The 54991-nt window shown below is 64.4% G+C and carries 51 protein-coding genes; 32 read left to right on the top strand and 19 right to left on the bottom strand.

The annotated features are described in order from the left end of the window. The first annotated feature begins 286 nt into the window (after positions 1–286). Genes ACQ4W4_RS26490 through ACQ4W4_RS26475 form a run of 4 tightly spaced genes read left to right on the top strand, consistent with a single transcriptional unit; the run spans position 287 to position 5021 of the window. On the top strand, positions 287–1711 hold the full coding sequence (locus ACQ4W4_RS26490) for a TolC family protein (RefSeq protein ID WP_436544498.1): 1425 nt from the start codon (positions 287–289) through the stop codon (positions 1709–1711). Positions 1712–1713: 2 nt separating this feature from the next. Beyond that, positions 1714–2688, top strand: coding sequence for an HlyD family secretion protein (locus ACQ4W4_RS26485; RefSeq protein ID WP_436544497.1), 975 nt, complete (start codon positions 1714–1716; stop codon positions 2686–2688). 6 nt (positions 2689–2694) lie between these two features. Further along, entirely contained in the window at positions 2695–3876 is a 1182-nt protein-coding gene (locus ACQ4W4_RS26480) for an ABC transporter permease (protein ID WP_436544496.1), read from the top strand. Beyond that, on the top strand, positions 3873–5021 hold the full coding sequence (locus ACQ4W4_RS26475) for an ABC transporter permease (protein WP_436544495.1): 1149 nt from the start codon (positions 3873–3875) through the stop codon (positions 5019–5021). The genes ACQ4W4_RS26480 and ACQ4W4_RS26475 overlap by 4 nt, the downstream gene beginning before the upstream one ends. An 84-nt stretch (positions 5022–5105) precedes the next feature. Here ACQ4W4_RS26475 and ACQ4W4_RS26470 read toward each other — a convergent pair whose 3' ends face one another. Then, positions 5106–5969: a LysR family transcriptional regulator gene (locus ACQ4W4_RS26470; protein ID WP_436544494.1), complete on the bottom strand. Its 864-nt coding sequence runs from the start codon at positions 5967–5969 to the stop codon at positions 5106–5108. A 99-nt stretch (positions 5970–6068) separates the two neighbouring features. On the opposite strand from ACQ4W4_RS26470, the gene ACQ4W4_RS26465 reads away from it, so the two are divergent. The 9 genes from ACQ4W4_RS26465 to ACQ4W4_RS26425 all read left to right on the top strand — a co-directional run bounded on the left by ACQ4W4_RS26465 (position 6069) and on the right by ACQ4W4_RS26425 (position 15563). After that, positions 6069–6926, top strand: a complete 858-nt coding sequence (locus ACQ4W4_RS26465; protein ID WP_436544493.1) for an alpha/beta fold hydrolase — start codon at positions 6069–6071, stop codon at positions 6924–6926. Then, the gene (locus ACQ4W4_RS26460; protein ID WP_436544492.1) at positions 6923–7528 is read left to right on the top strand and encodes a glutathione S-transferase; all 606 of its coding nucleotides are present in this window, start codon (positions 6923–6925) and stop codon (positions 7526–7528) included. Before ACQ4W4_RS26465 ends, ACQ4W4_RS26460 begins: the two co-directional genes overlap by 4 nt. Positions 7529–7602: 74 nt before the next feature. Next, positions 7603–9183, top strand: coding sequence for an AAA family ATPase (locus tag ACQ4W4_RS26455; RefSeq protein ID WP_436544491.1), 1581 nt, complete (start codon positions 7603–7605; stop codon positions 9181–9183). A 2-nt stretch (positions 9184–9185) separates the two neighbouring features. Beyond that, a complete protein-coding gene (locus ACQ4W4_RS26450) occupies positions 9186–9653 on the top strand; it encodes a hypothetical protein (protein WP_436544490.1) in 468 nt (155 codons plus the stop codon). A 9-nt stretch (positions 9654–9662) separates the two neighbouring features. After that, positions 9663–10634 carry a hypothetical protein gene (locus tag ACQ4W4_RS26445; RefSeq protein ID WP_436544489.1) on the top strand — a complete coding sequence of 324 codons (972 nt, stop codon included), beginning with the start codon at positions 9663–9665 and terminating at the stop codon, positions 10632–10634. Then, positions 10631–12409 (top strand): VWA domain-containing protein, encoded by a 1779-nt coding sequence (locus ACQ4W4_RS26440; RefSeq protein ID WP_436544488.1) that lies wholly within the window; start codon positions 10631–10633, stop codon positions 12407–12409. The genes ACQ4W4_RS26445 and ACQ4W4_RS26440 overlap by 4 nt, the downstream gene beginning before the upstream one ends. Positions 12410–12553: 144 nt before the next feature. Beyond that, the gene (locus tag ACQ4W4_RS26435) at positions 12554–13147 is read left to right on the top strand and encodes a hypothetical protein (RefSeq protein WP_436544487.1); all 594 of its coding nucleotides are present in this window, start codon (positions 12554–12556) and stop codon (positions 13145–13147) included. After that, the gene (locus ACQ4W4_RS26430; protein ID WP_436544486.1) at positions 13144–14523 is read left to right on the top strand and encodes a capsule biosynthesis protein CapK; all 1380 of its coding nucleotides are present in this window, start codon (positions 13144–13146) and stop codon (positions 14521–14523) included. Before ACQ4W4_RS26435 ends, ACQ4W4_RS26430 begins: the two co-directional genes overlap by 4 nt. Further along, entirely contained in the window at positions 14520–15563 is a 1044-nt protein-coding gene (locus tag ACQ4W4_RS26425; RefSeq protein WP_436544485.1) for an AAA family ATPase, read from the top strand. Before ACQ4W4_RS26430 ends, ACQ4W4_RS26425 begins: the two co-directional genes overlap by 4 nt. Here ACQ4W4_RS26425 and ACQ4W4_RS26420 read toward each other — a convergent pair. Then, positions 15520–16098 (bottom strand): TetR/AcrR family transcriptional regulator, encoded by a 579-nt coding sequence (locus ACQ4W4_RS26420; protein ID WP_436544484.1) that lies wholly within the window; start codon positions 16096–16098, stop codon positions 15520–15522. The genes ACQ4W4_RS26425 and ACQ4W4_RS26420 overlap by 44 nt on opposite strands. 165 nt (positions 16099–16263) lie before the next feature. Here ACQ4W4_RS26420 and ACQ4W4_RS26415 point away from each other — a divergent pair, with 165 nt between their 5' ends. Then, the gene (locus ACQ4W4_RS26415) at positions 16264–17067 is read left to right on the top strand and encodes an SDR family NAD(P)-dependent oxidoreductase (protein WP_436544483.1); all 804 of its coding nucleotides are present in this window, start codon (positions 16264–16266) and stop codon (positions 17065–17067) included. A gap of 30 nt (positions 17068–17097) precedes the next feature. On the opposite strand, the gene ACQ4W4_RS26410 is transcribed toward ACQ4W4_RS26415, so the two are convergent. The 12 genes from ACQ4W4_RS26410 to ACQ4W4_RS26355 form a co-directional block, all read right to left on the bottom strand. Further along, positions 17098–18090: an AraC family transcriptional regulator gene (locus tag ACQ4W4_RS26410; RefSeq protein WP_436544482.1), complete on the bottom strand. Its 993-nt coding sequence runs from the start codon at positions 18088–18090 to the stop codon at positions 17098–17100. Positions 18091–18134: 44 nt separating this feature from the next. Beyond that, the gene (locus ACQ4W4_RS26405; protein WP_326459117.1) at positions 18135–19421 is read right to left on the bottom strand and encodes an O-acetylhomoserine aminocarboxypropyltransferase/cysteine synthase family protein; all 1287 of its coding nucleotides are present in this window, start codon (positions 19419–19421) and stop codon (positions 18135–18137) included. A 94-nt stretch (positions 19422–19515) separates the two neighbouring features. Beyond that, positions 19516–20427 carry a carbohydrate kinase family protein gene (locus tag ACQ4W4_RS26400; protein WP_436544481.1) on the bottom strand — a complete coding sequence of 304 codons (912 nt, stop codon included), beginning with the start codon at positions 20425–20427 and terminating at the stop codon, positions 19516–19518. Then, a complete protein-coding gene (locus ACQ4W4_RS26395; RefSeq protein WP_436544480.1) occupies positions 20424–22052 on the bottom strand; it encodes an alpha-amylase family glycosyl hydrolase in 1629 nt (542 codons plus the stop codon). Before ACQ4W4_RS26395 ends, ACQ4W4_RS26400 begins: the two co-directional genes overlap by 4 nt. Position 22053: 1 nt before the next feature. Beyond that, on the bottom strand, positions 22054–22944 hold the full coding sequence (gene malG, locus ACQ4W4_RS26390) for a maltose ABC transporter permease MalG (RefSeq protein ID WP_070218276.1): 891 nt from the start codon (positions 22942–22944) through the stop codon (positions 22054–22056). 10 nt (positions 22945–22954) lie between these two features. After that, positions 22955–24466 (bottom strand): maltose ABC transporter permease MalF, encoded by a 1512-nt coding sequence (gene malF / locus ACQ4W4_RS26385; protein WP_436544479.1) that lies wholly within the window; start codon positions 24464–24466, stop codon positions 22955–22957. Between the two features lie 127 nt (positions 24467–24593). After that, positions 24594–25814: a maltose/maltodextrin ABC transporter substrate-binding protein MalE gene (gene malE, locus ACQ4W4_RS26380; RefSeq protein ID WP_436544478.1), complete on the bottom strand. Its 1221-nt coding sequence runs from the start codon at positions 25812–25814 to the stop codon at positions 24594–24596. A gap of 110 nt (positions 25815–25924) precedes the next feature. After that, on the bottom strand, positions 25925–27010 hold the full coding sequence (locus ACQ4W4_RS26375) for an ABC transporter ATP-binding protein (protein WP_436544477.1): 1086 nt from the start codon (positions 27008–27010) through the stop codon (positions 25925–25927). A gap of 88 nt (positions 27011–27098) precedes the next feature. Then, positions 27099–28736 (bottom strand): alpha-amylase family glycosyl hydrolase, encoded by a 1638-nt coding sequence (locus tag ACQ4W4_RS26370; RefSeq protein ID WP_436544476.1) that lies wholly within the window; start codon positions 28734–28736, stop codon positions 27099–27101. Positions 28737–29030: 294 nt separating this feature from the next. Then, on the bottom strand, positions 29031–30041 hold the full coding sequence (locus tag ACQ4W4_RS26365; protein ID WP_436544475.1) for a substrate-binding domain-containing protein: 1011 nt from the start codon (positions 30039–30041) through the stop codon (positions 29031–29033). 296 nt (positions 30042–30337) lie between these two features. Then, on the bottom strand, positions 30338–31558 hold the full coding sequence (locus ACQ4W4_RS26360) for a maltoporin (RefSeq protein WP_436544474.1): 1221 nt from the start codon (positions 31556–31558) through the stop codon (positions 30338–30340). Positions 31559–31777: 219 nt separating this feature from the next. After that, a complete protein-coding gene (locus tag ACQ4W4_RS26355) occupies positions 31778–33313 on the bottom strand; it encodes an MFS transporter (RefSeq protein WP_436544473.1) in 1536 nt (511 codons plus the stop codon). Positions 33314–33446: 133 nt separating this feature from the next. Between ACQ4W4_RS26355 and ACQ4W4_RS26350 the strand changes: the two genes are divergently transcribed. The 3 genes from ACQ4W4_RS26350 to ACQ4W4_RS26340 all read left to right on the top strand — a co-directional run bounded on the left by ACQ4W4_RS26350 (position 33447) and on the right by ACQ4W4_RS26340 (position 37542). Then, the gene (locus ACQ4W4_RS26350; protein ID WP_436544472.1) at positions 33447–34373 is read left to right on the top strand and encodes a LysR family transcriptional regulator; all 927 of its coding nucleotides are present in this window, start codon (positions 33447–33449) and stop codon (positions 34371–34373) included. A 312-nt stretch (positions 34374–34685) separates the two neighbouring features. Then, entirely contained in the window at positions 34686–35807 is a 1122-nt protein-coding gene (locus ACQ4W4_RS26345; RefSeq protein ID WP_436544471.1) for a patatin-like phospholipase family protein, read from the top strand. A gap of 88 nt (positions 35808–35895) precedes the next feature. Further along, positions 35896–37542, top strand: coding sequence for a methyl-accepting chemotaxis protein (locus ACQ4W4_RS26340; protein ID WP_436544470.1), 1647 nt, complete (start codon positions 35896–35898; stop codon positions 37540–37542). Between the two features lie 236 nt (positions 37543–37778). Here the strand turns inward: ACQ4W4_RS26340 and ACQ4W4_RS26335 are convergent, their stop codons facing one another. Continuing rightward, the gene (locus tag ACQ4W4_RS26335) at positions 37779–39002 is read right to left on the bottom strand and encodes an FAD-dependent monooxygenase (protein ID WP_436544501.1); all 1224 of its coding nucleotides are present in this window, start codon (positions 39000–39002) and stop codon (positions 37779–37781) included. 137 nt (positions 39003–39139) lie between these two features. Between ACQ4W4_RS26335 and ACQ4W4_RS26330 the strand changes: the two genes are divergently transcribed. The 7 genes from ACQ4W4_RS26330 (at position 39140) to ACQ4W4_RS26300 (ending at position 45119) form a co-directional block, all read left to right on the top strand. Continuing rightward, positions 39140–40057 (top strand): LysR family transcriptional regulator, encoded by a 918-nt coding sequence (locus ACQ4W4_RS26330; RefSeq protein WP_436544469.1) that lies wholly within the window; start codon positions 39140–39142, stop codon positions 40055–40057. A 630-nt stretch (positions 40058–40687) separates the two neighbouring features. Beyond that, positions 40688–41458, top strand: a complete 771-nt coding sequence (locus tag ACQ4W4_RS26325) for a creatininase family protein (protein WP_436544500.1) — start codon at positions 40688–40690, stop codon at positions 41456–41458. Positions 41459–41512: 54 nt separating this feature from the next. Further along, positions 41513–42790, top strand: a complete 1278-nt coding sequence (locus ACQ4W4_RS26320) for a YncE family protein (RefSeq protein ID WP_436544468.1) — start codon at positions 41513–41515, stop codon at positions 42788–42790. 10 nt (positions 42791–42800) lie between these two features. Further along, positions 42801–43406, top strand: a complete 606-nt coding sequence (locus tag ACQ4W4_RS26315) for a pyridoxamine 5'-phosphate oxidase family protein (protein ID WP_436544467.1) — start codon at positions 42801–42803, stop codon at positions 43404–43406. Positions 43407–43477: 71 nt separating this feature from the next. Beyond that, positions 43478–43849, top strand: a complete 372-nt coding sequence (locus ACQ4W4_RS26310; RefSeq protein WP_436544466.1) for a VOC family protein — start codon at positions 43478–43480, stop codon at positions 43847–43849. A gap of 27 nt (positions 43850–43876) precedes the next feature. Beyond that, entirely contained in the window at positions 43877–44212 is a 336-nt protein-coding gene (locus ACQ4W4_RS26305; RefSeq protein WP_436544465.1) for a hypothetical protein, read from the top strand. A gap of 280 nt (positions 44213–44492) precedes the next feature. Next, complete coding sequence (locus tag ACQ4W4_RS26300) at positions 44493–45119, top strand: phasin family protein (RefSeq protein ID WP_436544464.1); 627 nt, start codon at positions 44493–44495, stop codon at positions 45117–45119. A 106-nt stretch (positions 45120–45225) separates the two neighbouring features. Here ACQ4W4_RS26300 and ACQ4W4_RS26295 read toward each other — a convergent pair whose 3' ends face one another. Further along, on the bottom strand, positions 45226–46248 hold the full coding sequence (locus tag ACQ4W4_RS26295) for an alpha/beta hydrolase (RefSeq protein ID WP_436544463.1): 1023 nt from the start codon (positions 46246–46248) through the stop codon (positions 45226–45228). Between the two features lie 105 nt (positions 46249–46353). Further along, entirely contained in the window at positions 46354–47244 is an 891-nt protein-coding gene (locus tag ACQ4W4_RS26290; RefSeq protein ID WP_436544462.1) for a LysR family transcriptional regulator ArgP, read from the bottom strand. Positions 47245–47448: 204 nt separating this feature from the next. On the opposite strand from ACQ4W4_RS26290, the gene ACQ4W4_RS26285 reads away from it, so the two are divergent. Next, entirely contained in the window at positions 47449–48054 is a 606-nt protein-coding gene (locus tag ACQ4W4_RS26285) for a LysE/ArgO family amino acid transporter (protein ID WP_436544461.1), read from the top strand. Here the strand turns inward: ACQ4W4_RS26285 and ACQ4W4_RS26280 are convergent, their stop codons facing one another. After that, complete coding sequence (locus tag ACQ4W4_RS26280; protein WP_436544460.1) at positions 48055–49497, bottom strand: coniferyl aldehyde dehydrogenase; 1443 nt, start codon at positions 49495–49497, stop codon at positions 48055–48057. 147 nt (positions 49498–49644) lie between these two features. Between ACQ4W4_RS26280 and trxC the strand changes: the two genes are divergently transcribed. From trxC to ACQ4W4_RS26255, 5 genes are all read left to right on the top strand, one after another. Beyond that, positions 49645–50097, top strand: coding sequence for a thioredoxin TrxC (gene trxC / locus ACQ4W4_RS26275; protein ID WP_436544459.1), 453 nt, complete (start codon positions 49645–49647; stop codon positions 50095–50097). Between the two features lie 70 nt (positions 50098–50167). Next, positions 50168–50677 carry a MarR family winged helix-turn-helix transcriptional regulator gene (locus tag ACQ4W4_RS26270; RefSeq protein WP_436544499.1) on the top strand — a complete coding sequence of 170 codons (510 nt, stop codon included), beginning with the start codon at positions 50168–50170 and terminating at the stop codon, positions 50675–50677. Further along, positions 50674–51420: a HEAT repeat domain-containing protein gene (locus tag ACQ4W4_RS26265; RefSeq protein ID WP_436544458.1), complete on the top strand. Its 747-nt coding sequence runs from the start codon at positions 50674–50676 to the stop codon at positions 51418–51420. Before ACQ4W4_RS26270 ends, ACQ4W4_RS26265 begins: the two co-directional genes overlap by 4 nt. An 18-nt stretch (positions 51421–51438) precedes the next feature. Further along, complete coding sequence (locus ACQ4W4_RS26260) at positions 51439–51774, top strand: DUF6616 family protein (RefSeq protein ID WP_436544457.1); 336 nt, start codon at positions 51439–51441, stop codon at positions 51772–51774. A gap of 62 nt (positions 51775–51836) precedes the next feature. Beyond that, entirely contained in the window at positions 51837–52439 is a 603-nt protein-coding gene (locus ACQ4W4_RS26255; RefSeq protein ID WP_436544456.1) for a DUF1287 domain-containing protein, read from the top strand. Here the strand turns inward: ACQ4W4_RS26255 and pdxR are convergent. Continuing rightward, positions 52396–53880: a MocR-like pyridoxine biosynthesis transcription factor PdxR gene (gene pdxR / locus ACQ4W4_RS26250; protein WP_436544455.1), complete on the bottom strand. Its 1485-nt coding sequence runs from the start codon at positions 53878–53880 to the stop codon at positions 52396–52398. The genes ACQ4W4_RS26255 and pdxR overlap by 44 nt on opposite strands. 103 nt (positions 53881–53983) lie before the next feature. Between pdxR and ACQ4W4_RS26245 the strand changes: the two genes are divergently transcribed. Both ACQ4W4_RS26245 and ACQ4W4_RS26240 read left to right on the top strand, forming a co-directional pair. Next, entirely contained in the window at positions 53984–54424 is a 441-nt protein-coding gene (locus tag ACQ4W4_RS26245; protein WP_141168623.1) for a carboxymuconolactone decarboxylase family protein, read from the top strand. 80 nt (positions 54425–54504) lie between these two features. After that, a complete protein-coding gene (locus tag ACQ4W4_RS26240; protein WP_436544454.1) occupies positions 54505–54801 on the top strand; it encodes a hypothetical protein in 297 nt (98 codons plus the stop codon). Positions 54802–54991 lie beyond the last annotated feature (190 nt).

Here is a 54991-nt window from a genome sequence, read left to right as displayed (position 1 = left end):
GGGGGTTGGATGGCAGATGGGGCGCAAGTTTGCGCCACTGCTTTTCAGTAAGGTCAGTTCGGCTCATCGCCCTATGACCATCCAACCTTAATCAAGTTCAGTCAGACAGACCCTAGCCGCTTACGCTGAGTAAAACGGGCGCCCCGCATGAGGCGCCCGTTTTTGTCTGTCAGCTTGCGTAACCAATAGTGCAGGGGGGAATGGACATCCGTGGATATAATTGCTATTGTGAAAGTATAAACATGGCAACCCCGTGCTTTCCCCTCATTCATTGACTGGACGCTACATGGGCAGATTGCAAGGACATTTATCATTATTGCTGGCGAGCGCGCTGGGCGCGGCCATGCCCGCCCTGGCGCAGCAGCCGGCCGGCGCACCGCTGACATTCAACGAAGCGCTGCAGCAGGCAGCCGCCGCTTCGGGCGCCGTGCAGGGCGCCGCGCTCGACGTGCGCGCCAAAACACTGAAAGCCGAAGCCTTGTCGAATATCGACGGCCCTTCCGTGGACTTGACGGCGTTTCGCGGCCGCCTGTCGACGGACTTGAACATCGATACGAGCGGCTTGTCCGGCGTGGTGGGCGGCATCGAGTCCGTGCTGCCATCGATTCCCGGCTTGCCCAAGCCACAGATTCCCAATTCCCTGAACCGCGAAGTGGTGACGGACCTGACCTCGTTCGGCTTGCTGGGCATGTGGCCCATTTACACGGGCGGGCGTCTGGACGCCGTCAAGGGACTCGCTTCCAGCCTGACCCTGGCCGCGCAGGCGGAGCGCACGGAAGCGGAAGAGCAGCTGGCGACCCTGGTGGCGCAGCGCTATTTCCAGTTGCTGCTGGCCAAGCGCGTGGTGGCAGTGCGGTCCGAAGTGACGGCCGGCGTGACGCAGCACCAGCATGACGCGGCCAAGCTGGAAAAGGGCGGCCTGATTTCGCGCGCGGAACGCCTGCGTGCGGACGTGGCCCTGGACAGCGCCCGCAGCGATGAGGCGCAGGCGCGCAGCGACGAGGAAATCGCCCAGGTGGCGCTCGACCGTTTGCTCGCCGTCAATACGCAAGTGCGGCCCAGCACGCCCTTGTTCGTCAACAGCTTGCCGGTGGGGACATTGCAATCGTTCATCAGCACGGGTATGCGTGAAAATGCGAACTGGAAAAAGATCGACAGCAAGCGCGTGCAGGCCGAACAAGCCTTGAAGCTGCACGGCAAGGAATACGCGCCCACCGTGTTTGCCATCGGTAATTACAACTTGAATCGCGGCAGCGAAAAACTCGTGCGCTCGAACTGGGCCATCGGCCTCGTCGTGGCCGTGCCGCTCGTGCACCGCATCAACACAGGCAAGATGATCGCCGCCGCCAAGCTCGATCAGGAGCGCGTGGAAGTGGTGGCGCGCCAGGCCGAGCGCGACATTCCCACCCTGATCGAAAAGAACTGGCGCGCGCTGGAAAACGCCCGCATCCAGTACCTGTCCACGGCGTCGTCGGTGGAGCTGGCGCGCGAAAATATCCGTTTGCAAACGGTCGCCTTCCAGCAAGGACAAGTGACGTCGCTGGAAGTGGTCGACGCGCGCCTGAACCTGGCCAAGGTCGAGACCCAGCGCGCGCAGACGGCCTATAACTATGTGATGGGGCTGGCGCAATTGCTGGAAGCGACGGGCGAGACGCAGCGCCTGGGCAGCCTGGCGGCCGCGGCCGATATCCAATTACCTGTGGACAAATAATAATGAGCACCTCCAAAAAACCCTTGGCCATCGTCGCCGCCATCATCGTCCTGGGCTTCGTGGGCTGGGGCTTGTACCAGGCGTTCCAGCCGCAGCGCCTGCCTTTGCAGGGACAGATGGATGCGCAGGAAGTCAATGTCTCGTCGAAAGTGCCGGGCAGGGTGGGCGAGCTGTACGTCAAGCTGGGCCAGACGGTGCCGAAAGGGCAAGTGCTGTTCCAGCTGACGAGTCCGGAAGTGGATGCGAAGGTCGCGCAGGCGACGGCCGCCACGCAGGCAGCCGATGCCGTGGCGCAAAAGGCGCAAGCGGGTGCGCGTCCCGAAGAAATCGCCGCCGCGAAAGCGAACTGGGAGCGGGCGCAAACGGGCGCCACCATCGCCAAGACTACCTATACCCGCGTCAACAATATGTACGAGCAAGGCGTGATCGCGCAGCAGAAACGCGACGAGGCGCAAGCCCAATGGCGCGCCGCCGACCAGCTGGCGCAGGCGGCCCGCGCACAATACGACATGGCGCAAAAGGGCGCCCGTCCCGAAGACAAGACGGCCGCCGCCGCCCAGGCGCGCCAGGTGGGCGCCGTGCTGACGGAAGCGCAGATCGCGCTGGCCGAAACCAAGATCGCCGCGCCTGTGGCCGGCCAGGTCAGCAAGATCCAGATCCAGCCCGGCGAACTGGCGCCACAAGGTTTCCCCGTGATCACCCTGGTGAACCTCGACGACGCCTGGGCCGTGCTGCAGGTGCGCGAAGATGAAATGGCCGCGTTTGCCATGGGCAGCACGCATACGGCCAATGTGCCGGCCTTGAAGCAGCAATTGAGCTTCAAGGTCAGTTCCGTGGCCGTGCTGCCGGACTTCGCCACGTGGCGCGCGGCGCGCCCGGGCGGCACGGACTTGCGCACGTTTGAAATCCGCTTGCGCCCCGCCATCAAGGTCGAGGGCTTGCGTCCGGGCATGTCGGTCGTGTTTCCACCGCTCTGATACGCGATGAACGAAGCGGATAAGGGGCCGGTTTCTGCGCTGGCGCGCGAGTGGGCGCGGCTGCGCGGCGACTTCTGGGACTTCGGCATGCTCAGCTGGATTCCGGTGGTGCTGTGCGGCATGCTGTGGCTGGTGTTTTCCGCCGGCATCGCGCGCGACTTGCCCATCGTCGTCATCGATAACGACAACTCGACCTTGTCGCGCCAGCTCACGCGCTGGCTCGACGCTTCGCCCGGCATCGCGGTGGCGGCGAAAGTGGCGTCCAGCGACGAAGCCCTGCACCGGCTGCGCGAACGCACGGCGTTCGGCTACCTGCTGATCCCGAGCGATTTCGAACAGAAACTGCTGGGCGGCCGGCAAGCCACCGTGCAATGGCTGTACAACGCGCAGTTTTCCTCGCACGCGGGCGCCTTGCTGCGCGATGTGCGCACGGTCAGCACGACCTTGTCGGCCGGCATCGAGATGACGGCGCGCGTGAAAAAAGGCATGTCGGGCGTGCAGGCGGCGGCCCAGTTCGAACCGATCCGCACGACCTTGAACAGTTTGTACAATGAAAACATCAGCTATGAGGCGTTTCTGACCTTGGCCCTGATGCCGGCCATGCTGCAGATTTTCATCGTCGTCGCCGTCGTCACGTCCATCGGACGCGAGTTGCGCGACGGCACGGTGCCGCAATGGCTGGCCTCGGCCAACGGCAGCTGGCTGCGTGCCGTCGGCGCCAAGCTGCTGTTTCCCGTGATCGCCTACTGCGCGCTGGCGCTGCTGTATCTGCTGTTCTTCAGCCTGACGCGTGGCTGGGCCGTGGCGGGCAGCTTGCCGGCCTTGCTGCTGAGCATGCTGTTGCTGGTGCTCGCGTATTGCGGCCTGGCCACCTTGCTGATCGCCGCCACCCTGTCCCTGCGTCTGGCGCTATCGGGCGCGGCATTTATTACGGCACCGGCCTTCGCGTTCGCGGGCCAGGCCTTTCCCCTGATGGCCATGCCGGCGCCCGCGCGCGCCTGGGCGGAAGCCTTGCCGCTCACGCATTATCTGCAATTGCAAACGAAATACTGGTTGGCCGGCGCGCCGTGGCGCTATGGCGCGCAGGAAATGCTGATTTTGACCGGCTTTGCCATCGGCTGCGGCGCCGTGGGCGTATTCCTGCTGGCGCGCCGTGCGAATGCGCCCGCCGCTTGGGGACGCGCATGATGTGGCAATCCTTCCTCGCCACCTGGCGCGCCATGCTGACGGACAAGGGCGCGCTGACCTTGCTGTTCATCGGCGGCATCATTTACTCGTTCTTTTATCCTTTGCCGTACTCGACCGAAATCGTCCAGCGTGTACCCGTGGCCGTCGTCGACCAGGACCGCAGCGCCATGTCGCGCCAGCTGACGCGCTTTGCCATGGCCCATCCTTCATTGCGAGTCGTGGCCGTCACGCCGGACTTGCCCGTCGCGCAGGATTTATTGTGGCGCGACCAGGTCATGGGCGTGCTGATCCTTCCCGACGGTTTGCAGACGGACGTGCTGGCCGGCCGCGCCGCGCACGCGCAGGTGGCGGGCAACGGCCTGTACCTGATGCTCAACAAGGTGGCCTTGAACGGCCTGGCCGAAGTGGTGGGCACGGTGTCGGCCGGCATTGAGCTCAAGCGTTTGGGCGCAGGCACGCCATCGACCATCCAGGCGAACCAGCAGCGCTCGCCCATCGCCTTTGACGCCGTGCCCCTGTTTAACGTCAAGGAGGGCTATGGCGCCTATGTCGTGCCGGGAGTGGCCACCCTGATCGTGCAGCAGACCTTGCTGATCGGCATGACCATGCTGTTCGGCACCTGGTACCAGCGCAAGACCTTCCCCGTGGCGGGCCGGCGCACGGCGGGCGGCTATGCGGGCATGCTGCTGGCGTTTGCCTGCGTGGCCTTCCTCAACTGCTGCTATTTCTTCGGCTTCGTCTTCTGGTTCCAGGATTATCCCCGTGGCGGCAACTTCGGCGGCATGCTGTTGCTGCTGGTGCTGTTCTCGCTGGCGGAAGCGGCGTTCGGCATGCTGCTGGGCATGCTGTTCCGCACGCGCGAGCGGGGCACGCAGCTGATGATCGCCACCTCGATGCCCGTGCTGTTCCTGGCGGGCCTGACCTGGCCCGTGTCGTCCATGCCCGTCGTGCTGCAATGGCTGCGCTGGCTGTTGCCGTCCACGGCCGGCATCCAGGGCTTTGTCGCGCTCAACCAGATGGGCGCCTCGCTGTATGAAATCCGCCATGAAATGGCGGGCTTGCTGGCCTTGCTGCTGGCCTGCGTGGCGCTGGGCTGGTGGCGCTGGCGCGCGGGGGCGTCAGCACCCGTCGTCAAGCAAGAATGAGCATGAAGCCAGGGAAAGCGCTGGTGGCTGAGCGACGACGAGAAGGTTGACCTGCTCTGGCCGCATCGCTAGCGACGGGATCCATCATGCTTTGGGCAATGCCGCCAGCAGCAGCTGGCAAAAACCGTCACGCACGGGGTCGGGCTGGTTGTCATTGGCCCGCAGCAGGCTGGCGACACGGGGCAGCGGCGCCAGCCGTTCCAGTGCCGCATGCCGGTGCATGCCCTGGCCCAGATTGCGTTCATTGACCACCGCCATGCCCAGGCCGGCGGCAATCGCGGTCAGCATGCCCGCCACCGATGGGCATTCCAGTCCCACGCTCCAGGCCATGCCGGCCTGGCCCAGCTTTTCCTCGGCCAGCCGGCGGTAAAAGCAGTGCGGCCCGTAGGTGATCAGTTTGACGGTCTCGCCCGGCAAAGTCTGCTCTGCCGTGGCAGCGCACCAATGCAGCGTTTCTGTCCATAACAGCGTGTCGCCCGGCGCCGCATTGCCGGCAAAATCCTGGTGCAAAATCACATCAAGCACGCCGTCGGCAAAGCGTGCGCGCAATACCTGGCTTTGCTCCACCACCAGCTGTACGTCGACCTTGGGGTGGTGATGCGAGAACTGCGACAGCACCGCGCACACGTCCGTCAGTGAAATCTGCTCCGTCACGCCGATGCGCAGCCGGCCGTGCATCGCCGATGGCGAAAAATGGGCGACGGCGTCATCATGGGCGTCGAGTATGTTGAACGCATGTCGCAGCAGCACGGCTCCCTGGTCGGTCGTGCCAAACAGTCCGCCGCTGCGCGCCAGCAGCTGGCAGTCGAGTTGCTGCTCCAGCCGCTTGATTTTCCAACTGACGGCCGATTGGCTCAGATGGAGCAGGCCGGCGGCCTGGCGCATGCTGCCGGTTTGTACCACTGCCCTGAACACACGCAGGGCGTCGATGGATAGACGCAAATTCATGGGCCATGACAAAAGTTGGATTGAAGGTCAAAAGAATGTCACTGGTGTCATGTTCAGTCAAGCCTTAGCCTGCAGGTTCTGCAAACAAAAGGATATCTGATGACGAGTCAAGAACCGCTGTTGAATAGCCACGCCCTGATCCATGGCCACCGTATCGCCACCGGCATCCATGGCGCAGGCTTGCCGCTGGTGCTGGTGCATGGGACGCCGGCGCACAGCATTATCTGGCGCGAACTGGTGCCGCTGTTCGTCGATGCCGGTTTTCACGTGCACCTGTATGACTTGCTGGGCTTCGGACGATCCGAGCGGCCCGTCGAGGCCGACACCTCGGTAGCGGCGCAGGTGACCTTGCTGGCGGCCTTGCTCGAGCACTGGCAACTGCCGACCACCCATTTGTTCGGCCACGATATTGGCGGCGCCATTGCGCTGCGCCTGGCCTTTGACCATGCGGCGCGCCTGCGCAGCTTGAGCATCGCCGACGCGCCCAGCTACGATTCCTGGCCGTCGCCCACCTGGAAGCATCTGCGCGATGATTTCGTCCGGCGTGCCTTGACGCCGGCCAGTGAGCATCGCGGCACGATGGCGCGCCAGCTGGGCATGGCCGTTTTTCACAAGGACAGGATGCAGGGCGAGCTGCTGCGTTGCTACCTGGAGCCGCTGTGCGGCGTGCTGGGCCAGCCCTCGTTCTACCAGCACCAGGTGGCGCACTATAACGCCTGCTATACGATGGACTTTGCCGAAAGACTGCCGCAGTTGACAGTACCGGTACAGGTATTATGGGGCCAGCATGACGAGTGGCAGCCGGTGGCTTACGGCCATCGCCTGCAGCGCGATATTCCCGGCGCCACCTTGCACCTGTTTGACGAGGCCGGGCACTTCCTGATGGAAGACGCGCCCTTGCCCGTCGCGGCGCAAGTGATCGCGTTTATTCAGCAGATGGAGAGGAGAAGGCCATGATATTGATCGGCATGCTCGATTCGCCCTACGTCAGGCGCGTTTCCATCGGTATGAAAGTGCTGGGCCTGGAACACGAACACCGGCCCCTGTCGGTGTTTTCCGATTTCGACCAGATACAAGCCATCAATCCTGCCGTCAAAGTGCCGACCCTGGTCACCGACGACGGCCAGGTACTGATGGACTCGACCCTGATCCTGGCATATCTGGAGGAACTGGCCGCGCATGCTCCCCGCATCAGGCCGGAGCCAGGGCCGGCACGCCTGCGCGCGCTGTGCCAGACCAGCTATGCTTTGGCAGCCTGCGACAAAGCCGTGCAGATCGTCTATGAGCGGCGCTTGCGCCCGCAGGAAAAGCAGCATCAGCCTTGGCTGGACCGTGTCCAGCTGCAATTGCATGGGACCTGGCGGCAGCTGGAAGCGTCACTGCGCGAAGGGGCGCCAGACTGCTTGGGTATTGCCGGCATCACCATTGCGGTGGCCTGGCGTTTTGCTCAGCAGATGGTGCCCGACGTGATGGCTGCCAGCGATTATCCGTCTGTGGCCGCGCTGACGGCGCTGGCCGAGCGGCAGCCGGTGTTTCTGACGACGCCGATGGCGGGCTGATCTGCTTTCATCCGAACCGGTAATTGCAGGCGGCTTGTGCAATAATTTCATTTCCTTAACGGAAGAGTATTGCCATGCCGTCTTTTAATTTGTTCCAGCGCTTGTCCCAGGCCCCCACGAAGCCGAAGGCGGCGCCCGCCGCGCGGCAGTTCGACGTGGCTGACCTGTACCAGGGGCCCATCGCGCTGGGAGCGGAAGGCGAGGCGCAAGCGCGGCCTTTCGATGAAAAGCTGCGCCAGGCGTATTTCTGGATCGTCAACCACGCCATCATCAGCCCCCATTACGACATCGAGTACAACGACGGCCCGTCGCAGACCTATTCCGTGGGCGACAGCCGGCGCACCCTGAATTTGCCGTCGGCGCAAAGCTATTCGAGTTTTATTTTGCTGCCCCTGCTGACGTTCGCCACGCGCCGCAAATGCCTGTTCGTCGGCGGGCCGGGGCGGGGCAAGACGGCCAGCGCGCTGCTGATGGGGGTGCTGGCCGGTTCCACCGTCAAGGAGGTGAAACGCGCGATGCAGCATGGCCACCCGCAGATGACGGTGGCCGACTTGCTCGGCAATCCGCTGCCGGCGGACCTGGTCAACGCGCAAAGCATGGACGATATCCGCATCGCCTGGCGCGCCTGGCTGGGCATGCGCGTGAAGATTGTCGATGAATACAACCGCATCCCCACGCGCACGCAAAGCGCGCTGCTCACCGTGATGGGCGACAATTACGCGGAAGTGCTGAACCATATTTACGAGTGCCCGGAAGCGGCCTGGTATCTGACAGCCAACGACGACCAGGGCGGCGGCACCTACCAGGTGATCGAAGCGCTGCGCGACCGGGTCGACGTGACGGTGCAGGCGCTGGCCTTCAACCCGCGCTTTTTGAATGAGCTGCTGCTGCGCGTGGAAGAAAACGTGCGTCCCGAAGAGCTGGTGCCGCCCGATATCATCTTCACGGAAGGGGAGGTGGACCAGATCGGCGAGGCGATCCGCCAGGTGGGCATCCCCGAGGCCGTGCGCCGCCGCCTGGAATTTTTTGCCAGCCAGTTCGAGCTGTTCGAGACGGCCGGCGGCCAGTTCGAATACATGACCAAGGATACGGCCCGGTTGGCCGGCGCCGACCGGGGCGCCGCGCAGGCGGCCGACAATGGGCGCGACCGTTTGAAGGATCTCGGTTGCCAGACCTTGAACGGCATCTCCGTGCGCACCCTGATGGCGCTCATGATCTACGCCAAGGCCATGGCCTACTTCCGCGGCAATGGCGAGGTGGCGCTGGAAGACTTGCGCCAGGTGCTGCCGTTTGTGCTGCATAACAAGCTGCAGCCGGACCCGGACGCGCCGTTTTTCGCGCTGCCGGAAAACGCCGCCTACCGCAGCGACAGATTGGGCTGGCTGCGCCGCCTGTTCGACCTGTCGAACGATGAATTCAACCGCCTGGACCTGGACCGCGACGATCCCGTGGGCGTGCTGTCCGCCGAATTCGACCTGGGCCTCGACGGCGTCAGCGAGCGCGAGACCCTGGCGCGTCTGAACCGCATCGAAAAGCTGATCGGCGAACGCACGAAAGGGCGCAAGCTGTATGGCCCCCTGTACGATGACCTGCTGAAATTGAAATACCTGCACCAGCGCTATACCAACTACCGCAGCTGGCTGCGTTCGCAATGAGCGTGCCGCACTGTCAAGGCTTCCTGGAAGCGCTGGCCTTCCTCAATGGCGAGGCGAGCGACCTGTGCGCGAGCTACGAATTATCACGCCTGCCCGATGCGCCCGACCTTGCCACGGCGCTGGGCCTGCGCGTGGAGGATTTCGCCTTGCACGTCATCGCACCCGCACGCGACTTGCCGGCGGCCTTATGGCATATCAAGCTGGCGCCGTGCGCGCGTGCCCAGCTGGAGCAAGTGTGCCAGCGCTGGTTTTTCTCGTCGCGGCACATGCAGGCGGCGCCCCCTGGGCGCTTCCGCGCGCAGCTGGCGGCCGCCTTCCTCGAATCGCTCGACGAGGCGCTGGGCGGATTTTCCATGCACGCCGTGACGATGACGCCGCCCGCCGGGTTCTGGTACGCGATCCATTGGGACGAGATCGCGTTCGAACTCGGCGATGAACGCTATCTGCTGCATTTTTCGCACAGCGACTGACAGGCCGCGATGATCTCTCCTGCCTTTGCCTCGATACTCGCCAGCGGCCGCGCCCAGTTCAATGCGCGCGCGGTGGAAGCACGCCGGCGCTTTCCCTCGCTCGACATGGGCGCCTTCGGCGTCTTTTTGCACGATGGCGTCGATCCGCTGGTGGCGGCCGTGGCCGCCATCGCGCCCGAGCGGGCGGGCGGCGCGACCCTGGCCGCCTACGATATGGCCCTGGAACTCGTGGGCCATGGACTGGCCGGTCCGGCCGCGAAAAATTCCTTCCTCAATACCGTCTGGCGCGAGCTGGCGCCGTCGTTTACGCCGCTGCTGGCGACGGCGCCCGTCGACGTGCTGGGCATGCTGAGCAACGCCGCCGTCCATATCGCCTCCGTGGCGGGCGCGCGTCCCGCGCAGTGGCAGCGCGAGCTGGCCGCCGTGGCGCCGCAAGTCGGCAGCGTCGCGCAGTTGCGCGCCATGGGCCAGGTGCTGGCCTGGCGCGCCGGCGTCGCGCATTTCCGCCAGGGCGCGCTGGCCGCCGCCGACACCTTGCCGCCCGCCTTGGCGCTGGCCGCCTTTGGCGAGCCGGGCGCGCACTGGCCGCAAGTCCACGCGCAGTTGCTGGACTATCCGTGGCGCGGCAATGCCGAGGGCAGGGAGTTCGGTTCTTTTACTGGCCTGGGTGGCGATTTCGGCACGCCGCCGCAGGTGCGCGCGACAAAGGACGGATTTATCGTGCGCAGCGCCGAGCGCCATTACCTGCTGGTGGCCGACGCCTATGGCGCCGTGCTGCACAGCGCCTCGGCGCAGGAGTTCGAGCAGGCGCAAACGGGCACGCCGGCGTCCGTGCGTCTCGATGGCGCGACCCTGCAGATCGGCGCGCGCCGTATCGACCTCGACGTGCCGGCCGGCGACATCGCCATCGCCGCCAATGCGCATACGGTCGCCGTCACGTCGCCATGGACGCACGCGATCCGCCTGCTGCCGCTCGCATGAAGAGCGATGCCGACACCGCGCTGATCGAGGCCTGGCGCGCCGCCTGGCCCGAGGCCCTGGCCGTGTGGAGCAAATTTACGCGCCTGCGCGACCCCAGCCTGTGCGCCAGCCGCGTCGAGGCCAGCAAGCAGGGGCTGTCCGGCAGCTTCGCCATGATCCGCTTGCTGGACCAGAGCGTGGTGGTGGACCTGCTGCTGGTGACGGAGCTGGGGCTGGACGGCTATGCGCTGGAAATCCTCGCCCATGAAATCGGCCACCATATCCTCGCGCCGGGCAGCGCCGGCGACCAGTTCCGTTTGCTGGCGCGCATGCGCCGCGCCTTGCCCACCCTGGAACAGCACGCGCCCATGGTGGCCAATCTGTACACGGACCTGTTCATCAACGACCGTCTGCAGCGCCAGGCGAATCTGCGCATGGCCGACATCTACCGCAAGCTGCAGCAGGGGCGCACGGCGCAAGCTGACGCTAAAAGCGGCGGCGTGTGGACCCTGTACATGCGCATCTATGAAAACCTGTGGCAGCTGGAAAAGGGAGAGCTGGGCGGAGCAGGGGCTGAGAACGAGGCGGACGAACGCCTGGACACCGATGCCTGGCTGGGCGCGCGCCTGATCCGCGTCTACGCGAATGATTGGATGCTGGCGGCGGGCCGCTTCGCTACCCTGCTGCTGCCTTACCTGGTTGACGATACGGACGCCTTGAGCCCCAGCCGCTATCTGCAGGACACGCGCGACGCGGCCCGGGGCTGCCAGACGTATGGCGCGCAGCAGATCGAGGATGACGAGGAGGGCGGCGCCATCCACCCCGTGCATGACAAGCGCATCTCGGGCCTCGATGGCGACGAGCCGCAAGGCGAGGCGCCGGCCAGGCCCGGCGGCGGCCAGCTGCGCGAACCGTTCGAGCTGGGCGATATTTTAAAGGCCTCGGGCATCGACCTGAGCGACCATGAAATCGCCATCCGCTACTACCGCGAGCGGGCCTTGCCGCACCTGGTGGCATTTCCCAGCCGCCCCGCGCCCGAGTCGCAGGAGCCGCAGATGGAAGGGCTGGAAGCGTGGGAAATCGGCGATCCGCTCGAGGAAATAGACTGGCTGCAGTCCGTGATGCAGTCGCCGCGCCCCGTGCCCGGCGTGACCACCGTGCGCCGCGTATATGGCCGCGAACCGGCGCGCGCCATCGACGCCGTGCCCGTCGACCTGGACATGTACGTGGACAGTTCCGGCTCCATGCCGAACCCGCAGGCGCACACCTCGTTCCTGACCCTGGCCGGCGCCGTCATCGCCTTGTCCGCCCTGCGCGCCGGCGCGAAAGTGCAGGTGACCCTGTGGAGCGGCAAGAACGAGGTGATGCAGACGCCCGGTTTCGTGCGCGATGAAGACCTGATCCTGGGCGTGCTGACGGAGTTTTTTGGCGGCGGCACCTGTTTCCCCATCCACTGCCTGCGCAAGACCTATGCGGGCAAGCGCGAACGACCCGCGCACATCCTGATGATTTCCGACGATGGCATCACCACCATGTTCGACAAGGATGAACTGGGCAACAGCGGCTGGGACATTTCCGCCAAGGCGCTGGCCCAGGGCGGCGCGGGCGGCACCATGGCCCTGAACCTGGCGCGCGACTGGGATGGCGCGGCCAGCCACAAGTGGCTGCAGCAGACCTATGACGATTTAAAACGCGCGCGCCGGGAGCAAGGGTGGGATATCCACGCCGTCGAGCGCTACGAGGACTTGCTGGACTTTGCGCGGGCCTTCAGCCGCAGGCATTATGTGAAGAGTTAAATAAGATGAATATGCGCAGCAAAATTCCGGGGTCAGACCCGCCGGGGGAATACGATCCAATGGATCGTATTCCGATTCAAGGAACTGACCCCAGCCTTTGCTTTTGGGGCTAAATTTGCACATCACTGTATTAAGAAAAGGCCCATGAATCTCTCTGGTCCCCACCTCGAAAGTTTAACCCACCGCCTGGCCGACACGCCTGTCGAATTCCTCGCCGAGCCCCGCATCGCCGGCGTCGCCAATGCGCAGGCCGTGGCGGTGGCCGCGCTGGTCAATGACATTGTGCTGCTGCATGGCGCGCGCGCGCCGGCCGCGTCCCTACAGGGTTTTATCGGCGCGCAGGTGAAGGCGGACCGCAACCGGCTGGCGCTGGCCATGATCCTGTGCTGGCTGCTGGCCGATGACTGGTTCCTCGCACAGCGCTTGCCGCAGCATGATCTGCTGCAGGTGCTGGGCGAGGCGGCGCGCGAACTGGCCGCCAGTACCCCGGCCCACCAGTTCACGCAGGACCCGGAACGGCGCGAGGAACTGGCGCGCATCGTGCTGGCGCGCCTGGGTTTCAGGCCCCGCGACGAAAGCGTGGCGCAAGCCACGGACCGATTGTCCGCCATCAGCGGCACGGAGCGCCGCCGCCTGCTCGAAGCGAGCCGGCTGGCCGAGCAGCGCTCGCGCGAAATCCGCGAGGCGCTGGCGAAGAAGGCGGCCGAGGAGTCGGCCGACAAGTGGTCGCGCGAATGACGCTCGCTGACAAAGCGGATGTCAATCTGCCGGGCGGCGCCTGGGAATCGGACCGCGACTATTGCCCCACCCTGACGCCGGCGGGCGCGCGCATGCTGGACAAACTGCGCGGCCATCCTTGCGCGCCACGGTACCGCAACCGCAGCGGCAACAAGCTGCTGGCTGCGGAGGTCGAAGCGCTGCGCGCCTATGAACGGGATGTCATGGATGCCGCGATCGGCTGGAGCACCGATGCGCCGCCGCCCTGGCTGGCGGATTTTCTGCTAGCGGTCTACGCCACGGTGCCGTATTACCGCGCCTGCGGCTCGCCCCCCGCGCGCCTGGCGGACGTGGCGCCCATCGGCCGCGCCGAGCTGGCGCACGACATCGCCGCCTTCGTGCCCGACGATGCGGATCTGGCGCGCATGATCAATTTCCAGACGACGGGGACCACGGGCCATCCGCTGCTGATCGCCTCGCACCCGCTGGTGGCGGGGCGCTACCTGGCCTTCCACAAGCGCGCGCTGCACCGCTTCGGCGTGACCCTGCGCCATGGCGCGGGCCAGGTGGGCGTCATGCTGCTGGGGCACCAGCGCCGCTGCTTCACCTATGTCTCCGTCACGCCGACGATGAACGAATCGGGCCTGGCGAAGATCAACCTGCACCCGGACGACTGGCATCAACCCGAAGACCGCGCGCGCTACCTGGACGCCATGGCGCCTGAACTGATCGCGGGCGACCCCATCTCGTTTGCCGAGCTGCTGACCTTGCCCATGACGCACAAGCCGGCCGCGCTGCTGTCCGTCTCGATGATGCTGTTGCCCGGCATGCGCGCGCGGCTGGAAGCGGCTTTTGCTTGCCCCGTGCTCGACATCTATTCGCTCAATGAAGTGGGGCCGGTGGCCGTCTACGACGAGCAGGCGGGCGGCCACGTGCTGCTGCAGCACCGGCTGTACGTGGAAATCCTCGATCGCTGCGGCCAGCCCGTGGCCGATGGGGTGCGGGGCGAAATCACGGTGACGGGCGGTTTTAACTTTTGCCTGCCCCTCGTGCGCTACCGCACGGGCGACTACGCCGCGCTGGCGCATGGCCCCGACGGCCCCGTGCTGGTGGGTCTGGCCGGGCGCAGCCCTTTGCGCTACAGGACGGTCAACGGCGAGTGGATCAATAATATCGACATCACGCACGCCTTGAAACCGCTGGCCATCGCCCTGTTTGGCGTGCACCAGCATGCCGATGGCGGCATCGCGCTGCGCCTGGCGCCGGGCGCCATGCCGCAGGCGGACCGGGCGCGCGCCTTGCTCGCGCCTTTTTTCGGTGCCATCACGGTCGAGACTTTGCTGGCGGAAGACAAGATCATTCAATACACCTCGGATTTGCAGGAAGCGGCAGCATGAACCTTTATAAGCGCGGCCTCGTGGTCGGTAAATTCTGCCCGCTGCACCAGGGCCACGAACTGTTGATTCATCGCGCCCAGGAGGCGAGCGAAGAACTGCTGGTGGTCAGCTATACGAAACCGGAATTTCCCGGCCTGGAACCGGCGCGCAGGGAAGGGTGGCTGCGCGCGCAATTCCCGCAGGCGCACATCGTTGTGCTGGACGATGCGCGCCTGGCCGCCCTGTGCGCGGCGCGCGGCGTGCCTGCGCGCGCGTTGCCGCACAACGACGCCGATGGCGACGTCCATCGCCACTTCATGGGCTGGCTGTGCTGGACGGTGCTGGACTTGCCCGTCGATGCCGTGTTCACCAGCGAAGACTATGGCCCCGGCTTTGCGCAGGTGCTGGAACGCCATTATGCGCACGGGCCGGTGGCGCACGTGAGCGTGGACCAGGCGAGAACCCTGGTGCCCGTGTCGGGTACCAGGGTGCGGCAAGACCCGCAGGCGCACAGCGCCTTCCTGTCGCCCATTGTGCGCGCCGATTTCGTCATGCGCGTGTGCGTGCTTGGTGGCGAATCGAGCGGCAAGACGACCTTGACGCAGGCGCTGGCGCGGCATTTCGAGACGGAATGGGTGGCCGAATATGGCCGAGAATTGTGGGAAAGCCAGGATGGCGTGCTGGCCTATGATGATTTGCTGAAGATCGGCCGGGAACAGCTGCGCCGCGAAGCGCAGGCGCTCCTGGCTGCGCGGCGCTGGCTGTTTTGCGATACCTCGCCCATGACCACGTATTTTTACTGCGTCGAGATGTTCGGCAAGGCCGAGCAGGAATTGGCGCAGCTGGCCGGGCACCGCTATGACCTGGTGCTGCTGTGCGCACCCGATTTTCCCTTCATTCAGGATGGCACGCGCCGCGACGAGGATTTCCGCGCGCGCCAGCATGCGTGGTATCAGGCCGAGCTGGCGCGGCGCGGGATCGCCTTTGTCGATGTGTCAGGTTCTGTGGACGAGAGGATCAGGCAGGTGGCGCAGGTGCTGGCGGCGCGAATGCTGCGCTGACCGCCGCCAGTATCTCGTCCGACAACGCCGCATCGTCGACGGCGCGCGCCAGCGCCACGGCGCCCACCATGGCCGACAGCATGACGATGGCTTCCTGCCGATGGTCGCGTTTTTTCCGCCACGGGAAATGCGCGGCCAGCTTGCCGATGATGGATTTCAGGTGGACGGTAAAGGCGGGGCGCACGGCCGGCTGCTTGCGCGCGTCGCCGGCCAGCGCCGCCAGCAGGCAGCCATTGCCCGGCGCATCGCGGTGGGCCGCGCTCACATAATCGCGCACGTACTGGCGCATCGCTTCCGGGCTGATGGTTGCCGCATCGAGAGCAGCGCGCGAGTGCTCCGAGCCATGCAGGGTGCTTTCGGCCATCAGCGCTTCCTTCGAGGCGAAGTGGTTGTAGAAGGGACCATGCGTCAGCCCCGTCGCCTGCATGATCTGTCCCACGCTGACGCCGTCGTAGCCTTTTTCACGGAATAGCCGCGCTGCTTGCGTCAGGATGCGCTGGTGCTTTTCGGCGGTTTCTTCGGCGGGATAACGCATGGCAGGCTCCAGATCGCGGTGCAAAAATAATGGTTGACATCATACATGATGTTCGTCATGATTCAATGCATTAAATATGATGATCGTCATATTTAATGCATTGAATCATGATAGGTATCATGTTTGATGGCTCTTACCCACCCCTATATTGAAGAAGGAATGATCATGAATGCAGCTACTCCCCAAGGCACGGCCCTCGTCACCGGCGCTTCCTCCGGCCTGGGCGCCGTATATGCGGACCGCCTGGCCGCGCGCGGCTTCGATCTGATCCTGGTGGCGCGCAGGGTCGAGCGCCTGGGCGTGCTGGCCAGGTCGCTGGCGGAAAAATATGGCGTGGCCGTGCGCGCCATGGCGGCCGACCTGTCCGACGCCGATGATTTGCGGCGCGTGGCCGACGAGTTGTCGTCGAATGCCGCCATCACCATGCTGGTCAATAATGCGGGTGTCTCGACCCTGGGCGCCGTGGTGGACGCGCCCCGCGAGGGCATCGCCGCGATGGATCAGGTCAACGTGGCGGCGCTGACGCAACTGACCTACGCCGTGCTGCCGCAGTTCAAGCAGCGCAACAGCGGCACCATCATCAACATCGGCTCCGTGCTGTCCTTCCATATCCTGCCCGTCAGCACCATCTACAGCGCCACCAAAGGCTATGTGATGAATTTCACGCGGGGTTTGCAGCAGGAACTGGCCGGCACGGGCATCACGGTGCAGCTGGTGCTGCCCGCATCGACGGCAACGGAAATCTGGGAATTGAGCGGCTTGCCGCTGGCGCAGCTGGACCAGGCCACCATCATGCGGGCGGAAGACTGCGTCGATGCGGCGCTGGCAGGGCTGGACCAGCGCGAGCTGGTGACCCTGCCTTCCGTGGAAGACCAGGAACTGTGGGAGCGTTTTGACGCGGCCCGCCTGGCCCTGTTCGCGGGCGCGATGCGCGGCAAGCCGGCATCGCGCTATGGACTCAAAGGCTGACAGCCAGTCTGACGGACGGGGCGCGCCGACTTACAGCGGCCGCACGGGGATGCAGATCTCGCAAGAGAATTCGCCGGTGGCCGGGTCCATCGCCGTGGCGGCGGCAAATCGCTCGAAGCAGGGACGCTCGTCCCATTGCAGGCCGCTGGCCGGCAGCCATTCGCGCGCCATGCGCGTCCACGCGTCGGGGATGGCGCTGGACGGCCCCTTGAACTGCGCCACCGCATAGCGCCCGCCTGGCAGGGTGGTGATGCTGGCGCGGCCGCCTGACTGGAAGCCGTCGGGCACGGCGACGCAGGCGTCGTAGCGGCATTTTTCCGGCGGCGTGATGCTCGGATCGTCAAGGCCGATGCCGTAGCAAATGGCGTCGCCCAGGCCGTGTGACTGCATCCACGGCGCGACGGTGTCGCGCCAGAAGGCGCTGATGGCGGGACCGTAGGGGCCGATGTGGCGCTGGCATGCCACGGTGGCGGGCGGCAGGTCGAGGATGGTGACTTGCATGGGACTCTCTCTATCAAGTGGATTGGAGTACCCATGGTGCTGGAAGTTCGGCCCGTCTTCCTGACCGGGATTGCGCATGGCCTGATCCGGATTGCTGTCTTGCCGGCGCAGGCGCATGGCCGCCAGCATGGCGGCGTTTTTCGCGGCAATGCCGGCGCGCCAGGCTGTCGGCGTGCAGCCGAATTTCAGCTTGAAGGCGCGCGCAAACGCTTCGCCGGAACCGAAGCCCGTCGCCAGGGCGATGTCCAGTATCGTTTCGTCGGGGCGGCAGGCCAGCCGCAAGGCGGCCGATTCCAGGCGCCGGCGGCGCGCATAGTCGCCCAGCGTTTCGCCCATCCAGGCGGCGAAGACGCGGTGAAAGTGGAAACGGGAAAAATGCGCGACGTCGGCCAGCTGGGCCAGGTCCAGCGGCGTGTCGAGGTGGCGGTCGATATGATCGAGCACGGCATTCATGCGCCGCGCGTATTCGGCGCGGAACAGGCCGGACGCAGTCTGTTCCGGCGATGGAAGCGGGGATTTCATGTTGCCGATTATGCCACGAAGTCCCCGCTGGATGGAACAGGGTCTTACGCCGCGTTCAATGCCTGCTCCAGGTCTTCGCGCAAGTCATCGATATGCTCGATGCCGACGGACAGGCGCAGCATGTCTTCGGACACGCCTGCCTTGGCCAGTTCCTCGGGATTGAGCTGGCGGTGCGTGGTGGACGCCGGGTGGGTGGCCAGCGACTTGGCGTCGCCGATGTTGACCAGGCGCGTGAACAGTTGCAGGGCGTCGAGTACGCGGGCGCCGGCCGCGCGCGGATCCTCGCCGGCGGCCAGTTTCAGGCCGAAGGACAAGATGCCCGAGGCGCGGCCGTGCATGTATTTTTTCACCAGCGCATGGTCCGGGTGGTCTTCCAGTCCCGCGTAATTGACCCACGCGACTTTCGGATGCTGCTTCAGGTGTCTGGCCAGGGCCAGCGTATTGTCGCAGATGCGGTCCATGCGCAGAGCCAGGGTCTCGATACCCTGGATCAGCTGGAAGGCGGAGAGCGGCGAAATGGCCGCGCCCATGTTGCGCAGCGGGACGACGCGCGCGCGGCCGATGAAGGCGGCGGGGCCGAATGCTTCCGTGTAGACGACGCCGTGGTAGGACACGTCCGGCTCGTTCAGGCGCTTGAAGCGCTCCTTGTGTTCGGCCCACGGAAATTTGCCGCTGTCGACGATGGCGCCGCCCACGGTGGTGCCGTGGCCGCCCAGGTATTTGGTCAGCGAGTGTACGACGATGTCGGCGCCATGCTCAATGGGGCGGAACAGGTAAGGGCTCGGTACCGTGTTATCGACGATCAGCGGGATGCCGTGCGCATGCGCGATCTCGGCCAGTTTCGCCACGTCCGTCACATTGCCCAGCGGGTTGCCGATCGATTCGCAGAAGATGGCCTTGGTGCGCGCGTCGATCAGGGCGGCGAAGGTCTCGGGCTGGCGCGCGTCGGCGAAGCGCACTTCGATGCCGATCTGCGGCAGGGTGTGGGCGAACAGGTTGTAGGTGCCGCCGTACAGCTGGCTGGCGGAGATGAAATTGTCGCCCGCTTCGGCGATCGTCTGGATCGCGTAGGTGATGGCCGCCATGCCCGACGCGACGGCCAGCGCGGCCACGCCGCCTTCCAGCGCCGCGACGCGCTTTTCCAGCACGTCCTGCGTGGGATTCATGATGCGCGTGTAGATATTCCCGGCCACCTTGAGGTCGAACAGGTCGGCGCCATGCTGGGCATTGTCGAAGGCGTAGGCCACCGTCTGGTAGATGGGGACGGCGGCGGCCTTGGTGGTCGGGTCGGGGGTGTAGCCGGCGTGCACGGCCAGGGTTTCTATTCTCATGTGGTCTCCGGTTCGAATGGGCTGCGGTGGTCAAATCCGCAGCCATTGTGCCATGCGCCCGTTAGCTCGTTGCTACGCTTGATAGAATATTAAGTTATAAGCTAGTGCATGCCTGATATAAGCCGTGCAGTTCTTCCCGATTGATGAAGCGTTCATGCGTGCCGGGGCTGGCGCAGGCGAATGCACCGGCGATGGCGCCGCGGCGCATGGCTTCGTCCAGGCCCGCGCCGCCCAGCCAGGCGTGCAGGAAGGCGGCGACGAAGGAGTCGCCGGCGCCATTCGTGTCGACCACGGGCAAGTTCAAGCCTGCCGTCGGCGTGTGGCGCACGGACGCGCTGCCCCGTTCCAGCAGGTAGGCGCCGTGCGCGCCGGCCATGGCGATCACGGCCTGTGCGCGGCCTTGCGAAATAATCGCGCGCATGACGTCATCCCGACGCTCGCCCAGCGCGGCCGTGCTGAGGAAGACCAGGTCGGCGCGCAGGGCGAAGACCTTGTGATGCGGGTTGACGCCATCCCAGTCGTGCAGATCGGTCGACACCGTCGTGCCGCATGCTTGCGCATCGTCAAACAGTTCGGCCACCCAGCCCATGATGGAAAAGTGCGCGTGGCGCGCCGGCCCCAGGTAGGGCAAATAGAAGGCGGCGGGCATGCGCAGGTCTTCCGGATGGCGGCCGTCGTACAGTGACAGCCGGCGCCCCTGCGGGTCGACCAGGTTGACGCTGCGCCGCGTGCCCGACGGTTCGACGATGTGTGAAAAATCGAGTTTGGTCTCTTTATAGCGCTGCAGGATGGCCGCGCCTTGCGCATCGTCGCCGATGAAATCGATGAACTTGCAGCGCAAGCCCAGCGCGTGGCAACCGAGCGCCACGCCATTGCCCGTGTGCGCCACGTAGTCGCGGATGGGCGGCACGTGCAGCGAATCGGCCACGGGCAATTGCAGGTCGGGGACGCGCACGATGGTGTCGATGCCGGCGCCGCCGACCACCAGGATGTCATAGGTACTCATGGTGCTGCCTTTTCTAACAGGATGGTGCCGGACGCGTTCACCGCGACGGTGCCATCTTTGACGATACAGGTTTGATTGGTGTAGGCGTCGCGCAGCAGGGCGCCATCGGCAAAGACACCGTGGACTTTCAACGAGACGGCGCCCTGCGCCTCGGGCACGGCGATGACGGCATCGCCATCGGTGACGCGCGCGAACGCATACGGTTTTTCATCGATCAGGCGATGCTCGCCGCGCGCCAGGGCAGGGTGGCGCAGGCGGAACTGGCCCAGCTTGCGCGCGTGCGCCAGGGTGGCGGCATCCATCGAGCTCCAGTTCATGCTTGACCGCGTGGCCTGCTGTTCATCGCCGATGGGCGCCGCGCCAGGCTGGCGCGCGCTTTCATCGCCATAGAACAGCTGCACGCCGCCCGGCGCCAGCAGCAGGGCGCTCAAGCCGTGCTTCAATTGATCGCGCGGGAACAGGCTGGTGTCGTGCGAGGAGATATATGACAGGATGTCGTAGCGGGGACTCTTATTCAGCAAGCCCGCGTACTGGCGGTACACGCCGTCGATACTTTTCCAGTCGCCGCCCGCGCGGTGTTGAAAGTCGAAATTGATCATCGAATCGAAGCCGGCATCAAACCAGCTGCTGCGCTCAGGCCCGTGGCCCCACGCTTCGCCCGTCATCCAGAACGGTGCGTCGTCGATCTTCTGTTCGGGATGGCGCGTTTTCCAGTCTTGTAATGCATCGCTGGCCGCCGCGCGCAGGGCCAGCCAGCTGGCCGGCTCCACGTGCTTGACGGTGTCGGCCCTGAAACCGTCGACGCCGAATTCGCGCACCCAGTCGGCCAGCCAGTTGACAAGGTAAGTGCGGACAGTCGCATTGGGCAGGACCACGGCGCGCGTGTCGCTTTTACGTTGCAGGATGGGCGGCAAGCCCACGGCCTTGCCGCTTTCCGTGCGGAAGTCGGGCAGGTAGGCCAGCTGCATGGTGTAGTCGTCCTGGCCGCCATCGGCATAGCCGGGCAGCCCCGCGCGCACCCAGTCCGGGCCCCACCACTGCTTGAATTCGAAGTTGTTGTAGTCGATGAAGCTGTGATAGTCGCGCAGCACGGCCTTTTCGTGGCCCGGCCACAGCACGGGCACCTTATATTCGGCCAGGGTGCGCAAGTCCGCATAGCCGGGGTGGTTCAGCACCACGTCGAACAGCACGCGGATGCCTTGTGCGTGGGCGAGATCGATCATCGCGCGCAATTCTTCGCGCGTGCCCATGTTGGCGTCCATGGTGGTGTAGTCGAGCGCCCAGTAGCCGTGGTAGGCGTAGTGCTGGAATTGCTGCTTGCCGCCCACCACCCAGCCGTGGATCTGCTCGTACGGCGCCGTGATCCACAGGGCGTTGACGCCCAGTTCCTTGAAATAGCCGGCCTTGAGCTGCTGCGTGATGCCGGCGATGTCGCCGCCGTGAAAGCTGCCCACGTCGCCGCCTTGCGGATCGGCGGCGCGGCCATAACTGTGGTCGTTGCCGGGGTTGCCGTTGGCGAAGCGGTCCGTCACGGCAAAGTAGACGATGGGATTTTCCGCAAAGCTGGCCGCCTGCGCCGGCAGGCTGACGAGCAAAGCGGCGAGGGTGGTCAGCGCGGTCTTCATGTCAGCCCTTCACGCCGCCGGCCGTCAGGCCGGAGATCATCCATTTTTGTGCCAGCAGGAACACGGCCGTGATGGGCAAGCCGGACAAAATGGCCGCCGCGGCGAAGTCGCCCCACAGGTATTTTTGCTCGTACAGGAACAGTTTCGAGCCGACGGCCAGGGTCAGGTTGTTCTGTTCATGCAGCAGCACGGACGCGATCGGGTATTCGATGATGGCGCCGATGAAGGACAGCAGGAATACGACCATCAGGATGGGCACCGTCATCGGCAGCAGCACGTAGACGAACGCCTGCCACTGCGTGGCGCCGTCGACCTTGGCCGCTTCCTCGATCTCGACGGGGATGGTTTGATAATAGCCCTTGATGGTCCAGATATGCAGGGCGATGCCGCCCGTGTAGGCCAGCACCAGGCTGCCGTGGTGGTCGATGCCCAGCCACGGCACGTAGCTGCCCAGTACGTCGAAGATGGCGTAGATGGCCACCAGGGCCAGCACGGCGGGGAACATCTGCAGCAGCATCAGCGCGGACAGGGTCTGCGACTTGAAGCGGAACTGCATGCGCGCGAACGCATACGCGCAGGTGGTCGACAGTAGCACGGTCACGGTGGCGCTCATGCTGGCCACCTTGATGGAATTCCACAGCCACAGCAGCACGGGGAAGTCCGGCTCGACGAGGGCGCCGTTGGGCGCCTGATAAGACATGCCCAGCGCCAGTCGCCAGTGCTCGAAGCTGATCTCGGGCGGTATCAAACTGCCCGAGGCGAAGTTGCCGGGCCGTAATGAAATCGAGAGAATCATCAGGAAGGGAAACATCACCAGCGCGATCAGCGCGATCACGGCGACATGGGCCGCCAGGATGCGCCAGCGGTTGGAACGGTCGACAACGATAGCCATATGCTGTCCTTTATGCTTTGTTCATGCGCGTCAGGCGCATGTTGACCAGCGAAATCGCGGCCACGAGGAAGAAGATCAGGGTCGAGATGGCGGCGGCCAGGCCAAAGTTCTGGCCGGAATCCTCGAACGCGATGCGGTAGGTGTAGGACACGAGCAAGTCCGTCGTGCCGGCCGGTAACGTTGTATCGAGGAAATCGGGACGCCCGCCCGTCAGCAAGCTGATCAGCACGAAATTATTGAAGTTGAAACCCAGGCTGGCCACCATCAGCGGTGTCAGCGGCTTGATGATCAACGGTAACGTTATCTTGAAGAAATTCGTCAGCGGTCCCGCGCCGGCCAGGGCCGAGGCTTCGTACAGGTCCGACGGGATCGCCTTGATCAAGCCCATGCACACCACCATCATGTAGGGGTAGCCCAGCCAGGTGTTGACGATCAGGATCATGGCCTTGGCCAGGGTGGTGTCCGAGAACCAGGCGGGCTTGATGCCGAACAGGGCGTCGAGCACGAGGTTGATTTCGCCGAAGTTATTGTTGAACAAGCCCTTGAAGACCAGGATGGAAATGAAACCGGGCACGGCGTACGGCAGGAACAGCAGGGTGCGGTACAGGCCGCGGAAGCGCAGCGCATCCCAGTTCAAGAGCACGGCCAGCACCATGCCCAGGCCCGTCGTGGTGGCCACGCTGATCAGCGCGAAGATGATGGTCCAGACGAATATACGCAGGAAGGGGCCGCGGAACGCTTCATCCGAGAAAATCTTGACAAAGTTGGCGAAGCCGACGTTGACCTTGAAGCCCGGTTCCAGTTTCGTGCCGTCCGGCATTTCATAAAAGCCCGTCTTGAAGTTCGGCGTCACCAGTTCGCCCGTGGCGACTTTCTTGAGTGTTTTGTCGGGGAGTTGCTTGTAGACATGCGCGACGGGGCCGAATTCGCGCAAGCCCACCATGCGCAGCTCGATCTTGTTCGGCAAGATCAAGGTGAGCAACTTCAGATCCTTTTGCAGGGCGATGATGTCCTTGATGGGCAGGGCAGGGGCCAGCACGGGCGCCTGCACGGGGTCGGCCGGCGCCACGTCCACGTTCAGGGGCACGGCGCGCTTCAGGGCCAGCGGCGGCGTCAGCAGCACTTCGCCCGTGTCCGGGCTTTCCAGGCGCAAGCGGTATTCCTTGTTGTCGGCATGCACGGTCATCGCATAGCCGGCGCTTTCCACGCGCTGCGTCTCGTCGAGCAGGTATTGCGTGGCCCGCTCGTAGGTGAGCAGGTTGCGCGAACTGAAATTGGTAAAGCCGATCGACACCGTGTACACCATTGGCAGCAGCACGAAGACGATCACCGCCGTGATGCCGGGGAACAGATAACGGTAGGCATAGGCGCGCGGCGACGTGAAGACAAACGTCGTCAGGGTCAGCAAGCCGAGGAAAACGGCGGCCAGCATGGTCTGGCCGGAAATGTACAACATGAAGAGCAGATACAGACCCAGCGCCATGCTGATGGTCAATACCGTAGGGCCGATAAACTTGCGCACGATGGATACCTGTAATGATACGTAGGTCGGATTAGGCCCAAAGGGCCGTAATCCGACAACATTGTTTGCGGCACATGTCGGATTACGCGCTACACGCTAATCCGACCTACGCTCAATCAAAATATGGTTAATTGGCGGTCGTAATCCGCTTCGCCGCCGCATCCAGGCCATCCTTGGTCGTCTGGCGGCCTTGGGTGATGTTTTCCAGCGCCGATTGCATCGACGACCAGAAACGGCCCATTTCCGGATTGTTCGGCATCGGGCGGCCCGCTTGCGCGCTTTCCATCGTCGCCTGGATGTTCGGATTGGTTTTCAATTCCGCGAACAGCACCTTGTTCGCCGGCGTGCCCAGCGGGACGTCGGCGTTGATGGTTTTCAGGCCATTGAGCTGCAGCATCTGGTTTTCCAGGAATTCCGTCGCCAGGTCCTTGTTCGGGCTGGCTTTTGAAATCATCGCGCCCAGCACGCCCACGAATGGGGTGGCCGTCTTGCCTGCCACGGTAGGGATCGTTGCCACGCCGTAATTGATCTTCGATTTGCGCGCATTGTCCCACGACCATGGGCCGTTGATCATCATGGCGATCTTGCCCTGGTTGAAGCCCGCTTCCATTTCCGCGTAGCCCGCGCCCTTCGGCATGGCGCCGCTGTTGATCAGGGTCATCAGCGCATTCACGCCCGCCTGCGAACCGGCATTGTTGACACCCGTCTTGGCCGCATCGTAGCGGCCGTCGGCCTTGACTTCAAACGGGAAGCCGCCGCCCGCGCCCAGCAGCGGCCACGTGAAATAGGTATTCGTGTAATCCCACAGGATGGCTTTCTTGCCTTGCGCGGAGAGTTTTTTGTCCAGCGCGGCGATTTCCTCGAAGGTCTTTGGCGGGGTCGGCACAAGGTCCTTGTTGTAGACGAGGGCGACGGCTTCGATCGAGATCGGGTAGCCCCAGGTCTTGCCGCCCACGGTGAAGGCGTTCCACGCCAGCGGCAGGATGGCGGCGCGCGCTTCCTTGCTTGGCGTCACTGGCTGCAGCAAGCCGGCGTCGATCCAGCCGCCGATGCGGTCATGCGGCCAGATCCAGATGTCCGGGCCCTTGCCGGCGGCGGCCGCTTGCTGGAATTTGTTCGGCGCATCTTCCGGGTGCTCGACGACGACCTTGACGCCCGTCTTCTTGGTGAATTCCTCGCCGACCTTGGCCAGGCCCTTGTAGCCTTTGTCGCCATTGATCCAGATCAACAGGGTGCCTGCTTCGGCCGCGTTCGCCATGCTGACGGCGGCCAGGTTGCCGATGCCGGCCAGGGCGGCGGCGATCAGGGTGGTTTTGATGAAGCTGCGTTTCGGGTGCGTGAAGGACATGTCAATCTCCAGTATCTTTTTTTATGCTAAGTTTATGTTGAGTATCAAGGCTGAAACGATGCAACCAGGCCAGGCGGCGCCTGTAGCGCCTGGCCCCTAAAGCGGATAGATCAGGTGCGGGTCTGGCCGTGCTCGTCGAACACGTGGACGCGGGCGGGCGCCACCTGCAGCGCCACGGACTGGCCAATCAACCAGTCCGTATCCGCATCGGCGCGCACCACCAGCGGCTCGTCGCCGCCCGGCACCTGCACATACAGATAGCTGATGTCGCCCAGTTTTTCCACCGCTTGCACGGTGGCCGTGATGGCGGCAGCGGCGCCGGGCGCGCATGCCTGCACGTGTTCGGGGCGCGCGCCGACGGTAACGGGCATACCGCTGGCCAGCGGCTGCGTCAACGCCGCCTGCAGCATGCCGCCCGCGTTGGTGGCGATGGTGGCCACGCCGTCGATGTAGCTGTGGATCTTGCCTTTGAGGAAGTTCATGCGGGGCGAACCGAGGAAGCCGGCGACGAACAGGTTGGCGGGATGGTGGTACAGGGCCAAAGGCGCGCCCACCTGCTCGATGCGGCCCGCGTTGAGCACGACGATGCGGTCGGCCAGGGTCATCGCTTCGACCTGGTCATGCGTGACGTAGATCATGGTCGAGCGCAATTCACGGTGCAGATTCGCCAGTTCGATGCGCATCTGCACGCGCAGCGAGGCGTCGAGGTTGGACAGCGGTTCGTCGAACAGGAAGACGTCGGGTTTGCGCACGATGGCGCGGCCGATGGCCACGCGCTGACGCTGGCCGCCCGACAAGTCTTTCGGTTTGCGTTCCAGCAAGGGTTCGATGCGCAGGATTTGCGCGGCGCGCTGCACGGCGTCGGCGATCTGTATTTTGCTCATGCCGGCCAGTTTCAGGCCGAAAGCCATGTTCTGCGCCACACTCATGTGCGGATACAGGGCATAGCTCTGGAATACCATGGCGATGCCACGTTTGGCGGGCGGCACGTCATTCATGCGCGTTTTGCCGATGAACAAGTCGCCGCCGCTGATTTCTTCCAGGCCGCAGATGCTGCGCAGCAAGGTGGATTTGCCGCAACCCGACGGGCCCACGAAGACCATGAATTCGCCGTCGGCGATCTCCAGGTCGATGCCGTGCAGGGTTTGCACGTCGCCATATGCCTTCTTCAGGCCTGTTAACTTCAGTCCAGCCATGTCTGTCGTCCTCAATCTGTCAAGTCGGCCCCGCTGATGCGCGGGGCTCGTTATTGTAATTGGCGGCATGGCCGCCAAAGCCTGCGATTTACGCCAGGGTGCCGAACCAGCCGCCATGCGGGGGCAGGCTGATCTGCTGGCCATCTTTGCTGCCTGGCAAGCCGTGACCGTCCAGGCCGGTCGCCGGTGCCGCATGGGGCCAGGCGAAGGTGACCGCTTGCGTGCCCAGGTTGAAGGCGGCCAGCACGGACGGTTGGCCCGGCAGGTCGCGGCGCAGGGCCAGCACGGGTTCAGGCGCATCGAAGAACACAATATCGCCGCGCAGCAATTGCGGCAGGGTACGGCGCCAGGCGAGGATATTTTGTGCAAAGGTCAAGGGCGAGGCGCTATCGCGCTCTTCCACGTCAACCGCGCGCGCCAGATGCTCGGGCGGCACGGGCAACCAGGGTTTTGCCGAACTGAAGCCGCCATGCGGCGCGTCAGCCACCCATGGCATCGGCGTGCGGCAGCCGTCGCGGCCCTTGAACTGGGGCCAGAACGGGATGCCGTACGGGTCTTGCAGCGCTTCGAAAGGAATGTCCGCTTCCGTCAGGGCCAGCTCGTCGCCCTGGTACAGGCACGGCGTGCCTTTCAAGGCCGCCTGCACGGCCAGCACCACCTTGGCCAGCGACGGCGACGGGTTCTCGCCGCCCCAGCGCGTCATGACGCGCACGCTGTCGTGGTTGCCCACGGACCAGGAAGCCCAGCCATCGGCCACTTGCGCCTCGAATTCTTCCACCTGCTTGCGGATATGCGCGGCGGAAAACTCCGCCGTCAGCAGATTGAAACTGTAAGCCATGTGCAACTTGTCGGCGCCCGTGTAGGCCGCCATCGTGGCCAGCGCATTGTCGTCGCCCACTTCGCCGATGGAAATGGCCTGGTATTCATCGAGCACGGCGCGCACGCGCTGCAGGTAGGCGATGTTTTCCGGCTGCGTCTTGTCGTACACGTGCGCCTGCATGCCGTACGGGTTGATGGCGGAGACGCTGCTCGCATCGCGCTGCGCGGCGGGCGGATTGTCGCGCAGCAGCTGGTCGTGATACGGGAAGTTGCAGGAATCGAAGCGAAAACCGTCGACGCCGCGCTCGAGCCAGAAGCGCAGGTTGTCCAGCTGTGCCTGCTGCACGGCCGGATTGTGGAAATTCAGGTCGGGCTGGCTGGCGAGGAAATCGTGCAGGTAGTACTGGCCGCGGCGCGGCTCCCATTGCCAGGCCGAGCCGCCGAACACGGACAGCCAGTTATTTGGCGCCGTGCCGTCCGGTTTCTGGTCGGCCCATACATACCAGTCGGCCTTGGGATTGTCGCGGCTGGAGCGGCTTTCCACGAACCACGGGTGGACGTCGGACGAGTGCGACAGCACCTGGTCGATCATCACTTTCAGGCCCAGTTCATGGGCGCGCGCCACCAGGCGGTCGAAATCGGCCAGGGTGCCGAACATGGGATCGACGTCGCAGAAGTCGGCCACGTCGTAGCCGAAGTCCTTCATCGGCGACGTGAAGAAGGGCGAGATCCACACGATGTCGGCGCCCAGGGCGGCAATGTAATCGAGCTTGGAGGTAATGCCGGGCAAGTCGCCGATGCCGTCGCCATTGCTGTCGAGGAAGCTGCGTGGGTAGACCTGGTAGATGACGGCGCTGCGCCACCAGTCGGCGGGCAGGTGGGCGAGATTGTTCTGGATGGTCGGCATGAATGATTTCTTAAAAGTTGCCCGTAGCCTTGGCTATCAGGGCGGCGCTGCTGGTTGGTAGGCGAACGTCTTATTTTAAAATTCAAAGCGCTTTGGGTATGAAATGAGTATAGTTCAAAGCGCTTTGAAAAGTAAAGCGATACACGCACCAGACATACGATTTTTTTATGAGGGTGATTCAGGGCGGGAAGGTGGGAGGGCCGGGGTCAGACCCGCCGGGGGAATGCGTCCCAATGGGAGGCATTCCGATCACGCTGACCCCAGCTTTCTGCTGCGGGCCAATACAATATTTAGCTACATAATTACCGGCCCGGCCGACTCGCCCGGCAGCAGTTCGCACGGCCACAGTTCCTGCAGGTCGGTGACGGGCGTGCCGTCCATCAGGGCCAGCAGCATGTGGATCATCTTCGCGCCGGCGCCGCGCGGGTCGGGCTGGACGACGGTGGTGACGTTGTGGCCGGCCAGGGAGTCTTCCATCACGCCCCAGACGATCAGCGACATGTCGCGGCCGATGGCGATGCCCGCGTCGAGCAGGGCGCGCACGGCGCCCACGCCCGACATGTGGTTGTCGACGATGACGGCGGTAGGGCGGGGCGAGCGGGCCAGCAGGCGCTGCATGGCCTGGTAGCCGGCGCGGCGGTCGTGCGCGTTGTCGACCAGGTTGTCGGGGTCGACGGCCAGGCCGCCCGCCTGCATGGCGTGCTGGAAACTCTCGACGCGCTGGCGCACGAAGTTCAGGTCCGGCGTAGCGCTGATCAGGCCGATGCGCTGGTGGCCCAGCTGCGCCAGGCGTTCGACGGCCAGGCGCATGCCGGCCTCGTTGTCGTAGTCGAACCACGCGTGCGGCTGGTTCAGCTGCGTGCGGCCATGCGCGACAAACGGCATGCCCTGCTGCGCCAGGTAGGCGATGCGCTCGTCGAACGGTTTCGTGCGCCCGACGATCAGGCCATCGATGCGGCGGCCCTTGACCATGCGTTCATAGGTGTGGAATTCATTGGTGGCCGAGGCGGGCGCGATCATCATGTCCATCTGCTGCGCTTCCAGCGCTTCCGACATACCGCCCACGATGTCGATGAACATGGGGTCGGCCAGGTCGTTCGGCATCAGCGGGTAGATGATGCCGACGATGTTGGTGCGCCCCACGGCCAGGCTGCGCGCCATGGGATTGGGGCGGTAGCCGGCCGCCTGCGCGGCGGCCAGCACCCGCTCGCGCGTGCGTTCGCTCACTTCCGGATAGCCATTCAAGGCGCGGCTGACGGTGGTTTCGGATATTCCTAGCGTTTTGGCGAGATTTTTGAGGTTCATGGATGCTGCGTATGGGGTGGGTCGGGAGCGGTGCGATGAAGGGTAGTTTATCTGATAAATGCCGGAATGATCAGGGGGATGACCAGCGGCGGCGGCGCCCAAAAAAATACGCGGGCAAACCCAGGGGCGCCCGCGCTAAAAGAGGATACTGCTGAATCACTACATTGAAGCTGCCGGCCATCGCGTGCAGCGGCGAAATGGTGGGTCCGGATACTGCCTGCTCCTTTAATAGCGAGCGGTGTTGCTGCCACCGGCAAGCGTCCGGGGACGCTTGCCAACGTTCTAGCGGCCTGCGATTACCACCAGCTTTCCACTTGGAAGCCGACGGAGCTGCCATTGGTCTTGCCACCGAACACGCCCGTCGACGACAGCGCCGATTCCGCGGCGGCGGCCGACTGGGCTGCCTTGTTCCATTTGGCGTAGGTGTAGAAGGCGCGCAGCACGGGACGCGACCAGAAGCTGTTGCCGGCCGACAGTTGCGGCGCGAAGGTCAGCTTGGTCAGGTTGCGGCTTTCGCCGCCTTCCGGCTTGACGATGTCGTGGCCCAGTTCCACGGCCAGACTGTAGTTGTCAGTGAAGTGGTAGACGGGGCGCGCGCCGATCGACGTCCACTTGCTGCTCACGCCTGCTGTTTCCTTGTCTTCGTAGACGAAGGTGCCCATGCCCGACCACGAACCTTTGGGCTGGATCATGATCTGTTCCGTCAGGCGCACGACCTTGTCATCCTTGCCGGCGCCCAGGCTGAAGCCGCCCGTGTTGGCCGCGCTGCCTTTGCCGTACTGCAGTGCCACCTTGTTGAAGCCGCCCAGCAGGTTGCCTTGCGTATGCATGATGGTCAGCAAGTGGCCGCTGGCGATGGGTGCCGCGCCTTGCGCGTTGCGTTTCTGGTTGAATTGCAGGCCCAGGGTCAGTTCGCCGTCCGGGTTGACCTTGATGCCGGAGAAGCGCAAGTCGTGGGACAGGCCCATGCGCTTGCTGTCGCCGTCGTCGGCCGTGCGCACGATGGCGTAGGCCAGCTTGGCCGCGCCCAGGTCGATGTTTTCCAGGCCGGCGCCAGGGCCGCTGTTATTCCAGAAGTAGTAATCGGTGATGTGCACGTCCTGGCGGTCGTAATAGCGCTTGCCGACCCAGGCGCGCGCTTCGGCGAAGGCGCCCGTGCCGATCTTGTCCGCCACCACGTTCATTTCGCGCCACGACGGGTCCGATTGTTCCCAGTCCTGGTTCTGGTTGACGGAAAACGCCACCAGGGTATTGATGCGGAAGGTGGTGCCGTTGGCTGCCTTGAAGGCTTCGCCGCCGAATTTCAGCTCGCCGTAAGTTTCGCACTCATTGCCCAGACGATATTTGGACGAGGCGCCGGCCAGGCCGAAACACGCTTCCTTGCCGCCTTCGCTGCTGGTGCCGAAGCCCGAGCGAATGTAGCCGCCGAAGTCGATTGGCAGGGCAGCCTGGGCGGCCGAAGCGCTCAAAGCCAACGCCACGGCGGCAGGCAAAGTTTTCAAGAAATGTTGGTTCATTGTGTCTCCAGAGTTTTTATAGGTGTGGGATCGGCGCGCATCACTTTGCACAACCAAAGCGCTTTAACTATGTTTCAAAGCGCTTTGAGTATAGTTCAAAGCGCTTTGATCAGTAAACTAGTTTTGTTCTTTGAATTCTTCCTAAACTTTTGATGTGTTGCGGAGAAACATCAGGCAGGGCGGCGGCGCGCGGGCGCCGCCGTGTATGGCAGGAGGAAATCAGGAGGAGGCGTCGCAGGCGGGTATGGTGGCCGAGTCCGTTGCGGCAGGGGCAGGATGCCGCAGGAAGACCAGAATCAGCAGGGCCGAGGCCGTGGTAATGCTGGCCAGCACATACAGCAAGTGGCGGAAGGCCGTGCCGTACGCTTGTGCCAGTTCGGCGGCGCCCGCCTGCGTCAGCAGGGTAGACGCATGGCGCAGTTCGCCCAGCGCCAGGAAGGAGCCTGCGTGCGCCGCCTGTTCCGCGCCGATGCCGGCGGTGCCACCCAGCGCTGCGACAGTAAACGTGCCCAGCAGCGCGCTGACGATGGCCAGCGCCAGGCCTTCGCCCGCCACGCGGGTCGTATTGAAGATGCCGGCCGCCATGCCGGCCCGCTCGACGGGCACGACGCTGATAGCCAGGCCATCCATCAAGCCCCAGGGCAGGCTGATGCCGCAACCGATCAGCAGCAGCGGTCCGATCAAGGTCGTGGGCGACTGGCCCGGCGCACACGTCGATAGCCACAGCAAGCCGCCCGCCGCCAGCAGCAGGCCGCAGGCGCAAATGTGCGCGGCGGCAAGGCGCTGCGCCGCCATGCCGGCCAGGACCGGCAGCACCAGCATGGGCGCCGACAGGGCGATCATCATGCGTCCCGCTTCCAGCGCGCTGTAGCCTTCGATGCCGATGAAGCGCGCCGGCAGCAGCACCAGCAGCACGACAAAGGAAAACGCGGGCGCGGCCGCCAGCAGTTGCACGCCGGCAAAGGCAGGCAGGCGGAACAGGGTCAGATCCAGCATGGGCCGCGCCGCGCGCCGCTCCACGCGGATGAAGATGGCCAGCAGCAAGGCCGCGCCGCCGAGCAGCCCCAGGCTGGCGGGGCTGTTCCAGCCACTGTCGGGCGCCTGCAGCAAGCCATACGTAAACAAGGAGAGCGCGCCGGTAAACGTCAGGGCGCCGGGCCAGTCGACGCCTTGCGCCTGCGGGTCGCGCGATTCGCGCATGGCGCGCGCGGCGGCCAGCAGGGCGGCCAGGCCGGCCGCGGCCGTGGCAATGAAAATGGCGCGCCAGCCTGTGCGGGTGATCAAGGTGCCGGCCAGGAAGGGGCCAAAGGCCAGGCCCACGCCGAAGGCCGTGCCGATCAGGCTGAAGGCGCGCGCGCGGCCGGGGCCGTCGAATTCCTGCGCCAGGGCCGCCAGTCCGCTCGACAGCGCCATGGCGCAGCCGAGGCCCTGGACGGCGCGCAGCACGTCGAGCCACAGGATGGCGGGCGCGGCCGACAGTGCCAGCGCGGCGGCGGAAAACACAGCCATGCCCAGCAAGAACACGCGCTTGCGGCCGTAACGGTCGGCCAGCGCGCCGGCCACCATCAGGCAGCCGCCAAAGCTGAGCATGAAGGCATTCGTGATCCATGCCAGCGCCAGCGGCGTGCCGCGCAGGTCGGCGGCGATGGCGGGAATGGCGATGGCCGGCCCCGTAAAACTGAGCGGCATGCATAGCGCGGCCAGGCAGACGGCGGCCAGCACGAAGGCGCGCCGGGCCGGAGAGGCAGGTTTCATACGGTGATGCGTATCCATGGGAATGATTCCAGAAAGAGGGAATCCGATGATAATATGGACGCAATGGGTAAAAAAGTGGCTGAAAATCCACTCATAACGGACAAATATTCCCCAATCAGCATGGCGAGATGACATGGATAATCTGAACGGCATTGCCGCCTTCGTGCGCGCGGCGGAAACGTGCAGCTATGTGGCGGCCGGGCGGCTGCTCGGCGTGTCGGCCTCGGCCGTCGGCAAGAGCGTGGCGCGGCTGGAAGAAAAGCTGGGCGTGCGCTTGCTCAACCGCAGCACGCGGCGCATCAGCTTGAGCAACGAGGGCGCGCTATTCTACGAACGCTGCCAGCGCATCCTGGCTGACCTTGGCGATGCCGAGGCGGAACTGTCGCACCTGGCCGAGGCGCCGCGCGGCAAGCTCAAGGTCAGCCTGCCCGTGATCGGCTACCGCATCATCCTGCCCCTGCTGGCCGACTTTACGCGCCAGTACCCGGAGATCGAGCTCGACCTCGATTTCAACGACCGCCTCGTCGACGTGGTGGCCGAAGGCGTCGACGTGGCCGTGCGCAGCGGAACGCTCACCGATTCGCGTCTGATGGCGCGCGAACTGGGACCGTTTGCCTTTGCCATCGTGGGCGCTCCCGCGTATTTCGCCCGCCATGGCGTGCCGGCCACGCCGCGCGCGCTGGAAGGGCACGCCTGCGTGCGCTATAAATTCCCCACCACGGGCAAGTTGCAGGAATGGGCGCTGCAGCGCGCCGAGGGCGACAGCGGCGGCGAGTTGCGCCTGCCGACCGCCTTGACCTGCAACAATATCGAAGCGCTGATCGGCGCCGCCACGCAGGGCGTGGGCCTCGCTTATTTGCCTGACTTTATCGTGCGCGACGCCATCGCGCGCGGCGAACTGCAAGCCGTGCTGGCCGACAGCTTGCTGTACTCGAGCAAGTTCTGGGTGTTGTGGCCGTCGAGCCGCCACCTGTCGCCCAAGATCCGCGTCTTTGTTGACCATCTGTGTACCCACCTGCATTTTTCCTCGCCCCCTCCCGACCCTGCCTCCATCGCTTGATGCCCCTGGCCGCCGCGCCGGCGGCGGGTTGGGGAATATTCCTACCCCAAAGCGATTAATCCTAAGGCGCTAAATTTATATTTGCTGCGTCGCATCAAGCAATGCCGCACAGCATCTGCTTATGCCCTTCCTGAATACCAGTCATACGTTATTGAAATTGCCATATGGCATTTATTTATGTTAATTTCATATCTGTTTCTGCAACATTGCATCTGCCTGGCAGTTGCGGGAACATGCGCAGGATTAGGCGCCATAAGCGTGTAGTAACCAACAATTAAGGGGTGACTGCCCCGTTCCGTTCAGGGAGTGTGCATGAAGACAGTGATGACGACGCCGCCGGATCCGGTGCCAGCCGCGACCGCGAAACCGGCAGGCAAAACGGGTTTGCTGCTGGGTGGCGGTGCACCAAATTCCACCTTGATCGCTGGCGCCCTGGCCGCTTTCCTCGATGAGGGCATCGAGTTCGACGTCATATCCGCGTCCGGCGCGGGAGTGTTGATGGGTTTGCTTTACACGACGCCGCATGAAGCCACGCCGCGCCAGGCCTTGCAAAGCTGGGCCGACACGGGTGTGGCCGACAGCATCTACAAGATGATTCCGATCAACTACAAGGTGTTCCAGAAGCCGGGCATGCGTGCGAGCACCTTCCGCGACGCCTTCCAGCCGCCTGCCAACAATCCCTTTTTTCAGGCCTTCCAGCAAACGTTTGCGGGCGTGCCCACGGCCTGGTCGGACTGGGGCAAGCTGATGGTGTCGTCGCTGTCGCCATCGGACCTGTCGGCGAAAAGCCTGGGCCTGTGCGCGCATTTGCCCTTCCTGGAAAAAGCCGTGGATTTCTCGGGCGTGGCGCGCATGCGCCCCGATTTCTACATCAATGCCTATAACCTCAGCGAGCACCGCATGCAAATCTGGGGCAAGCACGAGATCGAGCCCATCCACGTACGCGCCGCGCTGTCGTTTCCCTTCCTGTATGCGCCCACGACCATCAACGGCGACGACTACATCGAAGGCGCGGCGCTCGACACGCTCAATTTCGACCCGTTTATCGAAGGCAAGGGCGAACACCATGACGCCGACACCCTGGTCATCCTTGACATCCTCGGCGACGAGCGGCTGCTGCGCAAGCCGCGCAACCTGTACGACGCCTGGGTGCGCTCCATCATCACGCCGCTGGTGAAAATCTCCAAGAGCGAGCTGCGCCTGTTCGAACTCGAGCACAACACGGATGCGCGCACAGGCCAGCCCAAGCGGCGTTTGCTCAAGCTCGACCTGATGGGCGGCATCCCGGAACAGCACTGGCCCGACACCCTGGACTGGTCCAGTTCGAACATGCAGCTGCTGTTCGATGTGGGCCACAAGGCGGGCCTGGCGTTTTGCCGCCAGCATGGCGACTTGCTGCGCCGCACGCCGGACGCCGCGCCGCTGGCCGCTTAGCACCGCCAGCAACCGATCCCGGCCACCCGATCGGCAGCTACTCATCCTGCCTGGCCCCGCCAGGCTGCTCTTTTGACTGTGAAACACCATGAATATCACCAAGCAACTCATTTTGACTCTCACCATCGCCTTGCTGGCCCTGCTCTTGCTGGGCGCCGGCGGCGCCATCCAGCTGCAGCGCGCCCAGGAGCGCTTCGACACCGTGCAAAATCGCATCATTCCCAGCATCCAGGGCCTGAATGCGGCCAAGGGTTTCCTGGCCGATTCGCGTCTGGCCGGCTACCGCCTGTCCGTGTTCTCCAACCTGGCCGACAAGACGGCGCTGGACAAGGCCGTGGCCGATGCCAACACGAATTTCGACAAGGTCATCGCCACCTACCGCGCCGAGCGCCTGTACGACGCGACGGACAGCAAGATGCTCGACGCCGACCAGGCCGCCATGGAAGCGTACCGCCGCGCGCTGGTGCCGTTCTTTGCCGCCGCCTACGCGGGCGACATGGATGGCGTGCGTGCCACCTTGCTGGCCGGCACGCCGCTGGCCATCACGGCTGCGGCCGCCAAGAAAAGCATGGATGACCATATCGCCTACAACAACAAACTGGTCGATGATGTCAAAGCGGAAAGCCTGGCCGCCTACGATACGGCGTTCAACACCATGCTGGCCGTGCTGGGCGTGGCCGTGTTGCTGACGGGCGCGCTGGCCTGGCATATCTACCGCACCATCAGCGGCGGCCTGGGCAATATCGAACACACCTTGGAGCGCGTCAGCGCCTCGCTGGACCTGTCCGCCGCCATGCCCGTCGAGCGCATGGATGAAGTGGGCCGCACGGCCACCGCCTTCAATAAATTCCTTGAGCGCATCGTCGGCGTGATCGCCACCGTGCGCGCCTCGGCCGATACGGTCAGCGTGGCGGCCGCGCAGATTTCCGCGGGCAATGCGGACCTGTCCGTGCGCACGGAGCAGCAGGCGTCGTCGCTGGAAGAAACGGCCTCCAGCCTGGAAGAGCTGACCTCGGCCGTGCGCCAGAATACGGACAATGCGCGCCAGGCAAACTCGCTGGCCGTGTCGGCCTCGGACGTGGCGCGCAAGGGCGGCGCCGTGGTGGCGCAAGTGGTGGGCACGATGGGTTCGATCAACGAATCGGCGAAGAAGATCGCCGACATTATCGGCGTGATCGACGGCATTGCCTTCCAAACCAATATTCTGGCGCTGAACGCGGCCGTGGAAGCGGCCCGCGCAGGCGAGCAGGGCCGCGGCTTCGCCGTGGTGGCAACAGAGGTGCGCAACCTGGCGCAGCGCTCGGCGGCTGCCGCCAAGGAAATTAAGGGCTTGATCGAGGATTCCGTCGACAAGGTCAACACGGGCAGCGCGCTGGTCGACCAGGCGGGTGCGACGATGGAGGAAATCGTCGCCAGCATCCGCCGCGTGACGGACATCATGGGCGACATCGCCAACGCCAGCCACGAGCAAAGCGCCGGCATCGAGCAGGTGAACCAGGCCATTTCGCAAATGGACCAGGTCACCCAGCAGAACGCGGCGCTGGTGGAAGAGGCGGCCGCCGCTGCGTCCTCGCTGCAAGACCGCGCCGTGGAACTGGTCGACGTGGTGGCCGTATTCCGCCTGCGTGGCGATGCCAAGGGTAAATCGCTGACGGTGGCGGGCGGCTTGCCAGCCCCGGCTGCTGCCTCGGACAGCCGGCGCCTGGCACTGCCGGGCCGCAGCGCCCGCGCTTGATCGTTGTAACCGCCCCGGTACGCCGGGGTTTTTCTTTGGTGATGTCACTGTCTCGTGCGGGAGCGTGGATGTTCCGAGTCTCCCCATTGCAGGCATACGAACGGGTGACAGAAGCCTTGACTTCACTCCGTTTCACAAGCTTATCAAATGAAAGTGTCCGAAAATGCCAGGCTCGCTCAATAGTGAGGCGTCTCGCGGCCGGAGACGCCATGCGGTGGCTACATTGGCACAGTCTTTCAGAGGCGGTACAGACTGCCGGAGCCAGCGCTGTCCACCGGCGTGCCGTCCGTGCAGCCGGCCATCGGCAAACCCTGCGCCCATCCTGCTGCCAAGGCATGCACGTCACGCAAGGGATCGGACGCCTTGGCCCGCTCATTGCGAATGCGGCAGGCTTCAGGATCAGTGGCAAACAGCCCGCGCGCGAAAACGCGACCCTGCTCGGCCAGCTTCGCGGTCTTCGGCCGGCGGAGCTCCGCGAAGCGCAGCAAGGCGTCATCGAGGCAGCCGTCCGTCCCAACCAGACACCGAGCCAGATGCCAGGCGTCTTCCAGCGCCTGACAAGCGCCCTGGCCAGATGTCGGCAACGGCGCGTGCGCCGCATCCCCCACGAGCAGCACATTCGCCCGGCTCCACGTGTGCAGCGGCTCCAGGTCGTGCACGGCGATCAGTCGGACGGCATGCGTCGGTGTCGCCTGGATGATGCGGGTGACAGGCTCCGGCCATCCCGCGAACAGATCCTCAATCTCCTTACGCATATCCGCTGCGGGCGCCGCCCCCGGCAATGGCCGTGCCTGCGCCGCCGCCCAGTAGACCAAATCCGGCCGGACCGCCACGCAACCGAAGCGATCCCCCGAGCCCCAATAATCCCGAATCGCGATATCGCCCACCAATGCACGCTGCGCCTGCGCCACACCCACCCAGTTCACGAAGCCCTGATAAACTGGCGTGTTGTCCCCCGCGACGAACCGGCGTGCCACCGAGTCCATGCGGCCATCGGCGCCGATCAGCAGATCCGGACGAATGCTTACCCCGTTTTCGAACCGCGCCACGGCTTTGCCGCCAGCATCGAGGTCGATCGCCACCGCCCGATGCCCGAATTCTACCGGGATCCCGGCCTGTGCCGCATGATCCAGCAGTACCGCTTGCAAGTCCCGGCGCAAAATCGTATGGGTCGGATGTCCCATAATCTGGTCTAGCAGCGCAATATCGATGCCCCCCAAAGAATTGCCCGCGGCATCCTGACGGTGCATGGCCACTGGCCGGCCTCCCACTGCAGCGATGTCTTGCAGCAGCCCTAGTTCCTCTAGCACAAAGCCGGCATTGGGCCAGAGCGTAACGCCAGCCCCCATCGTCGCAGGCTCCGCCCGGCGTTCATATACGCGGGGACTGTACCCCTGCTTGCTCAAGGCAAGCGCCACGCTCAACCCTGCAATGCCGCCGCCAAGTATTCCGATTTCGATGCTGAAGCTCTCCTATTCAATCCGTCCCGATGCGCCGCCGACGGCGGTCCATCGGACGAGACGGCATCTTAAATTCCGCCACTGTGGAGTACTAGTATGTGAAAATGGGCGGCTTTCATACCTTAATCGGGATAATCATGCGCAATGCCCTCGACCTGAATACAGTCCGCGTTTACGTGGCGGTCGTCGATGAACAAAGCTTTGCCGGCGCGGCACGCCTGCTGACCCTGCCATCTTCCAACGTCAGCCGCCACGTCGCCTCGCTGGAACGCATGCTGGGCGTGCGCTTGCTGGAACGCAGCACCCGCCACCTGCGCATGACGGAAGCTGGCACGCTGCTCTACGAACGCGCAAAGCCCTTGCTCGACGCCTTGCTCTCCACCGAGGAAGAGCTTGGCGCAGTACAGGGTGAACTGCGCGGCACCCTAAGGATGTGCATGCCAGGCGAAGCGCCAAGGCTGCTAGCTCCTATCCTGGCCGAATTCTGTAGCCTCCATCCCGGTGTCGAGCTGGAGTGCGACACGCGCCTGACCGGTCTGGAAGCTCTCCGGGAAGACATGGACCTGTCCATCGTCTTCCATCGTGGGCGCCAGGATGACAGTACCTTCATCACCCGCGAACTCGCTACGCTGCCCAGCATCGTGGTCGCGGCGCCCGCCCTGCTGGCCAAAACTGGCATACCGCGCCACGTGCGTGAACTTAGGTCATTGCCTTGCATTACCACCTTGAGTGCGTTAAAGGGCCAGCCCTGGCAGTTTCTCGACGCCACAGGCGAAATCGTGAAGATATCCGTGCGTAGCCGCTATCGTGTTAACAGCGGAGAACTGGCATTGGCGGGCGCGCGGCAAGGCATCGGCTTCGCGATAGTGGCGGCCTATCCATGCCAGGAAGATCTTGCCGCAGGCCGCTTGCAGGAGGTGCCGCTGGACTTGATCCCTGCGCCGCTGCAATTGCTTGGCGCGTACAGCCATCGGCATTCCGTGACTGCGCGGGTTCGGGCTTTACTGGAATTCATACAGATGCGCTTGGAAGGAGTCGGGAGCGGCTCAAGATGAAAATCGAGTCGAGGAACGCGCCCGAATAGCCGAATGTCTGCTCCAGGGCTGCGGTTTCCGTCGTTGGCATGTTCCGCGCCGTTGCGAACCTTCTAGTCCTATTTCGTCGAACCATCGGCGACCCGGCCGCATACAGCACGCACACGATGCGCGGGACGAAGCCAACACTCATTTACCGACGCATAAAAACAATTCAATTATAGTGCTCTTGCCTTTCTGTTCGAACCAGGCGTTGCCAGACAAGTTCGGGAAGGCCTTCCCAAGACGATGCGCTCGCTCAAGGCCTGTGCCGGGCAGCGCACCGAGACTCCCCGCAATGACAAGGCGGGCGAGGCTAACGCGACAACCGTCTGATAGATAGTTTCCCCTCGTCAATTCCTCGCAAACTGCCGCGCCAAATTAACGTGCCGTTCCCGTCATGATGGAATACAATTCTTGCGTGGCAGCCAGCTTGCCTGGCAAGGCCGGGCACGGCGTCACGTTTTGACCTCGGAAAGATGTAGGCTTATGACTCTGCAGTCCCCCTCGCAAACGGCGCCTTGCGCGCCATCCACGCTCCGCCTTTCACGCAAGCCCCTCGTTTCCCTGTTCGCCCTGACTTTTTCTTGTCTGCTGGTCGCGGCGCCGGCCATGGCGGCCGCGCCTGCTAGCGGCAGCGTCATGCTGGAGGAGCTGACCAGCACGGAGTTGCGCAGCCGTATCGAGCATGGCGCAACGACCGTGCTCGTGCCGATCGGCGGCGTCGAGCAGAGCGGGCCGTATATCGCGCTGGGCAAGCACAATGTGCGTGCCGGCCTGCTGGCGCGGCAGATTGCGCAAAAGCTGGGCAATACCATCGTCGCCCCCGTCGTTTCCTACGTGCCGGAAGGCAGTATTTCGCCGCCGGCCGGCCACATGCGCTTTGCCGGCACGATCTCGATACCGCCGGCCGCCTTCGAAGCCGTGCTGGAAGGGGCGGCCGCCAGCTTGCGCCAGCATGGCTTCCGCGACATCATCTTTATCGGCGACCATGGCGGTTACCAGAAGAACGAGCAGAACGTGGCCAACAAGCTCAACCGCGCCTGGGGCAAGGCGCCCGCCGGCAAGGACGCGCACGCGTATGCCTTGCTCGATTACTATGACATTACGCAATCGGCTTATATTGCCGAACTGCAAAAGCGCGGCCACAGCAGCGCCGAGATCGGCCTGCACGCAGGCTTGGCGGACGCGGCGCTGATGCTGGCGACGGACCCGTCGCTGGTGCGCAGCGAGGCCATGGCCCATGGTCCGAAGCCCGGCGTGGCGGACGGCGTGCGCGGCGACGCCACGCGTGCCACGGCTGAACTGGGCCAGATCGGCATCAAGCTGCAGGTGGACACGTCGGTGGCTGCCATCAAGCAATTGCTGCAACGCAATAAATAATTCCGCTGGAAGTGCTGAACTTCCGGCTTTTGCAACGAAACGACGCGAAATCACATGAAAAAATCTCAACGACGCACCATCGTTACCTTATCCGCCCTGGCTGCCGCACTGGCCGGTCTGGGCGTGGCCAGCCAGGTCATCGGCGCCAGCACACCGGCCCCAGCCGCAGTCGCTGCGGCGCCGGCGGCAGCCTATTCTCCGCTGCCGGGCATGCCGCCGCTGGTCGATCCGAAAAACGTGTACGGCAGTATCGCCAGCAGCAATATGAGTCCCGTCGTCAAGGATCACCTGCGCCGCGTCTACGTGCCCAACCTGCGCTCGAACGACGTCTACGTGATCGACCAGGACAGCCTGAAAGTGGTGGACAAGTTCAAGGTCGGCAGCGGTCCGCAGCACGTGGTGCCGTCGTGGGACTTGCGCACCCTGTGGGTGGCGAACAATGCCGAGCGCACGGACAAGGGCAGCCTGACGCCGGTTGACCCCTTGACGGGCAAGCCGGGCAAGGAAGTACCCGTCGACGACCCCTACAATATGTATTTCACGCCGGACGGCAAGTCGGCCATCGTCGTGGCCGAAGCGCGCCACCGCCTCGATTTCCGCGATCCGAAGACCATGGCCATGCAGTATTCGATCGACACGCCCCAGTGCGGCGGCATCAACCATGCCGATTTCTCGAATGACGGCCGCTACGCCATGTTCACCTGCGAATTCGACGGCACCATCGCCAAGATCGACCTGGTGGGGCGCAAGGTCGACGGCTATCTGAAATTGCAGATGCCGGCCAAGCGTTTTGCCGAGTCCGGCCCCGTGGGCGGCCCGGCCAATGAAATCTGCAGCGTCAAGAAGGGCATGCCGCAAGATATACGCATCTCGCCGGACGGCAAGAAATTCTTCATCGCCGACATGGATGCCGACGGCGTGCACATCGTCGATGGCGCCACCCTGAAGGAAATCGGCTTTATCCAGACGGGCGTGGGCGCGCACGGCCTGTACCCCAGCCGCGATGGCAAGAAATTGTACGTGGCCAACCGCGGCACGCACCGCATCCACGGCAAGCGCAATGGCAAGGGCAGCGTCAGCGTGATCGATTTCGCCACGGAAAAAGTGGTGGCGAACTGGCCGATTCCCGGCGGCGGCAGCCCCGACATGGGCAACGTGAGCGCCGACGGCAAGTACCTGTGGCTGTCCGGCCGTTTCGACGACGTGGTGTACCGCATCGATACGAACAGCGGTGACGTATCCAAAGTGAAAGTCGGCCAGGAGCCGCACGGCCTGACCGTATGGCCGCAGCCGGGCCGTTATTCGCTCGGGCATACGGGCAACCTGCGCTAGCGGGGGGCACATGGGAATCGATTCGCTGGAGCAACTGCGCGCGCATTATCCGCCCGCGCAGGGGCGGGCGCTGAGCAAGCAGCTCGGCTACCTCGACCCGCATTGCATCGCCTTCATCGGGCTGTCGCCGTTCGCCGTGCTGGCCACGGGCGGCGCTGGCGGACAGCTCGACGCCTCGCCGCGCGGCGGTGCGCCCGGTTTCGTGCACGTGCTCGATCCCCATACCCTGCTGCTGCCCGATGCCAAGGGCAATAACCGCCTCGACAGTTTCAGCAATATTGCCGAGACGGGGAGGGCGGGGCTGCTGTTCATGATCCCCGGCGTCGATGAAACCTTGCGCGTGAATGGCGAAGCCAGTCTTAGCGACGATCCGGCGCTGCTGGCGTATTTTGCAGGCGAGCGCAACCCGCCGCGCCTGGTCATGCGCCTGCGCGTGGCCGAAGCTTATTTGCACTGCGCCAAGGCCCTGATGCGTGCGCGCCTGTGGGATGGCGCGGCCCAGGTCGAACGCTCCGTCTTGCCGACGATGGGCCGGATGATCGGGGACCAGACGGGAAGTACTGGTCCTCTGGAAACACAGGAGCAGATGGTCGCCCGCTACGCGCCCGATCTGTAGCTTTGCTTGCTTAAAAAGCAATGTTGGTGCATACTGCCCTTCCTTTCCCACTGCCTGCAAGGAGCTCCATCATGATTCTTGATCACATTGGTTTGACTGTCAGCGATGCCCAGGCCAGCAAGGCCTTCTTTTCGGCCGCCCTGGCGCCCCTGGGCGTGTCGGTAGTGATGGAAGAGCAGGGCTGGGTTGGCATGGGCAAGGATGGCAAGCCCGATTTCTGGTTCGGCGTGGGCGGCACGCCGCATGCCGGCATGCATCTCGCCTTCGCGGCGGACAACCGCGCCCAGGTGGACGCGTTCTACAAGGCCGCGCTGCAAGCGGGCGGCAAGGACAATGGCGCGCCTGGCATCCGCGCACTGTACCACCCGAATTACTATGGCGCTTTCGTGCTGGGGCCGGACGGTCACAATGTCGAAGCCGTCTGCCACCGTCCCGAGCCTTGATGCCGGACACTACCTGAAGAGAGCAGCATGAAGCACAGCGCCACCCTGTTTGCCGATGAAGCCGGTCGCTATGCCTACGTCAAAGCGGGTTTTTCCTGGCCGGCCCTGTTCCTGGGTTCGTTCTGGGCTGTCGCGAAGCGCCGCTGGTGGCTGGTGCTGCTCATGCTGGCGATGGATGCGTGCCTGTGGTTCGGCAGCCATCTTGTCACCGAAATGCGCATCGGCCCGATGATGCTGCTGATGGCCGGCGCGCAACTCAGTTACCTGCTGGCACGCGGCTGGTATGGCAACCGCTGGCTGGAAGCGTCACTGCGCAGCCATGGCTACAAGCCCGTCGTGCCGGGCACGGGCGCCGCTGGCTGAGCTTGCCTGACACAGATTTTCCTTTCCATTACTGACGTTTGCCAAGAGCAAGCCGTCCAGCGCAAACTTTTTGCGCAGCCCAGCGCACCTTTGATCCAGATCATGCCTCACCTGCGGTGCTCACGTAGCCTTGGGACTCGCGTTGCAAAGCATCTTCCCACCAATCGGATATGTTTTTTCGCGTTTCGTGGCGTAGCCCGGCCGTCTGTCTCACCGTCCGACAGCCGGTGGTGTCGCCATCTGTTTATGTCCACCCAACCGCTAATTAATGAGGAACTCCATGTATCCATATTCCCGTAGTGTTACCCCCGCCGCCAAAAACCATCTGGAAGCGCAACTGGCTTTCTTCAATGGCCTGTCGAAGTCCTTGTTTCAGTCGGTGCAGCATTTCAGTGACCTGAACATGCAACTGGCGCAAGGCTTGCTGGAAGAAAGCACGGTCACCAGCCAGAATCTGCTGACGGTCGAGCGCGCAGAAGATGTGTTCCAGGTGGCCGCCGCCTCGGGCCAGCCAGCCGCCGAGCAACTGCGCAAGTATCAGCAACAGTTGTCGCGCCTGGCGGCCGATACGCAGGTCGAACTGGCCAACGTGGCAGAGCGTCATGTGAATGAAACGAGCCGTACCGCCAAGGCCCTGGCCGAAGAAGTGGCCCGCACGGCGTCGGAAGAAACGGAGAAAAACGTGCGCAAGCAGCAGGAAGCGATGCAGCGCATGGCCGAACCGTTCCAGGCCTATCAGCAAAACGGCGCCAGCCGCGAGCAGCAACGCCGTGATGGTCAAAGCCTGCAAAGCGCCAGCCACCAGGGCAGCCAGCAGTCGTCCGGCAGCGAAAGCTCGGCCAGCGGCAGCGCATCGCAAGCGGGCTCCGCTCAAAGCAAGAGCAGCAGCGCCAGCCGTAAAGAGTAAGTACGAAGCTGTTTGCAGCTGAGCCGCATCGCGAGGGCCGAGCCTCGCTATGCGGCCAGCCGGCAGGCGGCATTGTGCGTATTGGTTTGGGCAGAGCGCCCGCCCTTCACGGGGCGGGCGTTTTGTCGTAGGCGTGCAGCTCCGGGGCTGGCGTGCCAGTGCCAGGTGAGCGGAGCGGCAAGGCCAGGCCTGCCGGCAAGGCGGCATCTGACAAGACTGCGGGCAAGACCGCAGACGAGACCGCGTTGCCGGCGCCACTGTTTGCATCGATGAAGGCGCTGACGGCGTCCAGCGTGGGCGCCAGCCTGTACAACGGGGCCGCCAGCGTGGCGACCAGGGTGGCGTGGCCCACATGGTCGAAATAGGTTTCCGTCACGGACCGGTGCAGCGCGCGCAAGGCGCTGGCCAGGCCGCCCGTGTTGCGTTGCGGATCGACGAGCTTGTCCTTGCCGGGCAGGGGGGCGATCAGCAGGGCGGGCGGGGCGTCGGCCGTCACGTGATGGATGGGCTGCGAAGAGGCGGGCGTGTCCGGGTAAAAGAAGACGGGCCGGGTGGTGGTATTTTCGATCGGCAGGAAATCATAGGGGCCGGCCAGGCCTATCCAGCCCCGCAAGTCGTGCGGGCGCATACCGTGGCGCGCCAGTAGGCTGGCGTCGAGCGCCACCATCGCCGCATTGTAGGCGCCGGCGCTATGGCCCATGACGAACAGACGCGTAGGATCGCCGCCATAACGGCTCGATTCCATCGCGGCCCAGGCCACGGCGCGGGCCGCATCCTGCAAGATCTCGGGGTAGTGCACGTCCGGATACAGCCGGTAGTCGGCGATCACGGCCAGGTAGCCGCGCGCCGCGAGCGCGTGGCCAACGAAGGCATAGTCGGCGCGCTCGCCCGTCGTCCAGTTGCCGCCATAAAAGAACACCACCACGGGCACGGGTCCCGTGCGGGTCTTGGGGGCGTACACATCGAGTTTCTGCCGTGGCAGGGGGCCGTAGGACAGGCCGCGCGTCACTTGCGAGGCGCTGCCGGACGACAGGGCATTGATGGCCATCAAGGGCGAGCAGGCGGCCAGGCCGGCAGCGAGCGGGATGGCCGCCAGCAAACCGAGCAGGGTGGTGCGCAGGATCGTCATGCTGGCTCCCGATGGTGATGGCTGATGCTTGCAGTGTAGGCCAGGTTGGGCAGGGCGCACACGGGGAAGTTGCTGTCTGGCATAGATAAATGTGGCATGCGTCAATCAATCCTGTAACAGCCATTTGCGCGCCGTGGCGATGACGGCGTCCGACAGGGTGCGCGTGAGCGGCGTCTGGATATCCCAGGCATGCCAGGTCAGGGGCACGTCGAGCGCCTGCCCGGCCGCCACGTCGACGAGCCTGCCGGCGGCCAGCGCCGTTTCCGCCTGCAGCAGGGGTACCATGCCATAAGCATAGCCCGCTTCGATGAAGCGCACGAAGTCGCGCGCCGAACCGAGCACATGATGCGGATAGCGGCCCGTGTAGCCGAGGCGGTGCTGCAGGTAGCGCTCGTGCAGCGCGTCCTTGCTGCCGAAGGTGATGGCGGGCGCCTGGCTGACGGCTTCCACCGTAAATCCATGGGGAAACCATTGTTGCGCAAACGAGGGCGAGGCCACGCACAGGTAGCGCATGCCGCCCAGCGGCGTGGCCGTGGTGCCGGCCACCAGGTCGTTGGCGCTGGTGACGCAGGCAAACACGCGTCCTTCGCGCAGCTGACTCAGGGTGTGGTCCTGGTCGTCGAGGCGGATATCGAGCAGGCACGACGGTGGCGACAGCAGCGGCCCCAGCGCTTCCGGTATCCAGGTGGCGGCGCTGTCGGCGTTGACGGCGATGGCCAGCGCCGGCAATTGCGTGGTGGGGCCCGGCTGGGCGTCGAGCGCAGCTTCGAGCAGCTTGACTTGCCGGTAGTGGGCGATCAGACGCTGGCCCGCTTCCGTCGGCAGGGGCGGGTGGCTGCGGATGATCAGCAAGGTGCCTTCCAGGTTTTCCAGGGTGCGGATGCGCTGCGACACGGCCGGCTGGCTGATCGCCAGCGCCTGCGCGGCCTTTTCAAAGCTACCCAGGCCGATCACGGCGTCGAGGGCGGCCAATCCTCGGTAATCGACGACGCGCATAAGTTTCTCTTATATATGGTTAGAATCATTCATTATACTTATATTTACTTTTTCTTTACACTGTTGAAATAGGGTAACAACTCCACTCTGCCGCGCGGTCCCCCTGGTTCCGCACCACCCTCCACCTACCTCTGATGACTTTGCCGTTGCCGGCAGAGCGTGGGCGGCCGTGCGCGTGATGGAAAGCAATAGAAAGGAATCGATATGGACAGCGCAATTTTCTTGAAAGGCATGGGGCTCGGCGCGAGCCTGATCGTGGCCATCGGCACACAGAACGCCTTCTTGCTCAAGCAGGGCCTGAAGCGCCACTACGTGCTCACCTGCATTCTTGTATGTTTGCTGTGCGACGCCATCCTGATCACGGCCGGCGTGGCCGGCATGGGCACCTTCATTGCCGACAATCCCAATTTCCTGCTGTGGGCCAAGGCGGGCGGCGCCACCTTCCTGATCGCCTACGGCTTGCGCGCGGCCAAGTCGGCCTGGCGCCCGACGGCCATGACGGTGTCGGCTGCCAAGGCGCCCGAAGGCTATTGGGCCGTGATCGGCGCGGCGCTCGCGTTCAGCCTGCTGAACCCGCACGCCTTCCTCGACACGGTTATCCTGCTCGGCTCGATCGGCGGCCAGCATGAAGGCGTGGGACGCTTTCACTTCGCCGGCGGCGCCATCATGGCGTCGGCCCTGTGGTTCTTCCTGCTGGGCTTTGGCGCCCGCTACCTGGCGCCCGTGTTTGCCAAACCCATGGCGTGGCGCGTGCTCGACGGTATCATCGCCCTCGTCATGTGGGCCATCGCCGCGTCGCTGTTCCTGTAATCAGCGGGTCAGGAAGGCCAGCACGCGGCTGGCCAGCTTGCCATACGGCGGACGCAGCAGTGTCAAGGCGCTGTAGCGGGCCTGATAAAACACGGGCCGCAGCTTGCTGAACGTGTGAAAACCTTCGACGCCGTGGTAGTGGCCCATGCCGGACTCGCCCACGCCGCCGAAGGGCAGGTCGTGCTGGCCGACATGAAACAGGGCGTCATTGACGGACACGCCGCCCGACATCACGCGTTCGATCAGCAATTGCACGGTCTTGGCCTCGTTGCTGAAGGGGTAGATGGCCAGCGGGCGCGGCCCCGCGTTGATGCTGTCGATCACGGTGTCCAGGTTCGCATAGTCGCGCAGCGGCAGGATGGGGCCGAAGATTTCCCGCGTCAGCAGCAGGCTGTCCTCGGGGGCGTCGAGCACGATATGCGGCGCGATCTTGCGCGTGGCGCGGTCGTGGCTTGGTCCCGGCAACAGCGAAATCACTTGCGCGCCCCGTGCGCGTGCCTCGTCGAGCGCCTGCAACAGGCGTTCAAAGGCGGCTTCGTCGATGATGGACGTATAGTCGGGCGTGTCCAGCCCCGGGTAGCGCGTGGGCACGATCTGGCGTGCATGCGCGACGAAGGCGGCGACGTCCGCTTCGGGCAGCCAGGCATGGTCGACGCTCGTGCAGATCTGGCCCGCGTTCAGGCACTTGACGAACAGGATACGCTCGGCTGCCGTGCGCACGTCGAAACCGGCGCAGACGATGGCCGGCGCCTTGCCGCCCAACTCCAGGGTGACGGGGCACAGATTGCGCGCGGCCGCCGCCATGACGGCCCGGCCCGTCAGGCCGGAGCCCGTAAACAGCAGGTGGTCGAACGGCAACTGTGAAAACGCGATGCCCACGCCGCCCGTCTCGTCAAAGAACTGCAGTTTTTCCGGTGGAAAATAAGCAGGCATGGTGTCGATCAGCAGCCGGGCCAGGTGGCGCGAGTTTTCGCTCATCTTGACCATGGCGCGGTTGCCGGCGGCGAAGATGTACGTCAAGGGCACGAGGCTCAGGTTCACGGGGAAATTCCACGGCACGATGACGCCCACCACGCCCAGCGGCTGCGGGATCACGCGGTTGCGGGCGCCCGGGAAGGTGTGCCAGTCCACGCCACGCCGTTGCGGCCGCATCCATTTTTTCAACTGTTTCAGTACGTGGTCGATGCCGTCGATGGCGGGAAAGATCTCCGCCAGCAAGGTTTCGTGGTGGGAACGGTTGCCATAATCGGCGCTGATCGCCGCGCACAGCGCCTCATTGTGGTCGCGCAGGAAGCGCTGCAAGGTGTGCAGGTCGCGCTTGCGCTCGGCAAGCGTGGGCACGGGGTGGGCCAGGTGGGCGGCACGCTGCAAGGCCAGGGCGGCGGCGAGGTCCGCGTGGGCAGGCGGGGTGTTTAACTCCATGTTTTCTGCGACATCAGGCATTGTTTTCCTTGGCTGGCCCGGCAATGTGCGCGCCGTTCCGGCACACTATAGTGGACTATGTGAACATGCGCCGCCAGCATGCCGACGGCGCCGTTCGATACGCCGTAAAATGTGCGGCAACTGTACGCCACCTTTTCCAGGAACGCCATGACTTCGACCACGCCAGATTCCCTGCACATCGTGTGCCCCCATTGCGACGCCGTCAACCGCTTGCCGGCGACCCGGCTGATTGAGCAGCCCACCTGCGGCAAGTGCCAGAAGGATTTGTTTACGGGCCAGCCCGTGGACCTGGCCAGCGCCCGTTTCCTCAAGCATATCGAACGCAGCGACATTCCCGTGCTGGTGGACTTCTGGGCGCCGTGGTGCGGCCCGTGCCGCAGCATGGCGCCCTTCTATGTGCAAGCCGCCAAGACACTGGAGCCGGCGTTCCGCGTCGTCAAGGTGAATACGGAAGCGTCGCCGGACCTGGGCAGCCGTTTCAATATCCGCAGCATTCCCACGCTGGTCCTGTTTCGCAGGGGCGCGGAAGTGGCGCGCCAGCCGGGCGCCATCGATGCCAATGCCATCGTCGCCTGGGCAAGGGACAAAGCCCGCCTTTGAACCGACAAGAAAGCCATTGAGGTTTTCCATTTGACATTTGATATGGCGCCATATTATATTGCGCCATATGATAAAACTCGAACAGAAATACACGGCCTTGCTCAGCGACGTGCAGCGCCGCGCCAGCGGTCTCGACATGGCGCAGTCCACGGCGCGCTTGCGCCTGTGCTTTGAAGTGCTGGGTCTGGCGTCGGCCGTCGATGGCGATTGCGCCGCGCGCCTGGGCCGGCATGGCTTGTCGGAAGGCAAGTTCGTCTTGCTGGCCCTGCTGCGCGACGTGCCCGAGGGACTCTCGCCGCACGCACTGGCCGAGCGGGCCGGCGTGACGCGCGGCACCATCACGGGCTTGCTCGACGGCATGGAACGCGACGGCTTCCTCGCGCGCCATCCTGACCAGCTCGACCGGCGCAAGCTGCTGGTGCGCCTGAGCGCCAAGGGAGAAGGCGCCGCCGCGACCCTGGTCGACGAGCACGCGCAATGGATCGCCAGCCTGTTTGCCGATTTCACGCCGGACGAAATGCAGCTATTGAGTGCGCTGCTGGAAAAGGCCTGGCGCAAGACGGACCGGGGTGCGGTATGAGCGGCGGCATCGCCGACATCGCTCCCGCGCGCCTGGCCCTGCTGAACGGGGGCAGCGTGGCCAGCGCCACCCTGACGGAAGGGCTGGCCATCGATTTCGCCCAGTTGCTGTCCGCCGCCGTGCCGGGAATCGGCGCCGCCCGCCTGGAGCGGATGCGCGCGCTGGAAGCGGCCGGCATCACCAAACGCATGGCCTTGGCGGCGCAATTGCTGCTGGAGGCCAACGTTGATCTTGCGCAATTGCAAGCACATGCGTCCGACACGGTCCGTGGCTGGGCCTGCTTTGCCATCGCCGCCCAAACTGGCTTGACCTTGCCGCAACGGCTGACGGCCATGCGGCCGCTGGCCGACGATGGCCACTTCGGCGTGCGTGAATGGGCCTGGCTGGCGCTGCGGCCCCATCTGGCGGAGCGTCTTGATGAGGCCATTGCCTTGCTGGCGCCATGGACGGCGGACCCGTCGGAACGCCTGCGCCGTTTCGCCTGCGAAGCGCTGCGCCCGCGCGGCGTGTGGTGCGCGCATCTTGCCCGCTTAAAAGAAGAGCCGCAGCTGGCCTTGCCCCTGTTGCTGCCCCTGCGCGCCGACCCGGCCGTCTACGTGCAGGATTCCGTGGCCAACTGGCTCAACGATGCGGCCAAGAGCCAGCCGGACTGGGTGCGCGGCCTGTGCGCGCAATGGCTGCTGGACAGCCCCGCTGCCACCACGGCACGCATTTGCAAGCGCGCCCAGCGCTCGCTTTCTTAACTTTTTGGAGGAAAAAACATGCATTACCTGTTGGAGCTGTACAGCCCGAAACCCGCCTGGCTGGCCCTCGACGGCGCCGCGCGCCAGGCGTATTTCGACACGGTGGGGGCCGGCATGGCGGCCTTGTCCGGCAGCGGCGCCGAAGCGCTGGCCATGGGCGCCGTCGATGGCGGCAAGCTGCATGCGGCTGCCCAGCAATTCTATGCCGTCTGGCGCTTTCCGGACGAGGCGGCACTGGACGCCTTGCTGGCCGGTATCGCCGCCACGGGCTGGCATGATTATTTTGACACCGTCAATGCGGCGGGACCGGCCGTGGATTTCCCTGGCCACCTGGCACAATTGGCCGGCGTCTAGGCGTCCGCCGTTTTTCTTGCCGCTGCGGTAGAGTTGGCATTTCCATCCGACCACCGACGTTGATGCCGATCAAACCGCTTTTCACCGTGATGCTTGCCCTGGCGCCCCTGCTGGCGTCGGCCGTTCCTGCCACCCCGCAAGCCCTCGTCGCCGCCGCCCGCAAGCAGGTGGGCGTGACCCTGCAGTACGACCCGCGCTATGAACGGCTCGCCTATCCGGGCGGCGACGTGCCGCTAGCACGTGGCGTGTGCACGGACGTGGTGGTGCGCGCCTACCGCCAGCTGGGGCAGGACTTGCAGGTACTGGTGCACGAAGACATGCGCAAGGCTTGGCAGGTGTACCAGCAGCAGGGACGCTGGCAGATGAAGGGGCCGGACCGCAATATCGACCACCGCCGCGTGCCGAACCTGGGCACCTACTTTGCCCGCCACGGCACCAGCCTGCCGCCGAGCAAAGAAGCAAACGCTTACCGCGCGGGCGACATCGTCACGTGGCGCCTGCCGCGCAACCTCACGCACATCGGCATCGTCAGCGACAAGCAGTCGTGGAGCGGCGTGCCGCTGATCATCCACAACATCGGCGAGGGCGCGCGCGAGGAGAATATTTTATTCAGTTATCCGATCACGGGGCACTATCGCTGGCAACCCGGCCGGCAATCCCGCTGAGGGACAGGGGCGCGATCTCCTGCAGGATCGCCAGCACCTTGGCCAGCGCCGTGTCGATATCGAGCTTGTCGATGGCGCCATAGCCGAGGAACAGGCCTTCATGACGGGCGGGGCCGTGGTAAAAACCGGCCAGCGCATACAGGCTGATGTCGGCCAGGCGCGCGCGGCGCAGCAATTCGGCGATATCGAGCGGCGCCTGCGCCAGCGCCGCCACGTGGAAGCCGGCGCTGGCCGGCACCAGGCGGAACCATGGGGCCAAGGGGCCGTTGAACCAGTGCTGCAGCCGCTCGCGCCGCCCTGCATAGATGTCGTGGCAACGGCGGATATGGCGCAGCAAATGGCCATCGCCGATGAACTTGGCCAGCGCATGCTGGCCCAGACTGGCCGTATGGCAATCGCTCAGGTATTTCACCGTCTGCACGGCGGCCACGATGGCTTGCGGCAGCACCACATAGCCGAGCCGCAGTTCCGGCAGCATGATTTTGGAAAAGCTGCCCACGTGCGCGACGATGCCGTAGCGGTCCATGCTTTGCAGCGCATCCTCGGGCCGGCCTTCGTAGCGGAAGGCGCTGTCGTAATCGTCCTCGATGATGATGGCGCCCAGCTGCTGCGCCCGTTCCAGCAAGGCATGGCGGCGCGCCATGCTCATCGGCATGCCGAGCGGAAATTGATGCGCGGGCGTGACATAGATCAGCCGCGTGCCATCGGGAATCTGGCCGACCATGATGCCATCCTCGTCCACTTCGACGCCCACCACGCGCGCGCCCTGGCTGGCGAACACGGCGCGCGCCACGGGGTAGCCGGGTTCTTCCACGGCCACCGTGTCGCCCGGTTCCAGCAGGGTAAGCGCGAGCAGGTGCAAGGCTTGCTGCGCGCCGCTGGTGACAAGTACCTGTTCCTCGGTGCAATGGATGCCGCGGCTGAAGGCGGCATGGCCGGCGATCGCCGCGCGCAAGGCGGGCATGCCTTCCGCGGGGCCATAGCGGCCCCGCGCCTGGCCGCCCTGGCGCAGCGCGTACAGCATGCAGGCGCGCCATTCGTCCTGCGGGAAGTGCGCTGGCGTGGCGCGTCCGCCGATGAAGGCGTAGCGCGCCGGCGTTTCCTGGTTGGCGCGGCGCAGGGGCGTGGGCGTCGCTTCCCAGCGGGCGATGCGTTGCGCGCTGGCCAGCGGCGCGCTGGCGTGGCGGCGCTGCGGCGAGGCATGCGGCGTCTGCACGAAGCTGCCCACGCCGACTTTGCCGACCAGCAGCTTTTCATAGCCGAGTTTGTCATATACGTCGGACACCGTCTTGCGCGACAGGCCCAGCTGGCTGGCCAGCAGGCGCGAGGGCGGCAATTGCTGCCCGTCCGTCAGCCGGCCCGAGCGGATGGCCTCGCTGAGCTGGCGGTACAGCTGGCCGCCCAGGTCGCGCGTGCCGTCGATCAGGATATGTAATTCCATGGAGTATCTGTTGGTGGTCTGCCGTTTTTCGGCAGGATTGGCCTGCCGCGCGCGCTGCTTGCGCTTCTACAATGGTGCATCTCTACTCATCAAGGAATGCATCATGACACAGCAACGACTCGATTTTACACAAGCTTCGCCGGACGCCGTCAAGGCCATGTACGCGCTGGAAGCGGCCATCGCCAAACTGGGCGTGGAACACTCGCTGCTCGAACTGATCCGCCTGCGCGCCTCGCAAATCAACGGCTGCGCCTTTTGCGTGGACATGCACACGAGCGATGCGCGCAAGGCGGGCGAAACGGAGCGCCGCCTGTATGCCGTGTCCGTCTGGCGCGAAACGCCGTTTTTTACGGCGCGCGAGCGGGCCGTGCTGGCCTGGACGGAAGCGCTGACCCTGCTGCCGCAAAGCCAGGCGCCCGATGACGTGTATGCGGCGCTGGCGCAGCAATTGACGCCGGCGGAAATGGTCAACGTCACCCTGGCCATCGGCTCCATCAATACCTGGAACCGCCTGGCCGTGGGTTTCCGCAAGATGCCCGAATAAATCCTGTGTTCGTTCGCGAACAGACGCATGGCCGCTCCCTGCGTAGTCTGGCAGGACGATTGATCAGCCAGGGAGCAGCCATGCAAGTACCTATCGGGGAAGGCGCCGAAAAGACGCCGCAGCAGGAGGAAGAGGCGCGCCGCGAATTCATCGCCGAACTGTGGCGGCGCTTTGAAGCTTTGCAGGAATGGGCCGTCAGCCACTGGCCCGACCAGCAACACCCCCTCAGTTCCGCCGACTTCGTCGAGACGCGCAAGGAAATCTTGAGCTTGCGTTCGCCGGCCGGTTCCTTGAACCAGCCGGCGCAGCGCAATGAGGTGGAACCGGAGCAGGGCGGGGCGCAGTATCTGGATGTGACGCCTGCGCCCTGGCCGTAGGTCGGATTAGCGCTTGCGCGTAATCCGACGTCACCCGCCAACAATGTTGTCGGATTACGGTTCTGCGAACCTGATCCGACCTTGTATTCTTCCCCTCATGCCGTTCGTGGTATTGCGAACGGTATCGACCGCTGTCAAAATCTTGGTAGGCATATCAAGACCGGGTAACTGGATGCCGTATCCGCCCTTA

It is taken from the genome of Janthinobacterium glycogeni (assembly GCF_051380725.1).
Taxonomy (GTDB): domain Bacteria; phylum Pseudomonadota; class Gammaproteobacteria; order Burkholderiales; family Burkholderiaceae_D; genus Janthinobacterium.
The sequence above is the reverse complement of the archived record's forward strand: the minus strand, read 5'-3'. Positions and strand labels throughout refer to the sequence as shown.

Coding starts and splice junctions, on each gene's coding strand:
- ACQ4W4_RS26490 (WP_436544498.1), top strand. CDS start 287: ATGGGCAGATTGCAAGGACATTTATCATTATTGCTGGCGAGCGCGCTG.
- ACQ4W4_RS26485 (WP_436544497.1), top strand. CDS start 1,714: ATGAGCACCTCCAAAAAACCCTTGGCCATCGTCGCCGCCATCATCGTC.
- ACQ4W4_RS26480 (WP_436544496.1), top strand. CDS start 2,695: ATGAACGAAGCGGATAAGGGGCCGGTTTCTGCGCTGGCGCGCGAGTGG.
- ACQ4W4_RS26475 (WP_436544495.1), top strand. CDS start 3,873: ATGATGTGGCAATCCTTCCTCGCCACCTGGCGCGCCATGCTGACGGAC.
- ACQ4W4_RS26470 (WP_436544494.1), bottom strand. CDS start 5,969: ATGAATTTGCGTCTATCCATCGACGCCCTGCGTGTGTTCAGGGCAGTG.
- ACQ4W4_RS26465 (WP_436544493.1), top strand. CDS start 6,069: ATGACGAGTCAAGAACCGCTGTTGAATAGCCACGCCCTGATCCATGGC.
- ACQ4W4_RS26460 (WP_436544492.1), top strand. CDS start 6,923: ATGATATTGATCGGCATGCTCGATTCGCCCTACGTCAGGCGCGTTTCC.
- ACQ4W4_RS26455 (WP_436544491.1), top strand. CDS start 7,603: ATGCCGTCTTTTAATTTGTTCCAGCGCTTGTCCCAGGCCCCCACGAAG.
- ACQ4W4_RS26445 (WP_436544489.1), top strand. CDS start 9,663: ATGATCTCTCCTGCCTTTGCCTCGATACTCGCCAGCGGCCGCGCCCAG.
- ACQ4W4_RS26440 (WP_436544488.1), top strand. CDS start 10,631: ATGAAGAGCGATGCCGACACCGCGCTGATCGAGGCCTGGCGCGCCGCC.
- ACQ4W4_RS26435 (WP_436544487.1), top strand. CDS start 12,554: ATGAATCTCTCTGGTCCCCACCTCGAAAGTTTAACCCACCGCCTGGCC.
- ACQ4W4_RS26430 (WP_436544486.1), top strand. CDS start 13,144: ATGACGCTCGCTGACAAAGCGGATGTCAATCTGCCGGGCGGCGCCTGG.
- ACQ4W4_RS26425 (WP_436544485.1), top strand. CDS start 14,520: ATGAACCTTTATAAGCGCGGCCTCGTGGTCGGTAAATTCTGCCCGCTG.
- ACQ4W4_RS26420 (WP_436544484.1), bottom strand. CDS start 16,098: ATGCGTTATCCCGCCGAAGAAACCGCCGAAAAGCACCAGCGCATCCTG.
- ACQ4W4_RS26415 (WP_436544483.1), top strand. CDS start 16,264: ATGAATGCAGCTACTCCCCAAGGCACGGCCCTCGTCACCGGCGCTTCC.
- ACQ4W4_RS26410 (WP_436544482.1), bottom strand. CDS start 18,090: ATGAAATCCCCGCTTCCATCGCCGGAACAGACTGCGTCCGGCCTGTTC.
- ACQ4W4_RS26405 (WP_326459117.1), bottom strand. CDS start 19,421: ATGAGAATAGAAACCCTGGCCGTGCACGCCGGCTACACCCCCGACCCG.
- ACQ4W4_RS26400 (WP_436544481.1), bottom strand. CDS start 20,427: ATGAGTACCTATGACATCCTGGTGGTCGGCGGCGCCGGCATCGACACC.
- ACQ4W4_RS26395 (WP_436544480.1), bottom strand. CDS start 22,052: ATGAAGACCGCGCTGACCACCCTCGCCGCTTTGCTCGTCAGCCTGCCG.
- malG (WP_070218276.1), bottom strand. CDS start 22,944: ATGGCTATCGTTGTCGACCGTTCCAACCGCTGGCGCATCCTGGCGGCC.
- malE (WP_436544478.1), bottom strand. CDS start 25,814: ATGTCCTTCACGCACCCGAAACGCAGCTTCATCAAAACCACCCTGATC.
- ACQ4W4_RS26375 (WP_436544477.1), bottom strand. CDS start 27,010: ATGGCTGGACTGAAGTTAACAGGCCTGAAGAAGGCATATGGCGACGTG.
- ACQ4W4_RS26370 (WP_436544476.1), bottom strand. CDS start 28,736: ATGCCGACCATCCAGAACAATCTCGCCCACCTGCCCGCCGACTGGTGG.
- ACQ4W4_RS26365 (WP_436544475.1), bottom strand. CDS start 30,041: ATGAACCTCAAAAATCTCGCCAAAACGCTAGGAATATCCGAAACCACC.
- ACQ4W4_RS26360 (WP_436544474.1), bottom strand. CDS start 31,558: ATGAACCAACATTTCTTGAAAACTTTGCCTGCCGCCGTGGCGTTGGCT.
- ACQ4W4_RS26355 (WP_436544473.1), bottom strand. CDS start 33,313: ATGAAACCTGCCTCTCCGGCCCGGCGCGCCTTCGTGCTGGCCGCCGTC.
- ACQ4W4_RS26350 (WP_436544472.1), top strand. CDS start 33,447: ATGGATAATCTGAACGGCATTGCCGCCTTCGTGCGCGCGGCGGAAACG.
- ACQ4W4_RS26345 (WP_436544471.1), top strand. CDS start 34,686: ATGAAGACAGTGATGACGACGCCGCCGGATCCGGTGCCAGCCGCGACC.
- ACQ4W4_RS26340 (WP_436544470.1), top strand. CDS start 35,896: ATGAATATCACCAAGCAACTCATTTTGACTCTCACCATCGCCTTGCTG.
- ACQ4W4_RS26330 (WP_436544469.1), top strand. CDS start 39,140: ATGCGCAATGCCCTCGACCTGAATACAGTCCGCGTTTACGTGGCGGTC.
- ACQ4W4_RS26325 (WP_436544500.1), top strand. CDS start 40,688: ATGGCGGCCGCGCCTGCTAGCGGCAGCGTCATGCTGGAGGAGCTGACC.
- ACQ4W4_RS26320 (WP_436544468.1), top strand. CDS start 41,513: ATGAAAAAATCTCAACGACGCACCATCGTTACCTTATCCGCCCTGGCT.
- ACQ4W4_RS26315 (WP_436544467.1), top strand. CDS start 42,801: ATGGGAATCGATTCGCTGGAGCAACTGCGCGCGCATTATCCGCCCGCG.
- ACQ4W4_RS26310 (WP_436544466.1), top strand. CDS start 43,478: ATGATTCTTGATCACATTGGTTTGACTGTCAGCGATGCCCAGGCCAGC.
- ACQ4W4_RS26305 (WP_436544465.1), top strand. CDS start 43,877: ATGAAGCACAGCGCCACCCTGTTTGCCGATGAAGCCGGTCGCTATGCC.
- ACQ4W4_RS26300 (WP_436544464.1), top strand. CDS start 44,493: ATGTATCCATATTCCCGTAGTGTTACCCCCGCCGCCAAAAACCATCTG.
- ACQ4W4_RS26295 (WP_436544463.1), bottom strand. CDS start 46,248: ATGACGATCCTGCGCACCACCCTGCTCGGTTTGCTGGCGGCCATCCCG.
- ACQ4W4_RS26290 (WP_436544462.1), bottom strand. CDS start 47,244: ATGCGCGTCGTCGATTACCGAGGATTGGCCGCCCTCGACGCCGTGATC.
- ACQ4W4_RS26285 (WP_436544461.1), top strand. CDS start 47,449: ATGGACAGCGCAATTTTCTTGAAAGGCATGGGGCTCGGCGCGAGCCTG.
- ACQ4W4_RS26280 (WP_436544460.1), bottom strand. CDS start 49,497: ATGCCTGATGTCGCAGAAAACATGGAGTTAAACACCCCGCCTGCCCAC.
- trxC (WP_436544459.1), top strand. CDS start 49,645: ATGACTTCGACCACGCCAGATTCCCTGCACATCGTGTGCCCCCATTGC.
- ACQ4W4_RS26265 (WP_436544458.1), top strand. CDS start 50,674: ATGAGCGGCGGCATCGCCGACATCGCTCCCGCGCGCCTGGCCCTGCTG.
- ACQ4W4_RS26260 (WP_436544457.1), top strand. CDS start 51,439: ATGCATTACCTGTTGGAGCTGTACAGCCCGAAACCCGCCTGGCTGGCC.
- ACQ4W4_RS26255 (WP_436544456.1), top strand. CDS start 51,837: ATGCCGATCAAACCGCTTTTCACCGTGATGCTTGCCCTGGCGCCCCTG.
- pdxR (WP_436544455.1), bottom strand. CDS start 53,880: ATGGAATTACATATCCTGATCGACGGCACGCGCGACCTGGGCGGCCAG.
- ACQ4W4_RS26245 (WP_141168623.1), top strand. CDS start 53,984: ATGACACAGCAACGACTCGATTTTACACAAGCTTCGCCGGACGCCGTC.
- ACQ4W4_RS26240 (WP_436544454.1), top strand. CDS start 54,505: ATGCAAGTACCTATCGGGGAAGGCGCCGAAAAGACGCCGCAGCAGGAG.